Origin of the sequence: Streptomyces sp. NPDC058671 (assembly GCF_042716475.1) — a bacterium.
GTDB lineage: Bacteria > Actinomycetota > Actinomycetes > Streptomycetales > Streptomycetaceae > Streptomyces.
Window position 1 is genome coordinate 141,143 of sequence record NZ_JBHXSA010000005.1, and the last position, 43,994, is coordinate 185,136.

General features: G+C 72.5%; 38 protein-coding genes. 10 read left to right on the forward strand and 28 right to left on the reverse strand.

What is annotated here, in order from left to right:
* Positions 1–130: 130 nt before the first annotated feature.
* Positions 131–2,179 (reverse strand): APC family permease, encoded by a 2,049-nt coding sequence (locus ACFWV2_RS08370; RefSeq protein ID WP_384403612.1) that lies wholly within the window; start codon positions 2,177–2,179, stop codon positions 131–133.
* Between the two features lie 235 nt (positions 2,180–2,414).
* Between ACFWV2_RS08370 and ACFWV2_RS08375 the strand changes: the two genes are divergently transcribed.
* Together ACFWV2_RS08375 and ACFWV2_RS08380 are read left to right on the forward strand one after the other, a co-directional pair.
* Complete coding sequence (locus tag ACFWV2_RS08375) at positions 2,415–3,083, forward strand: TrkA family potassium uptake protein (RefSeq protein ID WP_360789170.1); 669 nt, start codon at positions 2,415–2,417, stop codon at positions 3,081–3,083.
* Entirely contained in the window at positions 3,083–3,763 is a 681-nt protein-coding gene (locus ACFWV2_RS08380; protein WP_384403616.1) for a potassium channel family protein, read from the forward strand. Before ACFWV2_RS08375 ends, ACFWV2_RS08380 begins: the two co-directional genes overlap by 1 nt.
* A gap of 166 nt (positions 3,764–3,929) precedes the next feature.
* Here ACFWV2_RS08380 and ACFWV2_RS08385 read toward each other — a convergent pair whose 3' ends face one another.
* The 8 genes from ACFWV2_RS08385 to ACFWV2_RS08420 all read right to left on the reverse strand — a co-directional run bounded on the left by ACFWV2_RS08385 (position 3,930) and on the right by ACFWV2_RS08420 (position 11,498).
* Positions 3,930–4,685 carry a DUF3159 domain-containing protein gene (locus ACFWV2_RS08385; RefSeq protein WP_384403619.1) on the reverse strand — a complete coding sequence of 252 codons (756 nt, stop codon included), beginning with the start codon at positions 4,683–4,685 and terminating at the stop codon, positions 3,930–3,932.
* 3 nt (positions 4,686–4,688) lie between these two features.
* On the reverse strand, positions 4,689–5,096 hold the full coding sequence (locus ACFWV2_RS08390; RefSeq protein WP_360789162.1) for an OB-fold nucleic acid binding domain-containing protein: 408 nt from the start codon (positions 5,094–5,096) through the stop codon (positions 4,689–4,691).
* A gap of 57 nt (positions 5,097–5,153) precedes the next feature.
* Positions 5,154–5,840: a response regulator gene (locus tag ACFWV2_RS08395; RefSeq protein WP_384403623.1), complete on the reverse strand. Its 687-nt coding sequence runs from the start codon at positions 5,838–5,840 to the stop codon at positions 5,154–5,156.
* Between the two features lie 173 nt (positions 5,841–6,013).
* Positions 6,014–8,560 carry a DUF4118 domain-containing protein gene (locus ACFWV2_RS08400; RefSeq protein WP_384403625.1) on the reverse strand — a complete coding sequence of 849 codons (2,547 nt, stop codon included), beginning with the start codon at positions 8,558–8,560 and terminating at the stop codon, positions 6,014–6,016.
* A gap of 133 nt (positions 8,561–8,693) precedes the next feature.
* Complete coding sequence (locus ACFWV2_RS08405; protein ID WP_384403628.1) at positions 8,694–9,422, reverse strand: ABC transporter ATP-binding protein; 729 nt, start codon at positions 9,420–9,422, stop codon at positions 8,694–8,696.
* Positions 9,423–9,635: 213 nt separating this feature from the next.
* Positions 9,636–10,400, reverse strand: coding sequence for a DUF3710 domain-containing protein (locus tag ACFWV2_RS08410; RefSeq protein ID WP_384403631.1), 765 nt, complete (start codon positions 10,398–10,400; stop codon positions 9,636–9,638).
* A gap of 1 nt (position 10,401) precedes the next feature.
* Positions 10,402–10,914 carry a dUTP diphosphatase gene (gene dut, locus ACFWV2_RS08415; protein ID WP_360789150.1) on the reverse strand — a complete coding sequence of 171 codons (513 nt, stop codon included), beginning with the start codon at positions 10,912–10,914 and terminating at the stop codon, positions 10,402–10,404.
* Entirely contained in the window at positions 10,914–11,498 is a 585-nt protein-coding gene (locus ACFWV2_RS08420) for a PaaI family thioesterase (RefSeq protein WP_384403635.1), read from the reverse strand. Before ACFWV2_RS08420 ends, dut begins: the two co-directional genes overlap by 1 nt.
* A 58-nt stretch (positions 11,499–11,556) precedes the next feature.
* Here ACFWV2_RS08420 and ACFWV2_RS08425 point away from each other — a divergent pair, with 58 nt between their 5' ends.
* Positions 11,557–12,072, forward strand: coding sequence for a DUF3093 domain-containing protein (locus ACFWV2_RS08425; RefSeq protein WP_384403638.1), 516 nt, complete (start codon positions 11,557–11,559; stop codon positions 12,070–12,072).
* Positions 12,073–12,138: 66 nt separating this feature from the next.
* Here ACFWV2_RS08425 and ACFWV2_RS08430 read toward each other — a convergent pair whose 3' ends face one another.
* From ACFWV2_RS08430 to ACFWV2_RS08445, 4 genes are all read right to left on the reverse strand, one after another.
* Complete coding sequence (locus ACFWV2_RS08430; RefSeq protein WP_384403641.1) at positions 12,139–13,167, reverse strand: hypothetical protein; 1,029 nt, start codon at positions 13,165–13,167, stop codon at positions 12,139–12,141.
* Positions 13,168–13,178: 11 nt separating this feature from the next.
* Positions 13,179–13,475 carry a DUF4193 domain-containing protein gene (locus ACFWV2_RS08435; RefSeq protein ID WP_003955561.1) on the reverse strand — a complete coding sequence of 99 codons (297 nt, stop codon included), beginning with the start codon at positions 13,473–13,475 and terminating at the stop codon, positions 13,179–13,181.
* Positions 13,476–13,870: 395 nt separating this feature from the next.
* Complete coding sequence (locus ACFWV2_RS08440) at positions 13,871–15,109, reverse strand: sensor histidine kinase (RefSeq protein WP_384403644.1); 1,239 nt, start codon at positions 15,107–15,109, stop codon at positions 13,871–13,873.
* A gap of 4 nt (positions 15,110–15,113) precedes the next feature.
* Positions 15,114–15,767, reverse strand: a complete 654-nt coding sequence (locus ACFWV2_RS08445) for a response regulator transcription factor (protein ID WP_266970061.1) — start codon at positions 15,765–15,767, stop codon at positions 15,114–15,116.
* A 369-nt stretch (positions 15,768–16,136) separates the two neighbouring features.
* On the opposite strand from ACFWV2_RS08445, the gene ACFWV2_RS08450 reads away from it, so the two are divergent.
* On the forward strand, positions 16,137–16,310 hold the full coding sequence (locus tag ACFWV2_RS08450) for a hypothetical protein (RefSeq protein WP_360789136.1): 174 nt from the start codon (positions 16,137–16,139) through the stop codon (positions 16,308–16,310).
* Positions 16,311–16,442: 132 nt separating this feature from the next.
* Here ACFWV2_RS08450 and ACFWV2_RS08455 read toward each other — a convergent pair whose 3' ends face one another.
* Together ACFWV2_RS08455 and ACFWV2_RS08460 are read right to left on the reverse strand one after the other, a co-directional pair.
* Entirely contained in the window at positions 16,443–17,243 is an 801-nt protein-coding gene (locus ACFWV2_RS08455) for an inositol monophosphatase family protein (RefSeq protein ID WP_384404013.1), read from the reverse strand.
* A gap of 21 nt (positions 17,244–17,264) precedes the next feature.
* The gene (locus ACFWV2_RS08460) at positions 17,265–18,392 is read right to left on the reverse strand and encodes a ferrochelatase (RefSeq protein ID WP_384403648.1); all 1,128 of its coding nucleotides are present in this window, start codon (positions 18,390–18,392) and stop codon (positions 17,265–17,267) included.
* A gap of 160 nt (positions 18,393–18,552) precedes the next feature.
* Here ACFWV2_RS08460 and ACFWV2_RS08465 point away from each other — a divergent pair, with 160 nt between their 5' ends.
* Entirely contained in the window at positions 18,553–19,818 is a 1,266-nt protein-coding gene (locus tag ACFWV2_RS08465) for an MFS transporter (RefSeq protein ID WP_384403651.1), read from the forward strand.
* On the forward strand, positions 19,757–21,097 hold the full coding sequence (locus ACFWV2_RS08470; RefSeq protein WP_384403654.1) for a D-arabinono-1,4-lactone oxidase: 1,341 nt from the start codon (positions 19,757–19,759) through the stop codon (positions 21,095–21,097). Before ACFWV2_RS08465 ends, ACFWV2_RS08470 begins: the two co-directional genes overlap by 62 nt.
* Positions 21,098–21,100: 3 nt before the next feature.
* Here the strand turns inward: ACFWV2_RS08470 and ACFWV2_RS08475 are convergent, their stop codons facing one another.
* Positions 21,101–22,006, reverse strand: coding sequence for a hypothetical protein (locus tag ACFWV2_RS08475; protein ID WP_384403657.1), 906 nt, complete (start codon positions 22,004–22,006; stop codon positions 21,101–21,103).
* A 485-nt stretch (positions 22,007–22,491) separates the two neighbouring features.
* Here ACFWV2_RS08475 and sepH point away from each other — a divergent pair, with 485 nt between their 5' ends.
* Entirely contained in the window at positions 22,492–23,532 is a 1,041-nt protein-coding gene (gene sepH, locus ACFWV2_RS08480) for a septation protein SepH (RefSeq protein ID WP_384403660.1), read from the forward strand.
* Between the two features lie 192 nt (positions 23,533–23,724).
* On the opposite strand, the gene ACFWV2_RS08485 is transcribed toward sepH, so the two are convergent.
* Complete coding sequence (locus ACFWV2_RS08485) at positions 23,725–24,552, reverse strand: sulfurtransferase (protein WP_384403663.1); 828 nt, start codon at positions 24,550–24,552, stop codon at positions 23,725–23,727.
* Positions 24,553–24,725: 173 nt separating this feature from the next.
* Here ACFWV2_RS08485 and ACFWV2_RS08490 point away from each other — a divergent pair, with 173 nt between their 5' ends.
* The gene (locus ACFWV2_RS08490; protein WP_384403666.1) at positions 24,726–25,499 is read left to right on the forward strand and encodes a VOC family protein; all 774 of its coding nucleotides are present in this window, start codon (positions 24,726–24,728) and stop codon (positions 25,497–25,499) included.
* Positions 25,500–25,538: 39 nt separating this feature from the next.
* Here ACFWV2_RS08490 and ACFWV2_RS08495 read toward each other — a convergent pair whose 3' ends face one another.
* The 11 genes from ACFWV2_RS08495 to ACFWV2_RS08545 form a co-directional block, all read right to left on the reverse strand.
* The gene (locus ACFWV2_RS08495; RefSeq protein WP_384403669.1) at positions 25,539–26,945 is read right to left on the reverse strand and encodes a polysialyltransferase family glycosyltransferase; all 1,407 of its coding nucleotides are present in this window, start codon (positions 26,943–26,945) and stop codon (positions 25,539–25,541) included.
* A 3-nt stretch (positions 26,946–26,948) separates the two neighbouring features.
* On the reverse strand, positions 26,949–27,914 hold the full coding sequence (locus tag ACFWV2_RS08500) for a glycosyltransferase family 2 protein (protein ID WP_384403672.1): 966 nt from the start codon (positions 27,912–27,914) through the stop codon (positions 26,949–26,951).
* A gap of 143 nt (positions 27,915–28,057) precedes the next feature.
* Positions 28,058–30,724: a YfhO family protein gene (locus ACFWV2_RS08505; protein ID WP_384403675.1), complete on the reverse strand. Its 2,667-nt coding sequence runs from the start codon at positions 30,722–30,724 to the stop codon at positions 28,058–28,060.
* Positions 30,725–31,001: 277 nt separating this feature from the next.
* Positions 31,002–31,208, reverse strand: a complete 207-nt coding sequence (locus ACFWV2_RS08510) for a Trm112 family protein (RefSeq protein ID WP_384403678.1) — start codon at positions 31,206–31,208, stop codon at positions 31,002–31,004.
* Entirely contained in the window at positions 31,205–32,110 is a 906-nt protein-coding gene (locus ACFWV2_RS08515) for a DMT family transporter (RefSeq protein ID WP_384403682.1), read from the reverse strand. The genes ACFWV2_RS08510 and ACFWV2_RS08515 overlap by 4 nt, the downstream gene beginning before the upstream one ends.
* 3 nt (positions 32,111–32,113) lie before the next feature.
* Positions 32,114–32,908, reverse strand: coding sequence for a methyltransferase domain-containing protein (locus tag ACFWV2_RS08520; protein ID WP_360789101.1), 795 nt, complete (start codon positions 32,906–32,908; stop codon positions 32,114–32,116).
* Entirely contained in the window at positions 32,905–34,515 is a 1,611-nt protein-coding gene (locus tag ACFWV2_RS08525; RefSeq protein WP_384403685.1) for a condensation protein, read from the reverse strand. Before ACFWV2_RS08525 ends, ACFWV2_RS08520 begins: the two co-directional genes overlap by 4 nt.
* An 80-nt stretch (positions 34,516–34,595) precedes the next feature.
* A complete protein-coding gene (locus ACFWV2_RS08530) occupies positions 34,596–38,909 on the reverse strand; it encodes an alpha-(1->3)-arabinofuranosyltransferase family protein (RefSeq protein WP_384403688.1) in 4,314 nt (1,437 codons plus the stop codon).
* A 22-nt stretch (positions 38,910–38,931) separates the two neighbouring features.
* Positions 38,932–39,609, reverse strand: coding sequence for a class I SAM-dependent methyltransferase (locus tag ACFWV2_RS08535; RefSeq protein ID WP_384404016.1), 678 nt, complete (start codon positions 39,607–39,609; stop codon positions 38,932–38,934).
* 64 nt (positions 39,610–39,673) lie between these two features.
* Positions 39,674–40,900 (reverse strand): glycosyltransferase family 4 protein, encoded by a 1,227-nt coding sequence (locus tag ACFWV2_RS08540; RefSeq protein WP_384403691.1) that lies wholly within the window; start codon positions 40,898–40,900, stop codon positions 39,674–39,676.
* 258 nt (positions 40,901–41,158) lie between these two features.
* Positions 41,159–42,115 (reverse strand): DUF3068 domain-containing protein, encoded by a 957-nt coding sequence (locus ACFWV2_RS08545; RefSeq protein WP_384403694.1) that lies wholly within the window; start codon positions 42,113–42,115, stop codon positions 41,159–41,161.
* Positions 42,116–42,354: 239 nt separating this feature from the next.
* Here ACFWV2_RS08545 and ACFWV2_RS08550 point away from each other — a divergent pair, with 239 nt between their 5' ends.
* Together ACFWV2_RS08550 and ACFWV2_RS08555 are read left to right on the forward strand one after the other, a co-directional pair.
* Positions 42,355–42,537: a hypothetical protein gene (locus ACFWV2_RS08550; RefSeq protein ID WP_384403697.1), complete on the forward strand. Its 183-nt coding sequence runs from the start codon at positions 42,355–42,357 to the stop codon at positions 42,535–42,537.
* 8 nt (positions 42,538–42,545) lie between these two features.
* Complete coding sequence (locus tag ACFWV2_RS08555) at positions 42,546–43,811, forward strand: PucR family transcriptional regulator (protein ID WP_384403699.1); 1,266 nt, start codon at positions 42,546–42,548, stop codon at positions 43,809–43,811.
* Positions 43,812–43,994: the final 183 nt, after the last annotated feature.

Here is a 43,994-nt window from a genome sequence, read left to right on the forward strand (position 1 = left end):
GCCCACCCCCCGCGGGCCCTCGCCCCACCCACTCCGGCCCCCACCCCACATATCGGGTGGGGGGGCCCCCCCCCCCGCCCCCCCCCACCAGTCTACGTGCCGACGGGGGTCGGATTCGCCGTCGGCGGCCTCAGCCCTTGGCCGCGGGTTCCTTGTGACGCTTCTCCACCGGTCCGCGGCGCACGGAGCCCGGTGCGGTCCACTCCTGGCCCTTTCGCGCGCGCTTCTTCGCGACTTCGGAGGAACGGAGCTGGTACGGGACGGAGGTCACCATGACCCCGGGGGTGAAGAGCAGTCGGCCCTTGAGCCGGAGGGCGCTCTGGTTGTGCAGCAGGTGCTCGTACCAGTGGCCGACGACGTACTCGGGGATGTAGACGGAGACGGCGTCGCGCGGGCTCTCGCGGCGGATGTTCTTCACGTACTCGACGACCGGCCGGGTGATCTCGCGGTAGGGCGAGTCGAGGATCTTCAGCGGGACGTTGATGCCGCGGCGGGTCCACTCCTCCTGGAGCGCCCTCGTCTCGGCCGGGTCGACGCTGACGGTGAGCGCCTCCAGCTCGTGGGCGTGGAGCAGCTTCGCGTAGGCGAGGGCGCGCAGGGTCGGCTTGTGGAGCCGGGAGACCAGGACGACGGAACGGACCCGGGAGGGGCGTACGTACTCGTCGGGCCGTTCCTCCGCGGCGGCGATCTCCGCGGCGACCGAGTCGTAGTGCTTACGGATCGCGGTCATCGTCCCGTAGAAGATCACCATGCCGAGCAGGGCGACCCAGGCGCCGTGGGTGAACTTGGTGGCGAGGACGACGACGAGGACGAGGCCGGTGAAGAAGGCGCCGAAGGCGTTGATCGCGCGGGAGCGGATCATGCGGCGGCGCTTGGCCGGGTCGCGTTCCGACTTCAGGTGCCGGTTCCAGTGCCGGACCATGCCGGTCTGGCTGAGGGTGAAGGAGACGAAGACGCCGACGATGTACAGCTGGATCAGCTTCGTCGAGTCGGCTCCGTAGACCCAGACGAGCAGCGCGGCGGCGCCCGCGAGGAGCACGATGCCGTTGGAGAAGGTGAGGCGGTCGCCGCGGGTGTGCAGCTGCCGCGGCAGGTAGCGGTCCTGGGCGAGGATCGAGCCGAGGAGTGGGAAGCCGTTGTACGCGGTGTTGGCGGCCAGGAAGAGGACGAGCGCGGTGGCGGCGGCGAGGACGACGAAGAAGAACGTTCCGTCGCCGAAGACGGCGGCCGCGACCTGGGAGATGACCGGGTCCTGGACGTAGCCCTCACCGACCGGCGTGCCGTTCAGGAGCAGGTCGTGGGCGGGCTTCTCGGCCATCCGGACGTCGGTGGCCATGGCCAGGAAGATGATGCCGCAGAACATGGTGACGGCGAGGCCGCCCATGAGGGCGAGCGTGGTGGCGGCGTTCTTCGACTTCGGCTTGCGGAAGGCGGGGACGCCGTTGGAGATGGCCTCGACGCCGGTGAGGGCGGCGCAGCCGGAGGAGAAGGCGCGCAGCAGCAGGAAGACCAGCGCGAATCCGGCCAGCCCCTGGTGCTCGGGCTTGATCTCGAAGTCGGCGGTGGGGGCCTTCATGGTCTCGTCGAGGACGATCCCCTTGTACGCGCCCCAGGCGATCATGGTGAAGACGCCGAAGACGAAGACGTACGTGGGGATCGCGAAGAGGGAGCCCGACTCCTTCACTCCGCGCAGGTTCATCACGGTGAGGAGCACGATGACACCGACCGCGCAGGCGACCTTGTGCTCGACGACGAAGGGGATCGCGGAGCCGAGGTTCTCGATGCCCGAGGAGATCGACACGGCCACGGTCAGGACGTAGTCCACGAGCAGGGCGCTCGCGACGGTCAGTCCGGCCTTCGGCCCGAGGTTGGTGTTGGCGACCTCGTAGTCGCCGCCTCCGCTCGGGTACGCGTGGACGTTCTGCCGGTAGGACGCGACCACCGTGAACATCAGGACGACGACCGCGAGGGCGATCCACGGGCTGAAGTGGTAGGCCGACAGGCCGGCGACGGAGAGGACGAGCAGCACCTCGCCGGGTGCGTACGCCACCGAGGACAGCGGGTCGGAGGCGAAGACGGGGAGGGCGATCCGCTTCGAGAGGAGGGTCTCTCCGAGCTTGTCGCTGCGCAGGGCCCGCCCGATCAGGATCCGTTTGGGCACGTCGGTCAGTTTGGACACGCAGAGGATCGTAAGCGTTCGAAAAGAGCCAGACTCACCCCGACCCCCTATCCATACGGAATCTTTCCGTCTACCACCTCGGATGCGGTCCCGGCCAGTGTTGCCGCTTAAGCTCGGACCGGGTGACCCGGCAGGGCGTCGCCCGCCGCGGCCCGGGCGCATCGGGGCGAGGAGAGTTGTGAGCAGGGTGTTTTCGCAGGTCAGCAGGGCGATCAGGAGTGCGGGGTAAGGGGACGTGCACATCGTCATCATGGGCTGCGGGCGAGTGGGAGCCGCTCTCGCGCAGAACCTCGAACAGCAGGGGCACACCGTCGCGGTGGTGGATCAGGACCCGACGGCCTTCCGCCGTCTGGGGTCGGGTTTCGGCGGTCGGCGCGTCACGGGCGTGGGCTTCGACCAGGACACGCTGCGCGAGGCCGGGATCGAGGACGCCGGCGCGTTCGCCGCGGTGAGCAGCGGCGACAACTCGAACATCATCGCGGCCCGGGTGGCGCGCGAGATGTTCGGCATCGAGAACGTGGCGGCGCGGATCTACGACCCGCGTCGCGCGGAGGTCTACCAGCGCCTCGGCATCCCGACGGTCGCGACGGTCCGCTGGACCGCCGACCAGATGCTGCGGCGCCTGCTGCCCTCGGGGGCGGAGCCGCTGTGGACGGACCCCAGCGGCGGGGTGCAGCTCGCCGAGGTGCACACCTCGTCGGCCTGGATCGGCCACAAGATCAGCCGGCTGCAGGACGAGACGGGGGTGCGTGTCGCGTTCCTGACCCGGCTCGGCGAGGCGATCATCCCCACCTCGCAGACGGTGCTCCAGGAAGGTGATCTGGTGCACGTGATGATGCGTACGGATGAGATCGCGAAGGTCGAGGAGGCCTTCGCCGAGGGTCCCGAGGAGGGCGGTCACTGATGCGTGTCGCTATTGCGGGCGCGGGTGCGGTGGGCCGTTCCATCGCGGGCGAGCTCCTGGAGAACGGGCACGAGGTCCTGCTCGTCGACAAGGCGCCGACCGCCATCTCGGTGGAGCGGGTGCCGCAGGCGGAGTGGCTGCTCGCCGACGCCTGCGAGATCACCTCGCTCGACGAGGCGGCGCTCCAGCGCTGCAACGTGGTGATCGCGGCGACCGGCGACGACAAGGTGAACCTCGTCGTCTCGCTGCTCGCCAAGACCGAGTACGGCGTGCCGCGGGTCGTCGCCCGGGTGAACAACCCGAAGAACGAGTGGCTGTTCACCGAGGCCTGGGGCGTGGACGTCGCCGTGTCGACGCCGCGGCTGATGTCGGCCCTGGTGGAGGAGGCGGTGAGCGTCGGCGACCTGGTCCGGCTGCTGCGTTTCAGCCACGGTGACGCGAACCTGGTCGAGCTGACGCTCCCGCCGGAGTCGGCGGTCGCCGGCACGACGGTCGGGGACGTGGCCTGGCCGCAGGACACCTCGCTGGTGACGATCATCCGCGGTTCGCGGGTGCTCACGCCGAGCCCCGAGGAGACCCTGGAGGCGGGTGACGAGCTGCTGTTCGTGGCCGCGCAGGCCCGCGAGGAGCAGTTGGAGGACCTGCTCCAGGTCCGCCGCGAGGCCGGCCCCGAGTCCTGACCCCGCCTCTCGCGTACGTGCGGAAGGGCCCGGCGTACGGAGGGCTCTGAAGTACGGCCGGTCGTACGGAGGACCCTGTCGTACGGAGGCCAGGACGTGCGGAGGCTCCGAAGTACGGAAGGGCCCGGACCTGTTCGTCAGGTCCGGGCCCTTCCGCGTGTCCGGGTCAGGCCTCCGGGGGGTTCCGCCGCGCGGCGGCAGCCGCCTCGCGTTCCTTCGCGGCCCGCTCCTTCTCCGCCCGCTCCTCGGCCTCCATCTCCGCGAAGACGTCGATCGGCGGCGGAGCCTTCGCGAGGAACATCCAGGTGAGGTAGACCGCGAGCAGGAACGGCGGGATCTTGAGCGCGACGAGGACCCAGCCGAACTTGGTCGTGTCGGCCCACCAGTACATCGGGAAGAGGATCGCGCACTTGGCGAGCAGGATCAGGCCCCAGGCCCAGCTGGCCTTCGCGTAGGCCTTCTTCCGGCCCGGGTTGCGGGTGCGCCAGGAGAGGTTCTCCTTGAAGACCGGGCCCAGGATGAGGCCGATCAGCGGGACCCCGGCGATCGTCGTCACGATGTACGCGAGGGCGAGGCCCAGGGTGTACAGCATGCCCGGCAGGTAGAAGTCCTTGGCGTTGCCGGTCATCATCGCGAAGACCACGCCGAAGGCGACGCCGAAGACGCCGCTGAACGCGTGCTTGACGGTGTCCCGTCGGATCAGCCGGACGGCGACCAGGACCAGCGAGACCGCGAGCGCGGCGATCGCCGAGATGTGCAGGTCCTTGTTGATCGTGAAGATCGTGACGAACAGCAGGCCGGGCAGGACCGTCTCGACCATGCCCCGCAGGCCGCCGAAGGCCTCGAACAGCGCGGCCTCGGTGACCTCCTTCGCGGCCTGGGCGTCCTGGTCCGTGGTGGTCGGCTTGTCGAGGGACGTCACCGGCTACTCCTGTCCGAGCGGTCGGAGCTCGTATTTGGGGTTGAAGAGGACCCGCCGGCCGTGGCTCATGGAGATCCGGCCGGAGGCGATCAGCTTGCGGCCCGGCTCGATGCCCACGATGGAGCGCCGTCCGAGCCACACGACGTCGAGCGGTGCCGTGCCGTCGAAGAGCTCTGCCTCCAGTGCGGGCACACCGGCCCGGGGGCGCAGCGTGACCGTGCGCAAGGTACCAGTGACCTTGACTATCTGGCGGTCGGAGCAGTCGCAGATACGTGTGCACCCCGACGCCTGGGCGTCCTCCTGGAGCTCCTCCGACTCCAGGTCCTCCACGGAGGAGGAGAGCCGGTCGAGCATCCGGCGGAACCTACCGGATCTACCGGCCGCCTTCTCTGTACGCGGTGCAGCACTCATACAGAAAGCGTACCGGCCACCGCTGTCACCGAGACCGGCCTCGCCGCCCCTGTCCGTTCAGCGTTCGAAGCGGTAACCCATGCCCGGTTCGGTGACGAAGTGGCGCGGGTGGGACGGGTCGCTCTCCAGCTTGCGCCGCAGCTGCGCCATGTACACCCGCAGGTAGTTGGTCTCCGTGCCGTACGAGGGTCCCCAGACCTCCTGGAGCAGCTGCTTCTGGCTGACGAGGCGGCCGCTGTTGCGGACGAGGACTTCGAGGAGGTGCCATTCGGTGGGGGTGAGCCGGACGTCCCGGCCGTCGCGCTGGACCTTCTTCGCCGCCAGGTCGACGGTGAAGCCCTCGGTCGCGACGACCACGACCCCGTCCTCGGCGCCGCCGACCGGCTCGGCGCGGCGGACGGCCGCGCGCAGCCGGGCGAGCAGCTCGTCCATGCCGAAGGGCTTGGTGACGTAGTCGTCGGCGCCCGCGTCCAGCGCCTCGACCTTCTCGTCGCTGGTCTGCCGGGCCGAGAGGACCAGGATCGGCACCCGGGTCCAGCCGCGCAGGCCCCTGATGACCTCGACGCCGTCCATGTCGGGGAGGCCGAGGTCGAGGACGACGACGTCGGGGTGGCGTTCGGCGGCCAGGCGGAGGGCGGTGGCACCGTCGGGCGCGGCGTCGACCTCGTACTTCCGCGCCTTGAGGTTGATCACCAGGGCGCGGACGATCTGCGGCTCGTCGTCGACCACGAGGACCCGGGTCATGGAGGGGGCCTTCCTTCTACTGGGGTGCTGCTGTACGGAGACGGGCGTCGGGTGTCGGCGCCGGGTGCGGGCGTCCGGTCCGGGAGTCCGGTGCGGGTGTCCGGTGGCGTCCGGTGCGGGTGTCCGGCGCACGCGGGAGAACCGGCGTACGGGCGCGGGCGCGGCGGTCGGGGTCAGGTCACGGCGTGGGCCGGGAGGTCGGCGGCGGGGGCCGGCGGGCCGCCCCGCGCGGCCCTGAGGGTGAGCACCATGGTCAGTCCGCCGCCGGGGGTGTCCTCGGCGCCGAGCGTGCCGCCCATGGCCTCGACGAAGCCGCGGGCCACCGCGAGACCGAGACCGACACCGGAGCCGCGGGGCGCGTCCCCGAACCGCTGGAAGGGTTCGAAGATCCCGTCCTTGGCCTCGTCGGGCACGCCGGGGCCGCGGTCCACGACACGCAGCTCGACCCGGTCGCCCAGGGTGCTGGCGGCGACGGCCACCGGTACGCCCTCGGGGCTGTACTTGACGGCGTTCTCCACGATGTTGGCGACGGCCCGCTCCAGGAGGCCCTTGTCGACCTCGACCATGGGCAGCGTCTCGGGGATGTCCAGCTCGGCGCTGCCGTCGGGCACTCCCCCGAGCGCCATGGGGACGACCTCGTCGAGGTCGACCGTGCGGACCAGGGGGGTGACGGTTCCTGTCTGGAGGCGGGACATGTCGAGGAGGTTGCCGACGAGGTGGTCGAGGCGGTCGGCGCCGGCCTCGATGCCCTCCAGGAGTTCGGCGCGGTCCTGTTCGGACCATTCGACGTCGTCGGAGCGCAGGGAGGAGACGGACGCCTTGATGCTCGCGAGCGGGGTCCGCAGGTCGTGGCTGACGGCGGCGAGCAGGGAGGTGCGGATCTTGTTGCCCTCGGCCAGTTTCCTGGCCTCCTCCGCCTCGCCCACCAGCCGCCGCCGGTCGAGGACCACCGCGGCCTGGGCGGCGAAGGCGCCGAGGACCCTCCGGTCCTCCGCGGGCAGCACCCGCCCGGACAGGGCGAGGGCCAGCCGGTCACCGACCGGCATGTCCACGTCCGCCTCCTCCGGCCGGGCCGCCGGGTGGGGCCCCACGCTCGCCGCCCGCGTCCACGGCTCGACCTCGTCGACCCGCTCCAGAAGGGCCACCGACTCCATGGAGAAGGTCTCGCGGACCCGTTCGAGCAGGGCGTCGAGGCTGGTCTCGCCGCGCAGCACACTGCCCGCGAGGTAGGAGAGCACCTCGGACTCGGCGCGCAGCCGGGCGGCCTGGTGGGTCCGTCGGGCCGCCAGGTCCACCACCGAGGCGACCGCCATGGCGACGCCCAGGAAGACGGCGATGGCGACGATGTTCTTGGGGTCGGCGACGGTGAGCCGGTGGACGGGCGGGGTGAAGAACCAGTTGAGGAGGAGCGAGCCGGCGGCCGCCGAGGCGAGCGCCGGGAGGAATCCGCCGAGCAGGGCCGAGGCGACGGTGAGCGCGAGGAAGAGCAGCATGTGGTTGGCGAGACCGAGGTCGGCGTCGACATGGGTGAGGAGCAGGGCGAGGGCGGCGGGTCCCCCGACGCCCACCACCCAGCCGCCCAGGATCCGGGAGCGCCCGAGGCGGGCCCCTCGGGCGACGGGCAGGCCGCGTCCCTTGGCGACCTCGCCATGGGTGACGATGTGGACGTCGAGGTCGGTCCCGGAGTCACGGGCCACGGTCTGGCCGACGCCGGGGCCGAGCACGTACTGCCAGGTGCGGCGGCGGCTGGAGCCGAGGACGATCTGGGTGGCGTTGACGCTGCGGGCGAACTCCAGGAGCGCGGACGGGATGTCGTCGCCGATGACATGGTGGAACGTGCCGCCGAGGTCCTCGACCAGGGTGCGCTGGACGGTCAGTTCCTTCGGGGAGGCCGCGGTGAGCCCGTCGCTGCGGGCGATGTAGACGGCGAGCACCTCGCCGCCCGCGCCCTTCTCCGCGAGCCGGGTGGCGCGTCGTATGAGCGTGCGTCCCTCGGGGCCACCCGTCAGACCGACGACGATGCGCTCCCTGGCCTGCCAGGTGGAGCGGATGTTGTGCTCGCCCCGGTACCGCTGGAGGTACTCGTCGACCCGGTCGGCGGTCCAGAGCAGGGCCAGCTCGCGCAGGGCGGTGAGGTTGCCGGGGCGGAAGTAGTTGGAGAGGGCCGCGTCGACCTTGTCGGAGGTGTAGACGTTGCCGTGGGCCATCCGGCGCCGCAGGGCCTCCGGGGACATGTCGACCAGCTCGATCTGGTCCGCCCTGCGGACGATCTCGTCGGGGACGGTCTCCCGCTGGCGTACGCCCGTGATCGCCTCGACCACGTCGCCCAGCGACTCCAGGTGCTGGATGTTGACGGTGGATATGACGTCGATGCCGGCTGCGAGGAGTTCGGCGACGTCCTGCCACCGCTTGGGGTTGCGGGAGCCGGGCACGTTCGTGTGGGCGAGTTCGTCGACGAGGGCGACGGCGGGACGGCGGGTCAGGACGGCGTCGACGTCCATCTCCGTGAAGGCGGCCCCCCGGTGCTCCAGGGCCCGGCGCGGCACCTGTTCGAGCCCGTGCAGCATGACCTCCGTCCGCGGCCGCCCGTGGTGCTCCACGAAGGCCACGACGCAGTCCGTGCCGCGCTCCACCCGGCGGTGCCCCTCGGAGAGCATCGCGTAGGTCTTGCCGACGCCCGGCGCAGCGCCGAGGTAGATCCGAAGCTTGCCGCGTCCCATGGGTCGACCATACGTCCAGCCAATGGGACATTCCGCACGCGGGGAGAGGGCCTGCGCCGTCTTGACGTGATCCTGATAGCGCGGGGGCGTCTCCACGGCGACGGCCGAGCCGGTGGCCCTGTCGAAGCTCCCCTCAGTGCTCGATGATCTCGCCGTCGCTCAGCTCCAGGACCCGGTCGGCGAGGCCCAGGAGCTGGGGGTCGTGGGTGGCGACCAGGGCGGTGCAGCCCTCGCTGCGCACCACCGCGCGCAGCAGCTGCATCACGGCGAGCCCGGTCTCCGCGTCCAGCTGGCCCGTGGGCTCGTCGGCTATGAGCAGCGCCGGCTTGTTGGCGAGGGCGCGGGCGATGGCGACCCGCTGCTGCTGGCCGCCGGAGAGCTCTCCGGGCCGCTGGGCCGCGTGGTCGGCGAGGCCCACCAGGCCGAGGAGGAGGGCCACCCGATCCTCGCGCTCCTTCGGGTCCGCCCTGCGCAGCCGCATGGGTACGCCCACGTTCTCGGCTGCGGACAGGATCGGGAGCAGGCCGAAGGACTGGAAGATGAAGCCGATCCGGTCGCGGCGCAGCTCCAGGAGCCCGCTCTCACCGAGGGTGGAGAGGTCGACACCGTCGATGACGATCGAGCCCCCGTCCGCGGTGTCGAGGCCGCCCACGAGGTTGAGCAGGGTCGTCTTCCCCGAACCGGAGCGGCCCTTGAGAGCGACGAGTTCGCCGCGCGGGATGTCGAAGGAGACCCCGCGCAGGGCGTGGACGGCCGCTTCGCCCGTGCCGTACGAGCGACGCAGGTTCTCGACGCGGACCATCGGCGTGGCGGCCGGGTCCTCCGTGAGGGCCGTCGCGGACCTCGTGCCGCTCTCACTCATCCTGTGCTCCCCCTCCTCGAACGTGTGCGCCGTCAGTATGGTCCGCGCCCCGCGCCGAGGACCAGCACCGCAGGGCGGGCCTGTGGAGAACTGGACCCTGTGGACAACGGGAGGGAACGGGCCCCTGTGGAGAACAGGTCCTGTGGACAACGGCGGATGGGCCGCTTCCCGTACGCGAGGTACGGGAAGCGGCCCATCGGACGATGCGGTCGCTCAGCGGATCTCGGAGATCTCCGGACCGCGCTGGAGCTGGCCCATGCCGCCGGAGAAGCGGGAGTTCTCCTGCTCCTCCTGCTGCACGCCGTCCGGCACCATCTGCGCGTCGTTCGGCAGCTTGAGGACGATCGGGTCGCGCGGGGCCATCGGGCCGTCGCCGCGGACGACCACGGTGTCCCGGACGATCTGCTCCAGGAGCCCGGCTGCCTCGGGCTGGACCGCGCCCTGCCCGGAGATCACTCCGCGCAGGAACCAGCGGGGCCCGTCGACACCGACGAAGCGGACGAGCTGCACGCCCCGGTTGCCGTCCGGCAGCTGCACGGGGACCTGGGCGCGGAGCTCCCAGCCCAGCGGACCCTCGACCTCGTCGATGACACCGCCCTGCTGGATGATGCCGGTCGCGATCTCGTCGCGGACCTCGCCCCAGATGCCCTCGTTCTTGGGCGCGGCGAACGCCTGCAGCTGCACGGCGCTGTCGCGCAGGACGACGGTGGCCGCGACGATCGCGTCGCCCGCCACCTCGACCCTCAGCTCCATGCCCTCGACTCCGGGCACGAAGATGCCACCCAGGTCCACCCGGCCCTCTTCGGGCTTGCCGACCTCGGAGATGTCCCAGGGCCCGTCGGGCCGGGGCGCCGGCGGAAGGTTCTTGCGGCGCGGAGCGGTGTCGTCCGCGTCCTCGCCGTCCACGGCGTCGACGACCTGCTCGGCCTCGCCCGCCGCGTCCTCTGCGGCACCGCTCTTCTTGCGACGTCCGAACACGTCACTGTCCTTCCCGGTCGGATACGACCGAAGCGTATCGATTCCCACCCGCTGTGCCGCCCACGGCGGCGTGACCGCCGGTGGACCCGAAGCCCCCCTCGGCCCGCGCCGAGCCGGGAAGCTCCGCCACCTCGTGGAAGCGCACCTTCTCGACCTGTTGGACGACAAGCTGGGCGATCCGGTCGAATCGTTCGAACCGCACGGTCTCGCGCGGGTCGAGATTGACCACGATCACCTTGATCTCTCCACGGTACCCGGCATCCACCGTCCCCGGGGCATTCACGAGCGCCACTCCGCAGCGGGCCGCGAGTCCGGAGCGCGGGTGCACGAAGGCCGCGTACCCGTCCGGGAGGGCGATGGAGATCCCGGTGGGCAGCACGGCCCGCTCCCCGGGTGCCAGCTCGGCGGCCTCGGTGGTGACGAGGTCCGCCCCGGCGTCGCCGGGGTGCTCGTAGGCCGGGATCGGCACGTCCGGGTCCACTCGGCGGATCAGTACGTCGACAGGGTTGGGCATCAGGGGTTCACCTCGAAGGCGCGGGCGCGCCGGACCTGGTCGGGGTCGGACATGGCGGCCTGGATCTCCTCCGGCCGGCCGTTGTCGATGAAGTGGTCGACCTTGACCTCGATGAAGAGGGCGTCGGCTCGGACGGCGACGGGGCCGTCGGGCCCGCCGATCCGGCCGACCGCGGTCGAGAAGATCTTGCGGCCGTGCACGGCGGTGATCTCGGCCTCCAAGTGGAGCACGGTGCCCACCGGGACGGGCCGGACGAAGTCGGTCTCGAGGCGTCCGGTCACGGCGATGACCCGCAGCAGCCAGTTCAGGGAGCCGAGGGTCTCGTCGAGCGCCGTGGCGAGCACGCCGCCGTGCGCGAGGCCGGGGGCTCCCTGGTGGTCGGGCGTCACGGTGAACTCGGCGGTGACGGTCACGCCCTCGCCCGCGCGCGCTTCCAGGTGGAGGCCGTGGGACTGCCCGCCGCCGCACCCGAAGCAGTACGCGTAGTGCGCACCGAGCAGCTCGCCGGCGGCCGGCGCGTCGGGGTGGCGTACCGGCGGTATGGCGTCGGCTGGCGGGGTGAGGGCGGGAGATGTTGCGGTCACAGCCGCAGACCTTACCCGCGCGGATGGGCGTGGGTCGCGCCGTGCCAAGCTTGGACACATGCAGCCTTCCGCCCCGTCCCCCGCCCCCTCCCCCGCGACCCCGGCCGCGCCGCGCTTCGACGAGCGGCTGACGGCGCCCCGCTCCTGGTGGGCCATCGCGGGACTGCTCGGTCTCTCGGGCGGTCTGATCATGGTCCCGCTGGGTACGGTCCCGATGCTGGGCGGCGTGATCGTGGCGGCGGTGCTCGCCGGTGCCGCGGTCTCCTCGTACGGCTCGGCCCGCATCCGGGTGGTGGCCGGTTCGCTGGTGGCGGGCGACGCGCGGGTCCCGGTCTCGGCCCTGGGGGCGGTGGAGGTGCTGGACGCCGAGGAGGCGCGCGCCTGGCGTACGCACAAGGCCGATCCGCGCGCCTTCATGCTGATGCGCAGCTATGTGCCGGGGGCGGTACGGGTCGTGGTGACGGACCCGGCGGACCCTACGCCGTACCTGTACCTGTCCAGCCGCGAGCCGCAGGCGCTCGCGGACGCGCTCGACGCCGAGCGCGCGGACGAGGGACGCGGCGCCGAGGACTGACGGTCGACGGGGGCGGCCGGCGGGAGCGGAGCCGGCCCACCGCCGACGGGTGGCCGCCGCCTGGTCCTAGAAGCCCAGTTCCTTCGGGTTCTCGGGCTGCTCCAGCGGAGGCAGTTCCCTGAGGGAGTCCCAGGGGATCTGGCGACGGCGCAGGTCCTTGCGGATGTGCTCGGCGAGTTTCCTGGTGTCGCGGCGGTTCATGACGGCGCCGACGGCCGCGCCCACCATGAAGGGCGTGAGCATCGGCAGGTTGCGCACCATGCGTTTCATGATCTGCTGGCGCAGCTCGCGCTTGAGCTGCCCGCCGAGGGCCGCGTTGACCGTGGTGGGCTTGGTGGGGTCGATGCCCCGCTCCTCGGCCCAGGAGGTCAGATAGGCCGCCGAACGCTGGCTGAGCCGGCCGGGGGGACGCAGTCCGTAGACCTCGTGCAGTTCGGCGATGAGCTTGAGTTCCACGGCGGCGACGCCGGTGATCTCGGCCGCGAGTTCCGCCGGCATGGCCGGGGGCACGGGGAGCATGGCGGCGGCGCCGACGCCCGCGCCCACGGTCGAGCTCGCGTTCGCCGCGCCGGCGACGAGTTTGTCGGCGATCTCCTCGGGGCCGAGCCCGGGGAAGTGCTTGCGGAGGGTCGCCAGATCGCGGACGGGGATCCGCGGGGCGAGGTCGATCAGGCGGTCGGCCAGATGACCGAGACCGGCCCTGGCGCTGTCGCCGCCGCGCTTCACGCCTTGCGCGACGCCGCGCCGGACGGCGTCGATCCGATCCGAGTCGATCTTGATCTTGTCGAGCTGGGCACGTGCGGGGTTGGCGAGCCGCCTGACGGCGCCGAAGCGTCCGCCCTGCGGCGTCTCGACCGGCGCAGCGCCCCCGCCCGCCTCCGCCGGCAGACGTGCCGGGTCCGGCGCGGTGACCGCTTCGAGCGAGGCCGGGAGGCCCCGCTCGTCGTCACGCACGCCGGGGGAGGACAGGGAGGCGGTGCGATCGGCTTCAGAGGCCTCGTGAGCGCCCTCTGCCGGTTCCGTGCCGCCCTTGTACGTCCGGGGACTCCCAGGGAGCCTCAGACGCCGCTTCCGGGACGGTGTGTCGCCTGCCACGGCCGACGATCTCAGTCGCAGTCGCGGCAGATCGGCTGGCCGTTCTTCTCCCTGGCCAGCTGGCTGCGGTGATGCACGAGGAAGCAGCTCATGCAGGTGAACTCGTCGGCCTGCTTGGGCAGGACCCGGACGGCGAGCTCCTCGTTCGACAGGTCGGCGCCGGGAAGCTCCAGGCCTTCGGCGGCCTCGAACTCGTCGACGTCGACCGTCGAGGTCGACTTGTCGTTCCGGCGGGCCTTCAGTTCCTCAAGGCTGTCCGAATCGACGTCGTCGTCGGTCTTGCGTGGGGTGTCGTAATCCGTTGCCATGTCGCTCTCCCCCTCTGGGTGGTTGCGGTGTCTCCAGCGCACGTAACGCGTGAGAGGTCGGACTTGTGCCCGACCTGAGGCGGAGATTTTGCCTCACATCAAGGTCTGTTACTCAATCGACACCCGTCCCGGGCTCTCGCGAGTGATCGGCTTCGGGTGGCGAACCGGACCGTACACGGTTCTGAGGACGCACCTGACATGCGCCACCCCGTGTACTTCCCGTCATTCCGGGCCCCGGAAACCCGGACGTTTCCAGGCTTTCCGAGGGATTTCACGATCACGGAGAGTGGATGTCCGGACACCCTCTCCTGTGATCGATCACACAGGAGCGTCTCAGAACCGGTGTTCCGGAATTCCGCGCAAAGCGAACGGAACCGGTCGGCTCCTGCAGTGTGTCAGATCGGCAGAGTGACGCGCATCACGAGACCACCGCCTTCGCGGGGCTCCGCGATGATTCGGCCGCCGTGCGCCCGCGCCACGGACCGGGCGATCGACAGGCCGAGACCGACGCCCTTGTCGCTGCCGGTGCGCTCCTGCCGGAGCCGCCGGAACGGCTCGAACAGGTTGTCGATCTCGTACGCCGGGACCACGGGGCCCGTGTTGGTGACGACGAGGACGGCCTGACCGTCCGCGGCCTCGGTGGTGACCTCCACCCAGCCGCCCTCCGGCACGTTGTACCGGACGGCGTTCTGGAGCAGGTTCAGCGCGATCCGCTCCAGCAGGACGCCGTTGCCCTGGACGACCACGGGGGCTCGCACGCCCCGGATCTCGACGCCCTTGGCATCGGCCTCCGCGTGCATCTGGTCCACGCCCCGGGAGGCGACCTCGGCGAGGTCCACGGGTTTGCGCTCGATGATCTGGTTGTCGCTCCGGGCGAGCAGCAGCAGACCCTCGACGAGCTGCTCGCTGCGCTCGTTGGTGGCGAGCAGGGTCTTGCCGAGCTGCTGGAGCTCGACCGGTGCCCCGGGGTCCGAGAGGTGGACCTCCAGAAGGGTGCGGTTGATCGCGAGCGGGGTCCGCAGCTCGTGCGAGGCGTTCGCGACGAACCGCTGCTGCGCGGTGAAGGCCCGCTCCAGGCGGTCCAGCATCTCGTCGAAGGTGTCGGCCAGCTCCTTGAGCTCGTCGTCCGGCCCGTCCAGCTCGATCCGCCGGGACAGATCGGAGCCGGCCACCTGACGGGCGGTCCGGGTGATCCGGCCGAGCGGCGAGAGGACCCGCCCCGCCATGGCGTAGCCGAAGGCGAAGGCGATGATGCTGAGGCCGAGCAGGGCGAAGAGCGAGCGGCGCAGCAGGTCGTCCAGGGCCAGGTCGCTCTGGTGCCGGAGGCAGACCGAGACGGCGTCGTTGAACTGCTCGCCCGTGCCCGTGTCGGGCAGGACGCACCACGAGGTGGTGGGCTGCACCTCGCCCTTGACGATCTTGAAGGGCAGCTGGGCCGCGCTGTCGGTGAGCGCCTGCGCGGTGAAGAGGTAGATGATCGAGAGCAGCAGGATGCCCGCGATCAGGAACATCCCGCCGTACAGCAGCGTGAGTCGTATGCGGATGGTCGGGCGCAGCAGCGGCCGCACGGGGTCCCTGGGGTCCCACGTCGGTTTCGGGGGCGCCTGGGGGTGGGGCGCGGGGGTGGGGGCCATCAGCTCAGATCCGGTACCCGGAACCGGGGACGGTGACGATGACCGGCGGCTCACCGAGCTTGCGGCGCAGGGTCATCACGGTGACGCGTACGACGTTGGTGAACGGGTCGGTGTTCTCGTCCCAGGCCTTCTCCAGGAGCTGCTCCGCCGAGACGACGGCGCCCTCGCTGCGCATGAGGACCTCCAGGACGGCGAACTCCTTCGGCGCGAGCTGGACCTCCTTGCCCTCGCGGAAGACCTCGCGGCGGTTGGGGTCGAGCTTGATGCCGGCGCGCTCGAGGACCGGCGGGAGCGGCACGCTCGTACGGCGCCCGAGGGCCCGCACGCGCGCGGTGAGCTCGGTGAAGGCGAAGGGCTTGGGGAGGTAGTCGTCGGCGCCCAGTTCCAGGCCCTCGACACGGTCGCTGACGTCGCCGGCCGCGGTGAGCATCAGGACGCGGGTGGGCATGCCCAGCTCCACGATCTTGCGGCAGACGTCGTCCCCGTGGACGAGGGGCAGGTCGCGGTCGAGGACGACGACGTCGTAGTCGTTGACGCCGACGCGCTCCAGGGCCGCGGCGCCGTCGTACACGACGTCGACGGCCATGGCCTCCCGGCGCAGTCCGGTGGCCACCGCATCGGCGAGCAGCTGCTCGTCCTCGACGACGAGTACGCGCACGTCGTACATCCTTCCGTTGAGCCGCGATCCGGGGTGGGACGGCTGAAACCTGAGCACTGACTGTGCGCGTCCATCCTGCCCCGTACGCGCGTAAACCGGCTGTAAGACGGCGGTGCGGGGCCGGGGACGGGCGGGGTACGCGGGCGCGTGGGGCGGTCCGGGCGGTGGGAAGCCGAGAATTCACCGGATTCGCGGGCCAGTTGAGGTTTCTCTGAGGAACGGCCTGGGGAGGACGTCTGCACACCCCGTGATCACGCCCTGTATGTGGCGCGCCACCTACCGCTCTCCGCTTCCGGGAGACCGCAGTGTGTGATCCACCCACCCTCGGCACACCCCCGTGCCACCGGACCCATGACGAGGGGGCGCACGATGGACGCTTTCACCGCAGGCCTGCTGCACCGCATCAGGACGACGCAGACGGACCTCACGATGGCCCGTGAGACGGGCGACGACTACCTGGCGGACGTCGAGCAGGCGGAGCTCGACGACCTGCACCGGCTGGCCGCCGAGCACGGCGTGGAGGTCGCCCTGCCGGGCGTCTGACCCACACCGACCCGCTCGACCGTACCGACCCGCCGCCAGACCCGTACCCACTGCCCGACCCTTTCGACCCGCACGCGTGCAGGGCCCCGGCCGCCTTCCCGGCGCCGGGGCCCTCGCGCGTCCGGGCACCCGCTAGTCGTGCCAGGCGCCCAGCTCCTCCAGGAGCTCCTGGAGCGGCCGGAAGAGGCCCGGAGAGGCCGCCAGGGTCAGATCGCCCGACGCCGGCTCCCCCGGGCGTCCGCCGGTCAGGGCGCCCGCCTCGCGGGCGACCAGGGCGCCCGCGGCGAGGTCCCAGGGGTTGAGGCCGCGCTCGTAGTACGCGTCGAGGCGGCCGGCGGCCACGTCGCAGAGGTCGATCGCGGCCGAACCGCCCCGGCGGATGTCACGGACGCGGGGGATCACGCGCTGGACGACGTCCGCCTGGTGGGCGCGCCGGGACTGCACGTACGCGAAGCCCGTGCCGAGCAGGGCGTGGTCGAGGTCGGGCGAGGGGCGGACGGCGAGGCGCCGGTCCCCCGCGAACGCGCCGCCGCCGAGGACCGCGCGGTACGTCTCGCCGCGCAGGGGGGCCTCGACGACGCCGACGACGGTCTCGCCGTCCCGTTCGGCGGCGATCGAGACCGCCCAGGTGGGCAGCCCGTAGAGGTAGTTCACGGTGCCGTCGAGCGGGTCGATCACCCAGCGGACCCCGCTGGTGCCGGGGCTGGAGGCGCCCTCCTCGCCGAGGAAGCCGTCCTCGGGGCGGTGCTCGGCCAGGAAGCCGGTGATCAGCTTCTCGGCGGCGATGTCCATCTCGGTGACCACGTCGATGGGGCTCGACTTGGTCATCGCCACCGCCAGGTCGTCCGGCCGGCCGTCGCGCAGCAGCGCTCCGGCCCGCCGTGCGGCCTCCAGGGCGAGGTCGAGCAGCTCGGGGAGAAGCGGATCGGTCACGTCGGTCACGGGGTCGTCTCCTCAGGCGTACGGGCTGTCGGCGCCGGCCGCGGCGGGCCGCTCGGCCCTCGCCGGGCAGCAGCCGATCGGGCACAGGTCGTGGGAGGGTCCGAGCGCGCCGAGGGCGCACCTCTCGGCCCGGGTGCCGCGCTCGTGGGCGGCGCGCTCCAGGAGGAGTTCGCGGACGGCGGCGGCGAAGCGCGGGTCGGCGCCGACGGTCGCCGAGCGCCGGACGGGCAGTCCGAGTTCGGCGGCCTTCGCGGTGGCCTCGGTGTCGAGGTCGTAGAGGACCTCCATGTGATCGGAGACGAAGCCGATCGGGACCATGACGACCGCGGGCGCCCCGGCGCCGTGCAGCGCCTCCAGGTGGTCGCAGATGTCCGGCTCCAGCCACGGGATGTGCGGGGCTCCGCTGCGGGACTGGTAGACGAGCTCCCAGGGGTGGTCGATCCCGGTCGCCTCGCGGACGGCGTCGACGATCACCCGTGCCGTGTCGAGGTGCTGCCGGACGTAGGCCCCGCCCTCGCCGTGCTCGGTGACGGGTCCCGAGGTGTCGGCGGCGGAGTCGGGGATGGAGTGGGTGGTGAAGGCGAGGTGGGCGCCGTCCCGTACGGACGGGTCGAGTTCGGCGAGCGAGGCGAGGACGCCCTCGACCATGGGCTCGACGAAGCCGGGGTGGTTGAAGTAGTGCCTGAGCTTGTCGACCCGGGGCAGCGGGAGTCCCTCCGCTTCCAGGGTGGCCAGCGCGTCGGCGAGGTTCTCGCGGTACTGGCGGCAGCCGGAGTAGGAGGCGTACGCACTGGTGGTGAGGACGGCGATATGACGCCGGCCGTCGGTGATCATCTCGCGGAGGGTGTCGGTGAGGTAGGGCGCCCAGTTCCGGTTTCCCCAGTGGACGGGGATCTGGAGGCCGGCGGCGGCGAAGTCCTTCCGCAGCGCGTCGAGGAGCGCGCGGTTCTGGTCGTTGATCGGGGAGACGCCGCCGAAGAGGAAGTAGTGCTGCCCCACTTCCTTGAGCCGTTCCTTCGGGATGCCACGGCCACGGGTCACGTTCTCCAGGAACGGGACCACGTCGTCCGGGCCCTCGGGGCCGCCGAACGAGAGCAGCAGCAGGGCGTCGTACGGGGCGGGATCGTGCTGATCGGACATGGCACCGATCCTCCCACCCGCCCCTGACACCGGGCGGCGCGGCCCGTCCGTGGCCGGACGTCCGAAAAGGGATGACCGATCCGAGAAAAGGAGGGTGACCGATCGACTTCAACACCGTAGGCTTTAGGAGTTAATTACACGTGTTGACCAAGGACACCTCTTGCCCAGTCCCTACCGCGCGATCTTCCAGGCGCCCGGCACCGTCTCCTTCTCGGCCGCCGGGCTCCTCGGCCGGATGCCCCTGTCCATGATGGGCATCGGCATCGTGACCATGATCTCGCAGGTCACCGGCCGGTACGGCCTGGCCGGCGCGCTCGCGGCGACGCTCGCGATGTCCGCCGCCGTCCTCGGCCCCCTGGTCTCGCGCCTGGTCGACCGGCACGGGCAGCGCCGGGTGCTCCGCCCGATAACGCTGGTCTCGCTCGGGGCCGCCACCGGGCTCCTGCTCTGCGTGCAGCAGCAGGCCCCCGACTGGACGCTCTTCGTCTTCACGGCGGTGATCGGCTGCGTGCCGAGCGTCGGCGCAATGACCCGGGCCCGGTGGGCGGCGATCTACCGGGGCGAGGAGCGGCACCTGCACACGGCGTACTCCTGGGAGTCGATCGTCGACGAGGTGTGCTTCATCTTCGGCCCGATCATCTCCATCGGCCTGTCGACGGCCTGGTTCCCCGAGGCCGGCCCGATGTTCGCCGGGCTGTTCCTGGCCGTCGGCGTCTTCTGGCTGACCACCCAGCACGCCACCGAGCCGGCCCCGCACCCGCAGCAGCAGGGCACCCGGGGTGTCTCCGCGCTCCGCTCCCCCGGCCTCCAGGTCCTGGCCCTCGCCTTCGTCGCGACCGGCGCCATCTTCGGCTCGGTGGACGTGGTGACGGTGGCCTTCGCGGAGGAGGAGGGGCACAAGGCCGCCGCGAGTCTCGTCCTGGCCGTCTACGCGCTGGGATCCTGCCTGGCGGGCGCCGTGTTCGGACTGCTGCACCTCAAGGGCGAGCCGTCCCGCCGCTGGCTTCTGGGCGTCTGCGCGATGGCCGTGAGTATGATCCCCCTCCTACTGGCCGGGAACCTGCCGTTGCTGGCCGTGGCGCTCTTTGTCGCGGGCCTGTCCATCGCACCGACGATGGTGACCACCATGGCCCTCGTCGAAGCGCACGTACCGCGCACCAAGCTGACCGAGGGCATGACCTGGACGGGTACGGGCCTCGCGATCGGCGTGGCGCTCGGCTCTTCGGCCGCCGGCTGGGTGGTCGACGCGTCGGGGGCCGAGGCGGGGTACGTGGTGCCCGTCGTCTCGGGCGCGCTCGCGGTCGCGGTGGGTCTCCTCGGACACCGCCGGCTCCGCAGGCCGGCGCCGAACCGGGAGGGGCAGCGTGAGCGGGACGACAGCAGCGGGGTCGGGGAGCACGAGGACGGCGAACAGCCCGTGGCGTAACTGGGCGGGGAACGTCACCTCCCGGCCCGTACGGGAGGTGAGCCCGGCCTCCGCCGAGGAACTCGCCGAGGCGGTGCGCCGGGCTGCCGAGGACGGGCTCCGGGTGAAGACGGTCGGGAGCGGGCACTCCTTCACCTCGATCGCGGCCACCGACGGCGTCCTCATCCGGCCGGGCCTGCTGACCGGGATCCGGCGGATCGACCGCGAGACGATGACCGTGACGGTCGAGTCGGGAACCCCGCTCAAGCGGCTCAACGTGGCGCTGGCCCGAGAGGGCCTCTCGCTCACGAACATGGGCGACATCATGGAGCAGACCGTCGCCGGGGCCGTCTCCACGGGGACGCACGGCACGGGCCGCGACTCGGCCTCGATCGCCGCGCAGATCCGCGAGATGGAGCTCGTGACGGCGGACGGCCGGCTGTGGACCTGCTCCGAGAAGGAGAATCCCGAGCTCTTCGCGGCGGCCCGGATCGGGCTCGGCGCCCTCGGTGTCGTCACGGCGCTCACCCTGGCGGTCGAGCCGGTCTTCCTCCTCACCGCGCGCGAGGAGCCGATGACCTTCGACCGGGTCACCTCGGAGTTCGACGCGCTGCACGCGGAGAACGAGCACTTCGAGTTCTACTGGTTCCCCCACACGGACAACTGCAACACCAAGCGAAACAACCGCAGCGTCGGCCCCGCGGCTCCTCCCGGCCGGGTCAGCGGCTGGATCGAGGACGAACTCCTCTCCAACGGGCTCTTCCAGGTGGCCTGCTCGCTGGGCCGCGCGGTGCCGCCGGTCATCCCCTCTATCGCCAAGATCTCCAGCAGGGCCCTGTCGGCCCGTACGTACACCGACATCCCGTACAAGGTGTTCACCTCACCGCGCCGGGTCCGCTTCATGGAGATGGAGTACGCGCTTCCGCGCGAGGCGGCGGTGGCGGCGCTGCGCGAGCTGAAGGCGATGGTCGAGCGCTCGCCGCTCAAGGTGAGCTTCCCGGTGGAGGTGCGGACGGCTCCGGCGGACGACATCACGCTGTCCACCGCCTCGGGGCGGGAGACCGCGTACATCGCCGTCCACCTCTACAAGGGGACGCCCCACCGCGCGTACTTCACGGCGGTGGAGCGCATCATGACGGCGCACGGCGGCCGCCCCCACTGGGGCAAGATCCACACGCGCGACGCCGAGTACCTCTCCGAGGTCTACCCGCGCTTCGCCGAGTTCACGGCACTGCGCGACCGCCTCGACCCGGACCGGCGGTTCGGCAACGACTACCTGCGCCGCGTGCTGGGCGACTGACGGTCACTCGGCTCCCCCGCCGCCCGTTCCCGTTCCGGTTCCCGGGGCGGCCGGCGTCGGGGTCGTCGGGACCTCCGGCAGGCCGGAGGTCCCGGTGGCCGGTTCCCGGGTCGGGTCTGTCGGCTCCGCCGTCGGCCCGGTCGGGGCCGGGGTGGGCGTCGATCCGCCGCCGGTGGAACCGGAAGGGGTCGGGGTCGGCTCCGGCGAGGGGGTGGTGGTGCCGGTCCGCTCCGTGTCCTGCCCGCCGGGGGACGGGGTGCCGTCGGTCGAGGGGCTCCGCCCGCCGTCCCCCGGACGCCCGTCGCCCTCGGCGGCCCCGGACCGAGCGGGCGAGGGGTTCCTGTCCTCGTGCGGTGCCCGCTGCCCCGTGCTCCCGCCGCCGACGACGGAGCCGAAGGTGGTGGTCCCCCGGGTCCCGCTGAAGTCCTGCCCGGAGACCAGTTCGTAGGTGGTGATGCCGCCCATGGTGACGCCGAAGACCAGGGCGGCGGCGATCGCCGGGCGCTTCCAGCCGCGGACCCGCGTGCCGTGGGTGGTCGCCGAGCCGAACTCCCCGTCGGACGGAAGGGGGCCCCGGACCGTGCCGAGCATCAGGGTGCGGTCGTCACGCGGGCCTCCGCCGACCGGCACCTGACGGGCCTTCGGCTTGGCGACGGCGGTCGCGCCGCGCACCTGTTCACCCGTGCGCCGGAAGAGGTGCTGGAAGAGGGGGCCGCCGCAGGTCGCGATGACGCTGATCACGCCGGCGCCCACGATCGTGCCGTACACACCGAGGGTGGAGGCGAGTTTGGCGGCGATGACCGCGGCCACCGCGCTGCCCGAGACCTGAGCCATGCTCAGGTCGATCCTTCTCCTGCCGTCCTCCTTCTCCTCCGGTTCCTCCGTGTCGCCTTCCGGCCTGTGGCGCATCTCCGACCCCTGACGGCTCTTCCGTTCACCTTGCACCCAGAAGGGACAAATGGGCGAAGCGAATAGTTCCGTTTCTGCCGGTTCTGTGAAGAGCGACACGTACGGGGAAGATCACGGACACTCAACTCCCGTACCGCCCGAGAAGTTGGGCGGCGCGCCGGTCCACCCCGGTGGCCCGAATGGAGTACATTGACGAACCCTGGGTCCGGACGCCTTCACGGGTGCCCGGGATCAAGGGGAGGGGGCCGGACACGGCACTCGAACCGGCGGCGCCGCGGCAGCGCACGGGAACCGACTGCACAGAGTGACCGCCTGTCACTCCGGGTAGCCAACAGGTCACCGTGTCATAACGGCGTTCCAGGGTCCACGCCCGACACGCCGGGCAACTCGGCAAGGTAGTGGCAGGCTGCACCCGGGCAGGCCACACTCGACTAGCGGAAGCAGCGACGCACGTGACGTCGGCAGGCACCACCCGGGAGGTCCCCATGCCCGAACTGCGTGTCGTGGCCGTCTCCAACGACGGCACACGACTGGTGCTGAAGGCTGCTGACAGCACGGAGTACACACTTCCGATCGACGAGCGGCTCCGCGCCGCCGTGCGCAACGACCGCGCGCGCCTCGGCCAGATCGAGATCGAGGTGGAGAGCCACCTCCGTCCCCGCGACATCCAGGCCCGGATACGAGCCGGTGCCTCCGCCGAGGAGGTCGCCCAGCTCGCCGGCATCCCCGTCGACCGCGTACGCCGCTTCGAGGGCCCGGTGCTCGCCGAGCGCGCCTTCATGGCGGAGCGGGCTCGCAAGACCCCCGTCCGCAGGCCCGGCGAGAACAGCGGCCCGCAGCTCGGCGAGGCGGTGCAGGAGCGGCTGCTGCTGCGCGGCGCCGAGAAGGACACCGTGCAGTGGGACTCCTGGCGGCGCGACGACGGCACCTGGGAGGTGCTGCTCGTCTACCGCGTCGCGGGCGAGGTCCACACGGCCAGCTGGACGTACGACCCGCCGAGGCGACTCGTCCAGGCCGTGGACGACGAGGCCCGTGCGCTGATCGGCGAGACGGACGACACGATCGCCGCCGCCCCGGAGCCGAGCTTCCCCTTCGTGCCGCGGATCGCCCGGCTGCCCCGGGACAGGCCCCTCGACCGGGCCCTGGACCGCCAGATCGACCGGTCGGACCGCCAGCTGGAGCGGGCGCCCGCCGCTGTCGAGCCGGAGGACGAGCGGGACTCGCTGACCAGCCTGCTCGAAGCGGTACCGAGCTTCCGCGGCGACATGGTCGTGCCCGAGCAGCCCGACTCCGAGCCCTCGGAAGAGCCCGAGGCGGAGGAGCCGCCGGCCCCGGCCGCCTCGGCGGGCGCGGGTTCCGCGTACGCCGACGTCCTGATGCCGCGCGCGGTGTCGGGTCACCGCGACCGGCTCACCGGCACCACGGACCGCCAGGCGGAGGCGGACGGCGTCCGCCCGGGCCGCCGCGCGGCCGTGCCCAGCTGGGACGAGATCGTCTTCGGCACGCGGAGGAAGAAGCAGGACTGACGGCGTTGGGCGTGGCCGTACGCGTACCCGGGGCGACCGGGGCCGGGTACGCGTACGCCGTGCGGAAGCCTCGCGCCGGGTCCCTGGCCCTACGGGGAGGGGACTCGCGCCCGGTGCTCCGGCCGGGGTCGTACGCCGAAGGGGCCCGCGCCAGATCTGTGCGGGCCCTTCGGGCTGCGCGGTCGGGCCGCGCTACTGGGGGTCCGGGCCCGTGGCCACCGGGCGGGCCGGGTCGGACGACCATTCCGACCAGGAGCCCGCGTACAGCGCGGCGGGGATGCCGGCGATCTCCAGAGCCAGGACCTCGTGGGCACCGGAGACGCCCGAGCCGCAGTAGACCGCGATGGGGGTTCCCTCCGCCGCGCCCAGGGCGGCGAAGCGGCTCCTCAGGACGTCGGCGGCCAGGAAACGCCCCTCCGTGTCGACGTTCTCGGTCGTCGGGGCCGACACCGCGCCCGGGATGTGACCGCCCACCCGGTCGATCGGCTCCACGTCCCCGCGGTAGCGCTCGGCCGCCCGCGCGTCCAGGAGCAGCCCCGCGCGCGCGTGCGCCCCCGCACCGTCCCCGTCGAGCAGCCCGAGCGCGCCCGGCTCCGGCCGGAAGTCGCCCGGCTCGGGCGCGGGGACCTTCTCCGTGAGCTCCCCCTCCCAGGCCGCGAGGCCCCCGTCCAGCACCCGTACGTCCTGGTGGCCCGCCCAGCGGAGCAGCCACCAGGCGCGCGCCGCGGCCCAGCCGGGACCGCCGTCGTAGACGACGACCGGACTGCGGGCCGAGACACCCGCACGGCGCATCGCGGCCCCGAAGACCTCGGGGTCGGGCAGCGGGTGCCGTCCGCCGCTGCCGGCCGGGCCCGCGAGGTCGGTGTCCAGGTCGACGTAGACCGCGCCGGGCAGGTGCCCGGCCTCGTACGCAGGACGGCCGGGCGGGCCGCCCAGCGTCCAGCGGACGTCGAGGAGGACCGGCGGCCGGGCTCCGGCCGACTCGCTCAGCAGTTCGCTTGCGGAGATGATGGGCTTCATGGGTGTCATCCTCGCGCAGCCGCACGGCCGCGGAGGACGAACCCGGCGTCCTCCCCACGTCCGTCACCGCGGGGCACGCCACTCGTTGGTGCGACCGGGACGCGCCACGGCCTCTTCGGTGTCACCATCGGACAGGGGCACGGGCACGACGACGGTCCGAGGAGAGAGTCACGATGACCGAGGCGACTCGGCGCACACCCGGCACACCGTGCTGGGTGAGTCTGATGGTGCACGGGCTTGACGCCACGCTGGAGTTCTACCACGCGCTCTTCGGCTGGGAGTTCGTTCCCGGTCCGCAGCAGCTCGGGCCGTACGTGCGGGCGCTGCTCGACGGCAGGGAGGTGGCGGGCATCGGCCGGCTGCCACCGGACCGGCATCTGCGGATCGCCTGGACCCCGTATCTGGCCACCGCCGACGCCGACGAGACGGCCGAGAGCATCCGCGGCTGCGGTGGCACCGTGGCGGTGGGCCCGCTGGACGCGGGCGAGGCCGGCCGGCTCGCGATCTGCTCCGACCCGACGGGCGCGGTGTTCGGCGTCTGGCAGGCGGAGGCGCACCACGGCACGGCGACGGCCGGACCGCCCGGGACGCCCGTGTGGAACGAGCTCCTCACCTACGAGACGACGGTCGGCAAGTTCTACCGGTCGGTCTTCGGCTACGAGGTGGAGCCGGTCGAGTCCGCCGACGAGGACTTCGCGACGCTCCACGTGGACGGGGTCCCGGTGGCCTCCCTGCACGGCGTGGGAAACGACCTGCCCCGGGACAGGGGCCCGCACTGGATGACGTACTTCGAGGTCGCCGACACGGACGCGGCCGCGCGGCTCGTCGTGGAACTCGGCGGCCGTGTGCTGCGCCCGCCGCGCGAGGGCACGGCGGGGCGGCTCGCCCTGGTGACGGACCCGGAGGGCGCGGTCTTCACCCTCGTCAGGTCCGCCGCCGCACGGTGATCCGGTGAGCGTGCGGGGCTGAGGGATCGGCGGTCGTGCTCAGCTGCGCCTGGACCGTACGAGGCTCCGGCCGAGCCGGAACGACGACCCGGCCTGCGGCGGGGCCACCGCTCCGCCCGGAAGGGCGAGCTGGGTCAGCCGTTCGGCGGAGAAGTGGTGCGCGATGCCGGGCTCGGCGTGGTGTCCGGCCAGGAAGGCGGCCGCCTCCTCCCGCATCCCCGGGTGGCTCTTGTGCCGCATGCAGTAGCCGACGGCGCGGACGAGGGGAGTGAGCGAGTCCGGCGCGGGGCCGGGGACGGCGGGCGCCTCGCCCCGCTCCAGATCCGCGACCAGGTGGTCGACGACCGTCAGCGGGATGCGGTTGCTGTTCTCGAAGGGGGTGAGCCGTTCGAGGACCTCGACCGTGCCCACGCGCGCGACGGGGACGCCGTAGTAGACGGCGGCGGTGAGCATCGCCGTGGAGAAGCAGCCGACGACGAGCCGGAGCGCGCACCGCTCGTAGAAGGTCTCGGCGAGCAGGGGCCCGTCGAGGACGGTGAGCCGCGCACCGGAGCGTTCCGCCTCGTCGTGGAGCGCCTGCGCGTAGCCGGCGGGCGCGCTCGGGTGGGGCTTGAAGACGACCGAGCGGTGCCCGGCCGCGACCGCCCCCCGCAGCATCCGCACGTGCAGTTCCTCCTCCTCCTCGGCGGTGAGGAGGGAGAGCGCGGCGAGGTACTGGCCGAGCAGGAGCGCCGTGGGCCGGGCCGCCGTCGCCCGGGCGATGTCGGGGTCGTCGGCCGCCTCCTCGGCGATCTCGGCGAGGACCGCGCGGAAGGCGTCGTCCGGGACGAGCTCGGGCTCGACGCCGTACTCGCTCAGGAGGAGCGGCCGCAGGCCCGGCACGAGGTCGAGGTGGAGGACCCTGCGGATGCGGCAGGCGATCGACTGCGCGAGGTCGTTACGGGTCGGCCCGTAGCTCATGAGGCCGTCCGCGTAGACGTGGAGGGCGCTCTCGGGGAACGTGCCGGCCAGCGCCTTCGCGGGATTGACCTGGATGGATTCGACGATCAGCTCCACCGGGGCGGTGCCCAGGTCCCACGCCGTGCGCAGCACGCGCTGCCAGAGCGGCGCCTCCTCGGGGCGGGGGGCCCAGGCGGCGGGGTGGTACGGGTGGATCGTCTCGTTCCAGTCGAGGGTCCCGTCGAAGCGGGCGGCGATCCGCTCGTATCCGGTCATGGTCTCCAGGCGCAGTGCCGTCTCCGGGATCTCGGCGTTGCGCGAGATCAGCAGGAGTCGGCGGGCGTCCTCGCGGGGGCCGAACTGGCCGGCGTCCAGGGAGGCGGCGAGGGTGGCGGCGCCGTACAGGGTGGACACCTGGAAGATCTGCACCGGCCTGGAGTCGGTGACCGTGGCGGGGACGGCGGGGGCGGGGGCCTGGGCGGCGACGGGGGCCTTGTCGGGGGCCATGGGTCAGGCGGTCCTTACGGTGTCGCGCAGGCCCCTGAGGAGGGTGCTGCGGGGGGTGTCCATGGTCGCCAGGGTCTCGTCGAGGACGTGCTGCGGCATCCGGTGGAGGGCGTCGGCGACGTCGGCGCGGAGCCGCTCGGCGACGGCGGGGTCGTACGTGCCGACCTTGCCCATGTGGAAGGCGATCATCGCGCAGTAGGTGCGGACCGCCTTCGGCAGGAACCGCTCCGCCTCCGGGTCCCTGGAGACGTCGTCGAGCAGGAGGTCGTACGACGGGATGAAGTCGAGCTGCCGGTTGTCGGTGATCTGCGTGAGCGAGGTGGTGACGCCTCGCCGGTAGAAGACCCCGTGCAGGGAGAGCGCCGCGAAGGTACGGGCCTTGAGGTGGAGGCGCCATACCCAGAGCCGGTCCTCGGCCGTTCTCAGCGAGGTCTCGAATCGTGAGGCGCCGTTCTCGAAGAGCCGCGCGCTGTACACGCCGAAGGGCACGAACGGGTAATCCACCATCGTCACCATGCTGGCGGGTGAGATTCCGTCCCGGGGGTCCATCACCGTGTCGCGGCGCTTGGCGGGGGCGTAGCGGATCTGCCTTTTCCGTCCCTCCGAGAGGACGTGGTCGGTCCGGGCGAAATCGCAGCCCAGACGCTCTGTCCCGGCCACGGCGGCGGTGAGGTGGCCCGGCGCGTACCAGTCGTCGCCGTCGAGGAAGGTGAGGTATTCACCGCTCGCCGCGTCGATTCCCGTGTTGCGTGCCTGGGCGACGCCCAGATTCGTCTCGTGCCGGATGACGGTGGCGTTCGGCAGACGGTCGCGCCAACGGTCGAGGATTTCCGGGGTGTCGTCCGTCGAGCAGTCGTCGATCAGCAGGAACTCGAATTCCGGATCCGCGTTGTTCGCGAGACTGCGCAGGGTGTCGGGCGCATAGGGCCCGACATTGTGGAACGGTACGACGACGGACAGTTTCGGCACTCGGAATCCCCATACTGAATCGAACAGTTAAACGCCGCTACGGCGGGTACGGTAACGCCCCACTTCTCCGGGCGAACGATCCGCGCGTGCACTCCGGGTGAACTCTTGTCGTCTCCCGTGGAAAGTCCGCGCGGAGGTGTCTCTCACCGCCGGGCCCGGCGGTGCAGGACTCCCGTCACCGCCAGGGCGAGGAGCGCGACCCCGCCGACGGCGCCGCCGAGGCGGAGCCCCGGGGGCCGGAACGAGCAGGTGACCGTGGTCGCCCGGCCGTCGAGCGGAACGGCCACGAGCCCCTCGTACGCGCGCGCGGGGCGGGGCTCCGCGTCACCGGCGGCGCAGCGCCAGCCGGAGATGCGGGGCGCCGCGAGCACGGCGGTGCCCGTGCTGCCTGGGGGCAGTTCGGCCGTGACCGTGTGACCGGTCGCTCGCACCCGTGAGGCTCCGGTGCCGGTCAGCTGCCGTACGGCGGAGTCGAGCCGGGCCTGGACCAGACAGCCCACCGGCTGACGGGGCAGCCGCAGCTTCGTCTCGGGAATCAGAGCGATCCGCACCTCCCCTGACGGGGGCACGGTGCCCAGGGCCCGCATGGGGGCGCGGACGGCGGGCGGCTTGCCCTCGAAGTCCACCGGCCGCTCCCCCGCGAGGGTCGCCGCGCCCCGGTACTCGGGCGCCCAGAACCAGACCTGGGAGCCCGCCGGGCAGCGGGCGGTGAGGGTGCGTCCGCTGCGGGCGGGGACCGGCAGCTCGTACACCTCGGCACCGAGCAGCCGCTCCTGCCGCGCGAAGGCGGAGTCTCCGCCGTGGGTGGCCGGGCGTCCCGGCGGACGGACGGTCACCAGCGGCGGTACGGGAGTGGTGGTGACGGAGACCGTGGCCCGGGGCGGCGCGTCCTGCCGTACCCGCTCCGTGGGGCGCGAGCGGATGCGGGTGCCGATGGAGAACAGGGCGTCGGTCACCGGGTTGTCGAGGGTGACCGGATGCCGGCCCTTGGCGTAGTAGCCGAAGCCGAGGGACGCCAGGGTGCGGGAGGTCACCTCGGCGGTGAGGCTGCTGTAGTAGTCGGGGCCCTGGCCGCCGACGAGGAGCACGTCGTTGCCGCCGGGGACCTCGCCGGGGTCCGTACGGTAGCGGGGCCAGGCGTCGGCGCGGGCCGCCTCCTCGGCCACGGAGGTGTGCCAGGGGCCGATCCGGGGGGACCAGGCGACCTTGCTCCGCTGCTGTTCCTCGATCCGCTTCCCCGTGACGGCCGCCTCCCCCGCCTGGGCGACGACGAACAGGATCAGGGCGAGAACGGGCAGTACGCGCGCGGTGGTTCTCCGGGCGCGCGGCCGGACGTCGGATGGGACGTGCGGGGGGGTGTCAGGCGGGGTGTGCGGCCGGGCGTCACGGTGGGTGCTGAGCCCGGTGTCGGGCTGGGTGTGCGGCCGGGCGTCAGGCCCTGCGTTCCGTCTGGCGTTCGCCCCGGCGAGGAGAACGGCGCCGAGTGCCAGGACCCCGGCGGCTCCGAACGCGGGGTAGGTCCACCGGTCGATGTCGACGCTCCCCCGGGCCGCCCAGGCGAGCGACCCGAGCAGGGCGCCGCCCCCGGCGAGCGCGGCGGGCCGCGGCACCCCTCCGGCCGCCGAGAACCAGGCGGCGATCAGCAGCAGCCCGCAGAGGACGAAGGTCTGACGGTACGGAATGCCGTTGGGCGAGGCTCCCGCGTGCCAGAGGAGGTGCGTCGGCTCCCACTGGAGGGAGAGCGTCACGACGACGACCGCGGCCGACCAGGCGGCACGCACGCGCGGGGCGACGGCCCGGTTGAACGGCAGGGTCAGGGCGAGCGCCAGCGCCGGCGTGCCGATGAAGAGGGCGGGGCTGGCCACACTCGCGGTGGCGGGCAGGAACCGGGCGAGGACGTCCGTCCAGGCGGCGGCCGCGAAGGTGGTCTCCGGTGTGGGGTCGGCGACCTTGGTGCCGAGGAAGACCACCACGACGAGCGGGGCGGCGAGCCCGACGCCGATGAGGACACCGCGTGCGGCGCGGAGCGCCCCTGCGAGGCGTCGGCGGGCGGAGGCCGTCTCCTCGGCGGTGAGGAGCCGTACGAGGAGGACGGCGGCGGCGCCGAGCGTGGCCATGTACGCCGTGTAGAAGTTGGCGACCCAGGCCAGCGCGACGACGAGAGGACCGAGGACGGGGCGGCGCCCGGTGCGGGCCCACTCCCCGACGAGGCAGAGCAGCGGGAAGGCGACGAGCCCGTCGAGCCACATCGGGACGGACGCGCCGAAGTTGAAGGTCCAGCCGGAGAGCGCGTACGCGGTGCCCAGCACGGCGGCGACCGGCCAGGGTCCGGGGCGCAGCCGCAGGAGCAGCAGCGTCATCGCCGCCCCGGCCGCCGTGATCTTGGCGGCGGTGACCACGTACAGGGCGAGTTCGATGTGGTCGGCGGGGAAGAACACGACGAGCAGGTCGAAGGGGCTGCTCAGATAGGTGCCGATGTCACCGAGGAAGTTGGAGCCGAAGCCGGAGTTCCAGTTGAGGAAGGCGTCCCCGTCCGTGTCGCCGAGGAGGAGGGAGCGCCAGTACGCGTGGAACGGCAGGTACTGCTGGCCGAGGTCGACGACGTTCCTGGTGACCGGCCCGAACGGATGGCTGCGGGAGAGCCTGGTCGCGAGGCAGAGCAGCACGGCGGTCAGCAGGGCGGCGGCGAACGGCCCGAGGACGGCCGGGGCCAGCGGGCCGCGTGCCGGGGCGCCGGGGCGGCTCCGCGGCCCGCCTGTCCCCTCCGCGCCGTGGACCTCGTCGAGCACGGTCTCGGCGGCGGGGGGCACACGTCCTCCAGGGGGCGCACGGAACGGGAACGCCCGGGGAGTCGTACGACACGGGCCGACCGCCATTACCGCCGAGCCGGGCGACCCGCAACCGATCACCAGGCGGTCTTCCGGTACACCTCGGGTGAACTCCCGGTGCCGAGGGCCGGGTCGTCGGACGGCGTCCTCCGGGGCGACGAGGTCATCGGCCGTACGGTGTTCCGTCAGCGCGCCGCCCGGACGGGACGGCCTTCGTCAGGCCTGTGCCGCCCCTCTCGCCGGAAGGGTGCGGAGAGCCTCACGCGTCCTGTTCGCTCCCGAGGGGAGTCTCCTCCTCGACGGCGGGCACACCCGAGGAGGGAAGGAGCTGCGGGATGCCGTCGACGATCGGATAGTGCCGGCGCAGGCGCGGGTTGTAGAGAGCGCCCTTCGTCTCGTCGAGGAGCAGCGGGCCCTTGTCGAGCGGGCAGGCGAGAATCTTCAGCAGCGGGCTGTCTGGCTTCATGGCCGGGTTCCTTCGGAGGTGGGGGTGTTCGCGTCGTGTCGCGGCAGGGTCAGCAGGACCGTCAGGGCGAGCACGGTGCCGCCGAGACGCAGTAACAGCCGCAACGGGTCGTCGGGCAGCGGCTCGTCGAACGCGATCGTGCCGCTCACGATGGTGAACACGCAGGTCACCGTCGAGCACACCGGAACGATCAGTGACGCGCGGCAGCGCTGCAGGGCGGTCTGCGACAGCACCAGGCCGCTGACTCCTGTCAGCAGGAGGAGGTACGGGTACGGGGAGGCGAGCAGGGCGGGCACGGAGCCCAGCAGGTCCGAGGTGTCCAGATGTCCGGAGACGCCCTTGACCGCCAGCGAGCTGACGCCGTAGATCAGACCGACCGCGATCGCGTAGGCCACCCCGGTGGTCGGCTGCCGATGGCGTCGGCGGGCGCGCCGTTCGGCGGCGGCGTAGAGCGCGACGCCGGCCACGAGGGTCGGCAGGCACAGTGCCAGCAGGATGCCCGTGGGAGCCGTCCGGCTGATCTCCTCGCTGGTCCCGTACAGCGAGGCCACCACCATCACGAGCGCCAGACCGATGACAGCCACCGCACGCCGCTCACGGCCCGAGGGGCGCTCGCCGAGCACCACCGACGAGAGCACGAGAAGGAGCACGAGGCCGGACAGGAACAGGCCCTGCGCGGCGGCGATCGGCAGGGTGCGGTAGACGGCGAGCTGCGCGGCGAACCCCAGGGCCAGCGCCATGGCCCCGCAGATCCACAGCGGTCGGCCTGCCAGCAGGAGCAGGGCCCGGCCGGGTTGTGCGGCACTCAGCGGCGGCATCCCGGCCAGCGCCCGCTTCTCCAGGACGAAGCCGGTGCTGTACAGGACGTTCGCCACCAGCGCGGCGGCCACACCCCACCCCACGCGCTACACCCTTCTCGCATGCACGAGGAGGATGGAGGCGAGCGACGGCATCCCGCAGGCCAGCCGGTCCAGCGGGCGGAGCGGGCGCGGTACTCCGTGGAACGGCGCACCGGCGACCTTCACGACCTCGAACCCGGAGGCCGCCACGAACTCGCGGAGCGCGCGCGCCGTGTACAGCCGCAGGTGCCCCACCACCTCGCTGCCCGGTCGGCCGTGGATACCGCGCAGACTCACCTCGGAGAACACCGGCTGGACTCCGGCGAGCAGCAGCGCGCGGTTGTACCAGGCGGCGAGGTTCGGTGTCGAGAGCATGAGGTGTCCGCCGGGTCGCAGCACCCTGCGGAGTTCGTCGAGGGCGCTGTCGGGGTCGACGAGGTGCTCGACGACCTCGCTGAACAGCACGGCGTCGGCGCTGCCGGAGGCGAACGGCAGCCCGCTGCCGGTCAGTTCGCCCCGGACGACCTGGCTCAGGCGCGGCGCCGCCCGGCGCAGGGCATCCTGCGACCAGTCGATCCCCACGACGCGGTGCCCGTCGAGTACGCGCGCGGCGATCGCGCCCGCCGAGCCGTCCCCGCAGCCCACGTCGAGTACGGTCGCGGCCGGGCGGCCGGGACCGACGGGGCCCAGCGCGGCGGCCAGCATCCGGGCCTGCCGCAGTGTCCGGGCCTCCCCGGAGGCGACCGGAACGGTGGGGTTCTCGTAGAAGTCCCGCAGCCCGGGAACGCGCGGACCCGACGAAGCCACCGCCGCCTCGGGCGACTCGCCGGTTGCTGCCGTGCCGGTGGCTGAGCGGGTCATGACGGCCTCTTGTGGTTGTCCTGGGCGGTGCGGGTTCCGGTCGGTGTCGTGTGCGGACGCGGTGTGCCGGGGTGGTCCGGCCCGTCCGGGCAACCTCCGCGTCCCCGGGCCGAGGCGACCCCGGCTGGAGCGTCCTCGGCCGGAGCGACCGCGGGTGGAGCGACCCCGGGTGAAGCGACCCCGGCTGGAGCGTCCTCGGCCGAAGCGGCCCCGGTTGAAGCGACCCCGACCGAAGCGACCCCGGCGGAGGCGACCCCGGTTGGAGCGACCCCGACCGAAGCGACCCTGGTCGACGCGTCCCCGGCCGGAGCGTCCCCGGCCTCGCTGAGCGAGGTCGTCGCGAGCGACTCCGCGAACAGGTCCGCCAGTTCCGCACCGGCCGCGTCACCGAGCAGCGTCCGCGACCAGCGCAGCGTCACGTGCAGCCGGCCGCCGGTGGAAGCCGCCGCCACGCTCAGCCCGCGCGGCATCCTGGCCGGCGCGGAGAACCACACGGCCGTCGCCCGGCCGGCGTCGCCGAAGTCCAGCGCGTACGGTACGCGCCCGATGTTGGTGACCAGCGCCGTCGAGGTCCAGGACGCCGCGGCCCGGCGTGCGCCACGGGTGAGCACGCCCCGGACACCGACCGGCAGCAGCGGTGCGGTCAGCAGGCTCGCCCCGGCGCCCATGGGGGCGCCGTCGGCCGACTTCAGCGCGCGGGTGCGCCGGGCGGTGGCGCACAGCAGCCGTGCCACGGCCTCCGGGGCCGGCCGCTCACGGAGCAGCAGCTCCGCGTCGTGCGGGTCGTCGGAGGTCATGGCCACCTCGACGAGCCGGGTCCCGTTGCCCATCGGCATCTCCGTGCCCCGTGGACGGTCGTCCACGGGCATCGTGATCCGCACCGGACCGCCCGGCCGGCCTCGCGAGACGTTCCAGCGGCCCACCATCAGTGACGTGGCGACGAGCAGTTGGTCGTTGACGGTCCAGGACGGGAGGTCTCCGTTCGGTGCCGCGCGCCTCGGGACGGGCAGGTCCGCCTGCACCATGCCGTTGCCCACGGCGCGGGCGCGCACCGGCCCGGGGCGGGAGTCCGGCGCGACCCGTACGGGGCGCCCCCGCAGGGTGCGGCCGGTCTCGCTCGAAGCCGGACCCGAGCGCCCCGGCCGGACCCGCCCGGGTACCGGGAGGGCCGCCGTGCCGCCGTACTGTTCCGCGGTCGTGGCGAGCACCCGCAGTCCCGAGGGCGCGTCGAGAGCCGTGTGATGCGTCGTCAGGAGAAGTACCGTCCCGGTATCGGGCCCGGTGTCCGTCCGGACGACGTCCAGGCGCATCGGAGGCGACTCCGTGAGCGGCGGGCACTCCGCCAGGGCGCGGGCCCTGGCCTGCGCCAGGGCGTCGGGTCCCCGCCCGGCGAAGTTCACCGGATCCGTGTCCGGCCGGCCGGTCAGCTCCCAGGCGAAGGACCGCCGGTGCCGACGGCCCGGTACCTCTCGTGCCAGCACCCGGGGGTGGGTGAGCAGCGCCTGCTGGAACGCGGTCCGCAGCCGTACCGGGTCCAGCCGTCCGGGCAGGTGGACCTCGATGTGCACGCTCTCCGGTTCGTCGTCGTTCAGGCAGTGCCGCGACACCTCGTCGACGGTCGGAAAGGGAATCCGGACCCCGCCGGAGGGGGTGGTGGTCCCCCTCCCGGCGGGTGCCCACGGCGCGGTCACGAGGGGCCACTGCCTTCCGGTCGCCAGAGCGGCGGCCGGGACCGGTGTCCGTCGCCGCTGCGCGGCCTGGCCGTGACCACCGGTCCGGCTTCCGGCGCGTCGGACCGGTCGTCGCCGCCCCGCCCGCCGCCGTCTTCTCCCCCGTCGGCGTCCCCGCGCCCGGCGGCCGGGGACGTCGGTCGCGCCGACGTCACCAGCGCGGCGGACAGGGCCACCAGCGTGAGCACCTGCGCCAGACCGCTGAACGCGCCCTCCCCGTCGGCGACCGGCTCCCCGGCGCCGAGGGCCGCGACGATCCCCGCACCGGCCATCGCCGCCGCCGCCGTCGGCACCAGCACGCCCGGCCGGAGCCGCGCGGCCACGGCGAGTACGGGCACGACCAGCGCCCACGGCCCCGCCACCACCGCGACGACCGCGGTCAGGGCGAGCGTTCCGAGCAGCATCCCCGGTGCCGCCGGCTGGGGCGGTGTCTCGTCGGCGGTGCCACCGTCGTCGCGCCGACGGCCCACGAAGGCCAGGGCGGCCAGGACGACGAGCGTGAACCCGCCGCCGATCAGGGCGGCCCGGTACGGCGCGGAGGGCTCGAACTCCATGGTCACCGTTCCGGACGCGCCGGCCGGGATCACCCAGGCCTGCTGCCAGCCGTCGAGGCGCACCGACTCCAGCTCCGCGCCTCCCAGGGTGGCCTTCCAGCCCTCGTTGGCGTTCTCGTAGGTCCGCAGGTAGGCGGCCTCGCCGTCGCCCGCCGACACCGAGACGGCCCGGCTGTCGTCGCTCCACCTGGTGACGGTGGCCTCGCGCCCCGCCGCTCCCTCGACGGCCCGGGGGGTGCCGCGGGTCAGCGTGACGTCGGTGATCGCCAGCGGGCCGGCGTCGGCCGCCTCCACCTCGTGATCGCCGGACGGAAGCTCCAGGGTGCCGTCCTTCTCCTTCCCCGCGCAGAGGGCGACGGTGACGGGACGCCGTTCGAGGAGGTCCCGGACGAGTCCGGAGGCCTTCGTCTTGTGCAGGACGCCGCCCACGGCGAGGTCGGGGCCCTGCCCGCACGGCAGCGAGAAGCGCGCGGACGGCTTCGGCCGCGGCACTCGCAGATCGGCCAGTGCGGGGACGTGCACCTCGCTCAACCCGACCGGCAGCTGCAGCTGCGCGTTCGCCACCGGGTTGTGGACGGTGAGCGGGGCGACCGTGGTGATGGTGATGTCGAGCCGGTTCGTCTCGATCTCCGGGAAGCGGATCCGCCCGTTCTCGTCCACGTCGGCCACCGCGGCGCCGTGCGGGGAGCTGATCATCACCTGCTCGGGCCGGGTGGACACCCCGCCCGCCGGCGCGAGGATGATCTCGTCGATCTTCTTCATCCCGGGCCAGCTCAGGTGGACGACCGGCCGGTCGCCCGCGATCCAGGCGGTCGTCAGATCACCGTCGACCAGGTTGCGGGCACCGAGTGCCGTGCCGTTGCGGCTGGTGGAGTCCACGGCGGCCGTCAGCCGGTTCTTCGAGCCGGGGGCCGAACGGTCGAGCAGTTCGTCCAGCGCGCCGCCGGGCACGGCGACGGCTCGCGCCGACACCTGGTACGCGCCCGACTCCTCGGTGCTGAACCGCCGGTGCAGTCCCACCTCCGCCGACGCGGGCGACAGGCCGCTCGCGTCGGTGCCACGGTGCAGGGAGTACACGGTCGCCGCCGCGTCGGTGCGCTCCGCGTCGGCGGGCAGCACCAGCATGCGCGTCACCTGGACGCCCGGAATCGACACCTCGGAGAACCCGGCTCCGGAGAGGCCCGGGCGCGCCTGCTGCGCGGCGAGGACGGTGATCTTCATCCAGGAGGCCTCGCCGACGGGAGCCTTGACCGTCTGCCGCAGACCGTTCGTCTGGAGGGGGCTGTCGGCCGCACCCCGGTCGGTCTCGATCCGCACCTGCGTGGGCGCCGCGCGCATGGCGTCACCCGGCAGGGGCGTCAGCTGGACGGAGGCCGGGATGTCGGTCGGCCGGGCGAAGTCCACTCGCAGCCACTGTCCGACCGGCTTGCCCGGGCTGCCCTCGGCCCACGCGGTGTCCGGGTTGCCGTCGAAGGCGTTCACCGGGTCGTGCTGCGGCAGGTGGAACAGCCAGTTGCCACTGCTGGAAGCCGTCACGGCCTCGGCGCCGCGCAGTACCGCCGTGGTCTGGTGGTCGATGCTCTCCGACGGCAGGATCTGCTTGGGCTTCTCACCCGGGTTCTGCAGGCTGCCGGAGTGATTGCGCTCGTCCGCCGTGTAGGTGTACGAGGTGTTGTTGTTGACGAGGCCGAACCGGGTGTCGGCGCGGCGCAGCCCGTCCGCGACCGCCTTCACCGGTGCGACGACGCCCTTGGGGAGCCGGTCCCCGGCCAGCACGGCCGGTCGCCCGGTCATGGAGGGATCGGCGGACAGCTGGAGCAGCGCCTCGGGTCCGCCGCTGACCACGGCCGTGTCGGCCACGGCCGAGACGCCGACCCTGTCGGGCCGCCCGGCCCCGTCCTGCGGCTGGTAGATCTCCACGGCCTGGAGCCGCGGGTAGAGCCCCTGCACCTGGAGCGGGGTGTCGGCGGCTATGCGTCCGCCGGTCATCAGCGGGCCGAACCCGGTGACCTTGCGGTAGCCGGACGACTCCAGGGTCCGCTTCACCGTCTGCGGCGGGACGTAGCCGATCTGGTCGGGGTCGAGGTCGTTGCGGACGACCACCTCGTGCATGCCGGCCCGTGCGAGGTACGCCCGGAGGCCCGGAACCTCGGTGCCGGACAGCAGCGCCTGCTCGACGGCGTCCGTCATACGGCGTGCTCCGGGAGTTCCGAAGGGGACGAAGTCCCGCTGCGCCCAGGGGGTCTCGGCCAGCACGTCGAAGGGCTGGTCGATGGGGGAACCCCAGGTGTAGATGCCGTGCGCCGTCGCCGGGACGACCAGGGCCCGGCTGTTCGGGGCGTTGTCCTTGAGCCAGCCGGCGGCCTTCTCCCAGTGGGTGGGAAGCTTGGCGAACCCCCCCGGCTGGAGGATCGAGCCGTTGACGTACGGGAGCGCCAGACCGGGCAGGACGAGCACCGCCGCGGTCACGGGCACCCAGCGGCGACCGGGGAGGGCGCGCAGGGCGCGAGAGCCTCTGCTCGCGGACAGCACGGCTGTCAGATGGGTGAGTCCGAGGACGAGCGCGAGGGCCAGTCCCGGCTGGAACTTGTAGATGTTGCGGAACGGCTTCAGCGGTCCGTTCAGCCAGTCCTGGACGGCACCGTGGAACGGACCGCCGGCGGCTCCGCCGTACCCGGCGAGGGCGATCAGGACGACGGCCAGGACGGTGAGCAGCAGCCAGCGGCGCTCCGGCAGGTCCCGCCGGGCCAGGCCGGCCAGGCCGAGCGCCGCGGCGAACGCCGAACCGAGAACGGCGATGACGGAGGTCGCGACGGTCCAGCCGGCCGGCAGCCACGCCTCACCGAAGTTCAGATACGCCACCCAGTTGCCGGCGCCGCGCAGGAGCTCGGTCGCCGACATGGTGGCCGTGGTGGTGTCGGCCTGCTCGACGTACGGCATGAAGTTCTCGCCGTACATGCCGAGCAGGAGCAGCGGCACCACCCACCACACGGTGGCCAGCACGACGCCCGGTATCCACCAGGCCAGCAGCGCGCGTCGGCGCCGACCGGGCGGGCGGCTGAGGAGGTACAGGCCCACGGGCAGCAGCGCGGCCAGTGTCGAGGCGGCGTTCACACCGCCCATGAAGGGGATCAGCAGCGCCGATCGCGCGGCGGCCTTCCGGGGGCTCAGCTCCGCGGAGGTCAGCGGCAGCAGCACCCACGGCAGCAGGGCGCCGGGCAGCGCGGCGGCGGAGGTCGATCCGATGACGATGGTGAAGGTCGGCCACAGCGCGTAGACCGCGGCCCCGAGGACCCGGGACGCGGACGTACCCACGCTGAGCCGCTCGGCGAGTCTGAGCGCGCCCCAGAAGGCGGCGGTCACGATGACCGAGAGCCAGAGCCGTTCGGCCAGCCAGACCGGTACCTGCAGCAGGTCCATGAGCGCGTAGTAGGGAAGTGCGGGGAAGGCGTAGCCGACGTACTGGTTGGCTATGCCGCCGAGGCCGACGTTCCCGTTCCACAGCGAGCCGAGATCGCCGAGGAAGCGCCAGGGGTCGAGGGCGACGCCGAGTTTGGTCTCGAACGTCGTCCTGCCGGGTGACACGGCGAGGAACGCCACCAGCACGACGGCCCAGAAGCCGAACAGCAGGCGTCGTCCGCGCGGCTCGCCGGACGCCCCCGACGGCGTCGGGCCGGGCTGCGGCACCCATGTGGGTGCCTGGACCGTAGTGGTCATGACCGTTCCTCGCTTCGCATGCTCATGGGCTTCGCCTGAGAATCAGCAGCAGATTCCAGGTGGCGATCTCGCGGAGTCCCGGCACCCGGGTGATCGTGCTCGCGAGGAACGGCCAGTAACGGGACCGCGCTGTCACGACCTGCACGTCGTCGCGACCGCGGACGTGCCGCAGGGTGGGACCGATGTGGACGGGGAAGAGGTTCTCGCCGAGCGTGTGCTTGGCCGCGCGACCGGTGCGCCGTTCGTAGCGCGCGCGGGCCCGGTCGGCCCCGAGGTAGTGCCACGGCGCGGTCTCGTGGCCTCCCCAGGGCGAGAGCCAGTTGGTGAACGACAGGTAGATCAGTCCGCCGGGGCGGGTGACCCGTGCCATCTCGCTGATGAACGTCTGCGGGTCCGACACGTGCTCCAGCACGTTGGACGAGAAGCACACGTCCGCGACGCCGTCGGCGAGCGGCAGCAGATACCCGTCGGCGAGCACCGCGTCCTCGGTGGTACGACCGCGGGCGTTCAGCTCCCGCGGGTCGGGCTCGAAGAGGTAGCTCTGCGCGCCGCGGCGGCGGAACTCCTCGGTGAAGTGGCCGCTGCCGCCGCCGACGTCGACGACGATCTTGCCGGTCAGGTCGACGTGGCGCGCCACCTGTGCGACCGAGTCGCGGGCCAGCAGGGTGTAGCACCGTTCGGGCTCCCGGGGTTCGCGCATGAACGCCCGGAAGAGGCAGGCCGATCGCCTCAGCGACGGGTCCTTGAACGCGCGGTCGGTGGTCTCAGCCACGGCCGCTCCTGCCGCGTCTCAGGGTCGTGGCGCGCTCCACGGCCTCGGCGGCGACCGCCTGGAACTGACGGACCGTCGCGCTCCAGCGGAAGCGCTGGGCACGCTGCGCCGCGGCGCGCCCCATGGCCGCGCGCCGCTCGGTGCTGAGGGACAGGGTGCACCACGCGGCGGCGAAAGAACTCTCGCCCCGGGCGAGCACGCCGGTCACCCCGTCCTCGACGGAGTCGCGCAGGCCGGGTATGTCGAAGCCGATCGCGGGGGTGGCCCGCGTGGCCGCCTCGGTGACGACCAGCCCCCAGCCCTCGACGAGGGAGGGGTGGACCAGCAGCCACGCCTCGCACATCAGCCGGTGCTTCTCGGCTTCCGACACCCGGCCGGCGAACGTCACGGAGGGACCGGCCATGGCTTCGAGGCGTTCCCGTTCGGGTCCGTCCCCCACGATGACGAGCCGGCCACCGGTGACGGGACGTACCCGTTCCCACAGCCGTAGGAGCAGGTCGATGCGCTTGTACTCGACCAGTCGGCCGACGGCGAGGAACAGCGGTTCCTTCGCCTCGGGCAGCAGGGGGCCGGGGTCTTCGACGCCGTTGTTGACGATCCGGATGCGGTCCGCCGCCACGCCGATGTCGCGCAGCTCGGCGGCGGTCGACTCGGAGACCGCCACCATCAGGTTGTCCCGGTGGATGCCGGTCAGCGCCCAGTGCTCCAGCTTGCGTCCGAGTCGTGCCGCCGGGCCCGGGTAGCGCATCTGCCAGAGGTCCGTGTGGACGTGGTTGACCAGGCACACCGTTGCTCCGCGGTGCCACAGCGGCGCCAGGTACGGCATGCCGTTGCAGACCTCGACCAGCAGGTCGCAGGTGCCGACCTCGCGGGTGAAGGTCGCCTTGGCCCGCGGGAAGTGACTCGCGTCGCCCCCCGCGGAGACCACCCGGTAGTCGCGTGCGGCGGCAGGGCCGCCGCACACGAGCGTGACCTCGTGGCCGGCGGCACTCAGACCGCCGGCTATCCGGTCGATGAGCAGTTCCGAGCCGCCGGCGGCCTCGTTGGCCAGGTCGCGACGGGCGAGGAAAGTAATCCGACGCGGCGCGGGCGCCCCGAGGGGCGCGACGTGCGGGTCGGGGGCGAGCGCGTCGGTGACGTGGCTGCCGGTACGGATGTGCGCGGGGACGGAACGGGAGTCCTTCTGGCCCGGGGCCAGAGCGGACGAGCGCTGGGGCATAGAGGTGCTCCAACTCGGCGGCTGCGGGTGGGATACGCATGAGGGTGTGCCGGGCTTCCGGGGATGAAGCGCTGGGCTGGCTCGTACTGCGGGTGTTTCGGGCACTGCGGGTGCCGCGGTGGCGGGCCGCCGGGGGTGGCGGCCGACGTGGGCGGAAACATTGCCCCTACCGCGGGGTAACATCAGTCTTCGTTCAGGGATTCGTTCCCGCTACTCACCCGGATGACAATTTCGGGACTTTGGGCGCCCCCGTTTTCCTCACTCCGATGAGTCGTCGGCCCGCCGGGAGCCGCGCATCAGCAGTGCGGTGCCGCCGAGGGCCAGCAGGCCGCCGACCAGGCCGCCCACGACGGGGGCGGTCTCGCCGAGCAGCTTCAGCCGGTCGCTGTCCGCGGAGGCCAGCTCGACCTGCTCACGCCGGGTCCCCTCGGTGAACTCCAGCCCCTCGCTGGCCAGCAGGGTGACCGCGTCCTTCGGTGAACCCGGGGCGCGCAGCGTCTTCTTCGGCGCGATCAGGGCGTTCATGATCCGCCCCGTGCGCTGGTCCACGGTCAGCTCGATCCGCGCGTTGGAGTACCACTCCTCGGCCAGCACCTGGCCCGGCTTCGAGCTGCCCACCAGCACGCCGGGCACCAGCCGGGTACCGGTCGGGGTGGCCTTGACGCTGCCGGCGAAGCGGTAGCCCTGGCGTCCGCCGACCCTGACGACCTCCTGGAACTCCAGCGGCACGGTGGCACCCAGGGTGCTGTCCCACCAGGAGTAGGCGCGCTTCTCGACGTCGAACGGGAACTTCAGGTAGGCCTCGCCCTCGAAGGCGGGCTTCTCGTCGCAGCAGTGCACCGGAAGGTTCGTCCGGCGGTCGGTCACCCAGCGCTCGGTGGTCCACTGCAGGGATTTGCGCGGGTCGCCCAGGGCGAGGGTCTTCGGCGAGTCGATCTGCGTCGACACGTCCCAGATGGCGTTTCCGCTGCGCTCACCAGCCGCTACGTCCCCCAGGACTCGGCGGGTGATGGTGATCGTCCGGCCTTCCACCGTGGAGACGGACCCCGTGTCGAAGTAGCTGCCCGGACCGGTGAAGACCGTCGTGGAGTCCACGTCGGTCGGTGTGCGCTTGGCGCGCGGTTCCACGTACCAGACCAGCAGCTGGGTGAACACCAGCAGGAAGACTCCGACACCCAGCAGAATCAGGGACAAAGGTGATATTGAACGACGCATGTGGGTACTCCGATACGGGCGCGACGTGCGGGGGCTCGTGGGCCGTGTGGGAAGGGGGCACACACACGGGGTGCAGCCTGTCCGGGGGCAACAAGGGATACCCGGCAGTAACAGTGACTGTGGACCGCGAAATTAGGCTGCCCTTGACCATCTGTCAATGCGCCTCTCATACTGGCCGCGCCGGACCGGGCCGGTGCGCTGGGTGACAGACCTCGATCAACGAGAGGCCGATCATCCTCATGTCCAGACTGCTCGCCGCCTTCCTGACCTGCGCCGCCTCCGCCCTCCTGGCCACCGGCGCCGCCTACGGAATCGTCACCGCTCTCGACGCCACACCCGAGCAGCAGAATGTGCCGCTCGTCACGTTCCCCGAACCGCCCACGGACGCCACGTCCAGCACAGCGGGATCCGGCGCGGGCTAGGTTGGAACATGCAGCCCGCAGCCCGAACGCGTAGGGACCGGACACCCAGGAGCGGTGCGGTGGAAGCGTCGTCAGCGTGGCACGACGTGCCACGAGAACGGATTCAGCAGTTCGCCGACCGGGCCCTTGAACAGGTCCCGGAACTGGCACAGGACATCCTCGCCGCGATCCGGCAGGAGTATCCGGGCCTCGTGCTGCTCCCCGACGAGTCCGGAGAGCCGAAGGCCCTGGTGGCGATCCGGCACGCGCTGGAGCTCTTCGTGGAACAGATGGCCACGGGGTCGGCCCGGCCGCGCACCCTCCCGGAACTGTTCCGGGACTTCGGGCGCGGCGAGGTCTCCCAAGGGCGCAGCCTGGACTCCTTGCAGGGGATCTACCGGCTGGGCGTACGCCTCTCCTGGCGGCGTATGGCGGAGATCGGCCAGCAGGTCGACATCCCGCCCTCGGCCATGTACGAACTCGCCGAGTCAGCGTTCGAGTACCTCGACGTCATGGTCGCCCAGTCGGTACGCGGCTACGCCGAGGCCGTCGCCCGCCAGGCCGGGGAACGGCTGCGCCTGCAACGGCTCCTCGTCGACCTCCTGCTCACCGAGCACCGCTCCGACCCGTCCGCCCTGCTCGCCGACCGCGCGGGCGACCTGGGCTGGCAGCTGCCCGGGAAGGTGGCGGTGGCGGTGCTGCTCCGCCCCGCCCAGGAGGCCGTCGCCCCTGCCGTCGGCGAGGAGATGCTGCTCGACATGGAGGGCACGCAGCCGCGCCTGGTCGTACCGGACCCGGACGCCCCCGGGCGCGCGGAGCTGCTGCACCGGACCCTGGCCGGCTGGTCCGGGGCGATCGGCCCGTCGGTCCCCCTGGCGGAAGCCGCCACGTCACTGCGCTGGGCCGAGGCCGCCGTCCGGATGATCGAGCAGGGTCTGCTGCCGCGAGGGCGGCTCCTGCACTGCGGTGAGCACGTCGAAGCCCTGGTGCTGCTGCCCGCGGGTGAGCTGATCGACGATCTCGCGCGGCGGCGGCTGGCGCGTCTCGACGAGGCCGGCGGCCCGGCGCACGCCCACCGACTGGCCGAGACCCTGCTGGCCTGGCTGGAGACGCGCGGTGGCGCCCCCGAGGTGGCCGCCCTGCTCGGGGTCCATCCGCAGACCGTGCGCTACCGGCTGAGGCAGCTCCGCGAGTTGTGGGGCGACGACCTGGACGACCCGGACCGCCGCTTCGAACTGGAACTGGCGCTTCGCACCCGGCGGCTGCGCGGAGAGTTCGGCCCACCGCCCGACTGACCCCGGGGCGGCGCCGACGTACCGCGCGGCGTCTCGTGCCATACGGCGTCAGCGCACCGCGGAAGGCGAAGGAGCGCCCGGCACGTGGGCGCCCGGCACGTGGGCGCCCGGCACGTGGGCGCCCGGCACGTGGGCGCCCGGCACGTGGGCGCCCGGCACGTGGGCGCCCGGCACGTGGGCGCC

Excerpts from the sequence above, each read along its gene's own strand:
- ACFWV2_RS08380 (WP_384403616.1), top strand. The coding sequence starts at position 3,083 with ATGCGTGTCGCTATTGCGGGCGCGGGTGCGGTGGGCCGTTCCATCGCG.
- ACFWV2_RS08390 (WP_360789162.1), bottom strand. The coding sequence starts at position 5,096 with ATGAGTGCTGCACCGCGTACAGAGAAGGCGGCCGGTAGATCCGGTAGG.
- ACFWV2_RS08395 (WP_384403623.1), bottom strand. The coding sequence starts at position 5,840 with ATGACCCGGGTCCTCGTGGTCGACGACGAGCCGCAGATCGTCCGCGCC.
- ACFWV2_RS08400 (WP_384403625.1), bottom strand. The coding sequence starts at position 8,560 with ATGGGACGCGGCAAGCTTCGGATCTACCTCGGCGCTGCGCCGGGCGTC.
- ACFWV2_RS08405 (WP_384403628.1), bottom strand. The coding sequence starts at position 9,422 with ATGAGTGAGAGCGGCACGAGGTCCGCGACGGCCCTCACGGAGGACCCG.
- dut (WP_360789150.1), bottom strand. The coding sequence starts at position 10,914 with ATGCCCAACCCTGTCGACGTACTGATCCGCCGAGTGGACCCGGACGTG.
- ACFWV2_RS08425 (WP_384403638.1), top strand. The coding sequence starts at position 11,557 with ATGCAGCCTTCCGCCCCGTCCCCCGCCCCCTCCCCCGCGACCCCGGCC.
- ACFWV2_RS08435 (WP_003955561.1), bottom strand. The coding sequence starts at position 13,475 with ATGGCAACGGATTACGACACCCCACGCAAGACCGACGACGACGTCGAT.
- ACFWV2_RS08440 (WP_384403644.1), bottom strand. The coding sequence starts at position 15,109 with ATGGCCCCCACCCCCGCGCCCCACCCCCAGGCGCCCCCGAAACCGACG.
- ACFWV2_RS08450 (WP_360789136.1), top strand. The coding sequence starts at position 16,137 with ATGGACGCTTTCACCGCAGGCCTGCTGCACCGCATCAGGACGACGCAG.
- ACFWV2_RS08460 (WP_384403648.1), bottom strand. The coding sequence starts at position 18,392 with ATGTCCGATCAGCACGATCCCGCCCCGTACGACGCCCTGCTGCTGCTC.
- ACFWV2_RS08475 (WP_384403657.1), bottom strand. The coding sequence starts at position 22,006 with ATGCGCCACAGGCCGGAAGGCGACACGGAGGAACCGGAGGAGAAGGAG.
- sepH (WP_384403660.1), top strand. The coding sequence starts at position 22,492 with ATGCCCGAACTGCGTGTCGTGGCCGTCTCCAACGACGGCACACGACTG.
- ACFWV2_RS08485 (WP_384403663.1), bottom strand. The coding sequence starts at position 24,552 with ATGAAGCCCATCATCTCCGCAAGCGAACTGCTGAGCGAGTCGGCCGGA.
- ACFWV2_RS08490 (WP_384403666.1), top strand. The coding sequence starts at position 24,726 with ATGACCGAGGCGACTCGGCGCACACCCGGCACACCGTGCTGGGTGAGT.
- ACFWV2_RS08495 (WP_384403669.1), bottom strand. The coding sequence starts at position 26,945 with ATGGCCCCCGACAAGGCCCCCGTCGCCGCCCAGGCCCCCGCCCCCGCC.
- ACFWV2_RS08510 (WP_384403678.1), bottom strand. The coding sequence starts at position 31,208 with ATGAAGCCAGACAGCCCGCTGCTGAAGATTCTCGCCTGCCCGCTCGAC.
- ACFWV2_RS08520 (WP_360789101.1), bottom strand. The coding sequence starts at position 32,908 with ATGACCCGCTCAGCCACCGGCACGGCAGCAACCGGCGAGTCGCCCGAG.
- ACFWV2_RS08530 (WP_384403688.1), bottom strand. The coding sequence starts at position 38,909 with ATGACCACTACGGTCCAGGCACCCACATGGGTGCCGCAGCCCGGCCCG.
- ACFWV2_RS08535 (WP_384404016.1), bottom strand. The coding sequence starts at position 39,609 with ATGCGCGAACCCCGGGAGCCCGAACGGTGCTACACCCTGCTGGCCCGC.
- ACFWV2_RS08540 (WP_384403691.1), bottom strand. The coding sequence starts at position 40,900 with ATGCCCCAGCGCTCGTCCGCTCTGGCCCCGGGCCAGAAGGACTCCCGT.
- ACFWV2_RS08545 (WP_384403694.1), bottom strand. The coding sequence starts at position 42,115 with ATGCGTCGTTCAATATCACCTTTGTCCCTGATTCTGCTGGGTGTCGGA.
- ACFWV2_RS08550 (WP_384403697.1), top strand. The coding sequence starts at position 42,355 with ATGTCCAGACTGCTCGCCGCCTTCCTGACCTGCGCCGCCTCCGCCCTC.
- ACFWV2_RS08555 (WP_384403699.1), top strand. The coding sequence starts at position 42,546 with ATGCAGCCCGCAGCCCGAACGCGTAGGGACCGGACACCCAGGAGCGGT.